Genomic DNA, 57671 nt, shown 5'->3' with positions numbered 1-57671 from the left:
TTGTTTATGTGGCGGTTGACCCGGAAGGCAAACCCCGCCCGCTTCCGGCTCAGGCATAAAAAAATCTCCCTGACGGGAGATTTTTTTTATTCCATTTTCGCGCCGCCGTTCATGCGGAACACGATGTTCACCACCAGCCCTTTCCCCGGTTTACCCGGTTCGTAGCGCCATTTTCGCATCGCGGACTTCACTTCGCGGTCGAACATGTTGGCGGGTTTCGCCGACAGGATCTGCACGTTTTCCACGCTGCCATCGGCAGCGACGTCAAAGCGGACGCGCACGTTGCCTTCCATACGCAGCGCATAGGCGCGACTTGGATACTGCGGCTGGTTACGGCTCAGCGCACGCGGGCCTGACGGGGCGGTTACCGCCGGGGCAGACGGTGCGGGACGCGCGGTCGGTGCCGGGCGAGCCTGCGCATTATTCTCAAACGGCGAGGCCGGGCGCGTTTCGGGCTTCACTTCCCGCTTCGGCTGCTCCACCTTTTTCTCGGGTTTCGGCTTCGGCTTGGGTTTTGGCTTCGGTTTCGACTCAGGCTTAGGGATCACCACCGGGGCTTCTTTCGGCGGCTCGGGTACGGGCTCAGGCTCCGGCTCTACGACGGGCTCCGGCTCGACCACCTGCGGCTGCGGCGGTTCGAGATCGGCTGGCGCGACCAGCGTGACCGTCACCGGCTCGGCAGGCGCGGGCATTTCAACAACCTGATGTACCGAGGTATAAAGCAGGCCTGCCACGACGGCTCCATGGATCCCCACTGACAGCAGCGTGGGCCAGGGAAAGCGGCGAGGTAAATCAAGGGTCATTGAGCTCATAGTCGTTTCAGTGGTCAAAACAGACCTGAATTTTAAATGCAAATAGCAATCATATTCAACAACGCAGTGCTTTTCTGACCGCAATTTTGACCGTGACGGGTATTTCTGCCGTCGGATCGGTACCTCAGGCAAGATTAAGATTATCTTTTCATTGCAGCCTGTTACGCTTTAACTTACCGTATTTTTACGTTTGTTGACTTTGAGGAGCTCTGCCCGTGCTTTATGTTATCTACGCTGAAGATGTTGCTGATTCGCTCGAAAAACGTCAGTCCGTCCGCCCTGCCCACCTGGCGCGTCTGCAACTGCTGCGCGACGAGGGGCGTCTGCTGACGGCGGGGCCGATGCCAGCCGTTGACAGCAACGATCCGGGTGCTGCCGGTTTTACCGGTTCCACCGTGATCGCGGAATTTTTATCGCTGGAAGAGGCGCAGGCATGGGCGGAAGCCGATCCCTACATTGCGGCGGGGGTATATAAAACCGTCTCCGTGAAGCCGTACAAACAGGTTTTCTAAGGCGGGAGAGTCAGGGGAATCAGCATTGTCGGGCACCGAAGCGGTGCCCGTTCTGCGCTTAATGCAGCTGGCTTGCGGCGAATAACAGACAGTTACGCTGCCGGTTTACGATGCATTTCCTGATCGCATGGATTCGCATATTGCGTCGGGACTGTGCTTCCAGCCAGCGCGCTTTTCGTCGCTGTGACTGGCGCAACATCCGCCAGCGCCCAACTTCCGTTCGACTACGCCTCATTTTTACGACTCATAACTGAAACAGAAAGCATATTATACCCCCTTACCCGACACGCCGTAGCGCTTTTTCTGGAAAGATGTCGTTGCCGGGCAGAAATACCGCATACACTCATAACACAGGCAATCAAAAGGATTTCGTAAACTATGACAACCTTCTACACGCTCGTGAGTTGGCTGATCATTCTGGGTTACTGGCTCATGATCGCCGGTGTCACGCTGCGCATATTGATGAAACGCCGCGCCGTCCCTTCCGCCATGGCCTGGCTCCTGATTATCTATATTCTGCCGCTGGTGGGGGTCATTGCCTACCTGTCGCTCGGCGAGCTTCACCTGGGTAAACGACGCGCCGAGCGCGCGCGCGCCATGTGGCCCTCCACCGCCAAATGGCTCAACGATCTCAAAGCCTGTAAACACATCTTCGCCGAAGAGAACAGCGAGGTGGCCAGCAGCCTGTTCCAGCTGTGCGAACGCCGTCAGGGCATTGCGGGGGTAAAAGGGAACCAGCTTCAGCTGCTCACCAGTTCCGATGACGTCATGCAGGCGCTGATCCGTGATATTCAACTGGCGCGCCACAATATCGAGATGGTGTTTTATATCTGGCATCCCGGCGGAATGGCGGACCAGGTGGCCGAGTCGCTGATGGCCGCCGCCCGTCGCGGCCTGCACTGCCGCCTGATGCTCGACTCCGCGGGCAGCGTCGATTTCTTCCGCAGCCCCTGGGCGGCGATGATGCGTAACGCCGGTGTGGAAGTGGTTGAAGCGCTCAAGGTAAACCTGATGCGCGTATTCCTGCGCCGTATGGATTTACGCCAGCACCGCAAAATGGTGATGATTGATAACTACATTGCCTATACCGGCAGCATGAACCTGGTCGATCCGCGCTACTTCAAGCAGGATGCCGGGGTCGGCCAGTGGGTGGATCTGATGGCGCGCATGGAGGGGCCGGTCTCCACCGCAATGGGCATCGTCTATTCGTGCGACTGGGAAATTGAAACCGGGAAACGGCTGCTTCCCCCGGCGCCAGATACCAATATCATGCCGTTTGAGCAGGCGAGCGGCCATACTATACACACCATCGCGTCGGGGCCCGGCTTCCCGGAGGACCTGATCCATCAGGCGCTGCTGACGGCGGTCTATGCGGCGCGTAAATACCTGATCATGACCACGCCCTACTTCGTGCCCAGCGACGACCTGCTGCATGCCATCTGCACGGCGGCGCAGCGCGGCGTTGACGTAAGTATTATTCTGCCCCGCCACAACGATTCCCTGCTGGTCGGCTGGGCCAGCCGGGCGTTCTTCACTGAGCTGCTGGAAGCCGGGGTGAAAATCTATCAGTTTGAAGGCGGCTTGCTGCACACCAAGAGCGTGCTGGTGGACGGTGAACTGAGCCTGGTGGGTACCGTGAACCTCGATATGCGCAGCCTGTGGCTCAACTTCGAGATTACGCTGGTGATTGATGACGCCGGTTTCGGGGCCGATCTCGCCGCGGTACAGGACGACTATATTTCGCGTTCACGACTGCTCGACGCGCAGCTGTGGGTAAAACGTCCGATGTGGCAACGCATCACCGAGCGACTGTTTTACTTCTTCAGCCCGTTGCTGTAAAACGTGCCCAATCTCTCTCTATTACGGGTAGTAACAATGGAAATGGATCTGAACAACCGCCTGACGGAAGATGAAACTCTGGAACAGGCCTACGATATTTTCCTCGAGCTGGCGGCTGACAACCTGGACCCCGCGGATATCATTCTGTTTAATTTGCAGTTTGAAGAACGCGGCGGTGCAGAGCTGTTCGATCCTTCTGAGGAGTGGCTGCAGCATGTCGATTACGACCTCAACCCGGACTTTTTCGCTGAGGTGGTTATCGGTCTGGCGGACGAAGAAGGCGGCGAACTTAACGACGTCTTTGCCCGCGTACTGCTGTGCCGCGATAAAGATCATAAGCTCTGCCATATTCTGTGGCGTGAGTGATCGGGTGCGGCGCAGGCCGCACTATTTCTCTTTCAGGGCTGGCAGCGTGCCGCCGCAATGATGGCAGTAGCGCGCATCCAGCTTGTGATCCCCGGCGTGGCAATGCGGACAGCGGCGCGCCTCCTTACGACGATGCAGGTTTTCCGTCATCTGCGAGGTTAAGATGCCGGTCGGGATAGCAATAACCGAGTAGCCAATCAGGATGAGCAGCGAGGCAATCACTCGCCCGGGCGCCGTATGCGGCGTCAGATCGCCATAGCCTACCGTTGTTACCGTCACCACAGCCCAGTACACCGACGCCCCCAGACTATCAAACCCGTTCGCCCCGCCCTCGACGCCGTACATCAGCGCACCGGCCACCACCATGACAATCGCAATAAAGGAATAAAACAGGATCAGCTGATGCCGGGCATTGTTGACCGCCTGCCACACCAGCTGTAGCGACGGCATAAAGCGCAGCAGTTTCAGAATACGCAATGCTCTTACCGCACGCATGGCGCGCCAGACCACCAGATATTCGATGGTGATATCCGGCCACAGCAGATAGACATAGAGCGGCAGCAGCGTGGCGAGGTCGAGCAGGCCCCAGAAGCTAAAGACGTAGCTCGCCGGGCGTGGCCATAGCGCCAGACGCAGAACATACTCGAGGGTAAAAAACACCGTAAAGGCGACTTCGACCCACAACCAGGTGCGTAGCTGATGGATCTCCAGCATATTTGGGGTGGTAAACGCGGATTCGAAAAAAACCGCCACGACGCTGAACAGCGCCATCAGGCCACAGAAGGCTTCGACCCGCCTGCCGCTGCGGGTGCGCTGGTCGAACATGAGATGATAGAGTTGGCGACGACGCGGTAAGATCCCTGACACGGTTGACCTCGCATAAAAAAGGGCTGGCATCATGCCAGCCCCTGTGATTATAGCGGGTCTACCTTAAGACATGAAACCGCATGTCGGAAGCTGCCCTCCAGCACCGGTCGCGTTTGCGCGCACTCCGGCCCGGCAATCGGGCAGCGGGTGCGGAATACGCAGCCCGACGGTGGGTTAATCGGTGAAGGCAGTTCCCCTTCCAGCAGCTGAATGGTTTTATTCTTTTCCAGATCGGGATCCGGAATCGGCACCGCCGACATCAGCGCGCGGGTATAGGGATGCAGCGGGTTGTGGTATACCTCATCATAGGTGCCAAGCTCAACCGCATGACCCAGGTACATCACCAGCACGCGGTCAGAGATGTGCTTCACCACCGCCAGGTCGTGGGCGATAAAGATCAGCGACAGCCCCATTTCGCGCTGCAGCTTTTGCAGCAGGTTAACCACCTGGGCCTGGATTGACACATCGAGTGCAGAGACCGGCTCATCGCAGATAATCAGCTTCGGCTCGAGGATCAGGGCGCGCGCGATGCCGATACGCTGGCACTGGCCGCCGGAGAACTCGTGCGGATAGCGGTTGATGAGGTTCGGCAGCAGGCCCACCTTCATCATCATCGCCTTCACCCGGTCCTTCACTTCCTGACGCGGCATATTGGGATGATAGGTGCGCAGCGGTTCGGCAATGATATCCCCGATGTTCATACGCGGGTTAAGCGAGGCCAGCGGATCCTGGAAAATCATCTGGATATCGCTGCGCACGTCGCGCCACTCGTCGGGTTTCATGCCGAGCAGATCTTTACCAAGCCAGGCGACTTTGCCGTCGGTGGCCTTCACCAGACCGATGATGGCGCGGGCAAAGGTGGATTTACCGCACCCGGACTCGCCCACCACGCCAAGAGTTTCCCCTTCGTAAAGCCGCAGGGTCACACCGTCCACCGCCTTCAGGGTTTTTGGCGGCTGCCAGAACCACTGCTTTCCATCTTTGATGTCGAAATGCACTTTCAAATCGGCAATTTCGAGCAGAACTTTTTTCTCTTCCGCCAGGTTCGTCATACTAACTCCTCCACCGGCTTAAAGCAGGCGCGCAGGCGGCCCGGAGCAAACTCCTCCAGCGGCGGCGTGCTGTTACAGATTTCCATCGCGTAAGGACAGCGCGGCTGGAACGGGCAGCCTTTCGGCAGACGCAGCAGGTTCGGCGGATTACCCGGAATGGTCATCAGCGATTCGCCTTCCGCATCCAGACGCGGCACCGCGTTCAGCAGGCCGATAGAGTACGGGTGCGCCGGTTTATAGAACACGTCGCGCGCCTGACCGTACTCCATGGTACGCCCGGCGTACATCACCAGCACTTTGTCACAGATGCCGGCGACCACGCCGAGGTCGTGGGTAATCATAATGATGGCGGTGTTGAACTCGCGTTTCAGCTCGTTCAGCAGGGTCATGATCTGGGCCTGCACCGTGACGTCGAGCGCGGTGGTTGGTTCATCGGCAATCAGCAACTTCGGCCGGCACATCAGCGCCATAGCAATCATTACGCGCTGACGCATCCCGCCGGAGAACTCATGCGGATACATGCGCATGCGCTTACGCGCTTCCGGCATTTTCACCGCATCAAGCATGCGCACCGACTCCTCAAAGGCCGCGGCTTTGCCGAGGCCTTTGTGCAGCATCAGCACTTCCATCAGCTGCTCGCCAACCCGCATGTAGGGGTTAAGCGAGGTCATCGGGTCCTGGAAAATCATCGAGATCTGCTCGGCGCGCAGGCGGTTAAGCTGCTGCTCCGGCAGGTTGAGGATTTCACGCCCGTTAAATTTCGCCGAGCCGCCGATGCGGCCATTGCTCGCCAGCAGTCCCATCAGCGCAAAGGCCGTCTGCGACTTACCGGAGCCGGACTCACCCACGATGCCCAGGGTTTCCCCTGCCCGCAGGCTGAAGTTGAGGTCGTTGACCGCGGTCACGTCCCCATCCGGGGTTCCAAAGGTAACGCGCAGGTCTTTAACTTCCAGCAGTGCCTCACGCTGTTCCGGCGCAACGGCGGCCGGAGCGATGTCAATCGTACTCATTGCGGCACTCCTTAACGATCTTTCGGGTCGAGGGCATCACGCAGGCCATCGCCGATAAAGTTGAAACAAAACAGCGTAATTACCAGGAAACCTGCCGGGAACATCAAGAGCCACGGAGAGACTTCCATTGAATTCGCGCCGTCGCTGAGCAACGCGCCCCAGCTGCTTAACGGCTCCTGCGTACCCAGGCCGAGGAAGCTCAGGAAGGATTCGAACAGGATCATACTTGGCACCAGCAGCGAGGCGTACACCACCACCACGCCCAGCACGTTCGGTACGATGTGACGTACCACGATGCTGGCGGTGGAGACACCTCCCACCTGGGCGGCTTCAATAAACTCTTTACGCTTCAGGCTGAGGGTCTGGCCACGCACGATACGCGCCATGTCGAGCCAGGACACCATGCCGATGGCGACGAAGATCAGCAGGATGTTTTGCCCAAAGAAGGTCACCAGCAGGATCACGAAGAACATGAACGGGAAGGAGTTCAGGATCTCCAGCAGACGCATCATCACCGAGTCGACTTTACCGCCCAGGTAGCCGGAGAGCGATCCATATAGCGTTCCAAGGATAACCGCCACGAATGCCGCCGCAACACCTACCATCAGCGAGATACGACCGCCAATCGCCACGCGCACCAGCAGGTCGCGTCCGGAGGAGTCGGTGCCAAAGTAGTGCCCGGATTCCATATCCGGCGCGCTGGACATCATGCCCCAGTCGGTGTCGTCATAGGTAAACTGCGCCAGCATCGGCGCGAAGGTGACGAACAGCGCAATTACCACCAGCACCACGAGGCTCGCCACCGCGGCGCGGTTGTGCATAAAGCGACGGCGGGCATCCTGCCACAGGCTACGCCCTTCAACTTCCAGCTTCTCACTGAAGTTTTCCAGCGCCTCGCTGTTTTTCTTACTCAACATCATGGCGTACTCCAGCCTCAGTAGCGGATTTTCGGGTCGATAACGGCATAGAGCACATCGACAATCGCGTTAAACATAATGGTCAGGGCGCCCACCAGAATGGTCAGGCTCAGCACCAGCGAGTAGTCGCGGTTCAGCGCGCCGTTGACGAACAGCTGACCGATACCCGGCAGACCATAGATGGTTTCAATCACCATCGACCCGGTGATGATGCCCACGAACGCCGGTCCCATATAGGAGAGCACCGGCAGCAGCGCCGGCTTAAGGGCGTGACGCAGGATGATACGGCGCATAGGCAGGCCTTTGGCGCGCGCGGTGCGGATGAAGTTAGAGTGCAGTACTTCAATCATCGATCCGCGGGTAATACGTGCAATACTGGCGATGTACGCCAGGGAGAGCGCCACCATCGGCAGGATCATGAACTTCAGCGCCCCGCCGTTCCAGCCGCCGCCGGGCAGCCACTGGAGCGTAATAGCGAATATCATCACCAGCAGGGGTGCTACTACGAAACTGGGTATCACTACCCCGGTCATGGCTATCCCCATCACGGTGTAGTCCCATTTACTGTTCTGGTTGAGGGCGGCTATTACACCGGCCGTCACGCCAAAAACCACAGCCAGGAAAAACGCGGCAGCACCGAGCTTCGCGGAAACCGGGAAACTGGAGGCAACCAGGTCATTCACCGAATAATCTTTGTATTTGAAAGACGGTCCAAAATCACCGTGCGCCAGCTGCTTCAGGTAGCTGAAGTACTGCGTCATGATGGGATCGTTCAAGTGGTATTTCGCTTCGATATTCGCCATGACTTCGGGCGGCAGCGTGCGCTCGCCGGTAAACGGACTACCCGGGGCCAGACGCATCATAAAGAAGGAGATCGTAATAAGAATAAACAGCGTCGGAATCGCTTCCAGACAGCGGCGTAAAATAAATTTCAACATTGCCCGTACCTTCTGGCGTGTGTCATAAACGCAATATAAAAAGAGCCAGTGCCATAAGGCGAAAGGCTCCGGGACACGGCGGGGTAAACAGCGTTACCCCGCGTATTGCCATTAATGTTTGATAATATACAAGTTTTTAACGTAGATATTATCCATCGGGTCTTTACCGGTATAACCACCAACCCACGGCTTAACCAGACGGGCGTTCACGTAGTAGTAAACCGGAACGATCGCTGAGTCTTTATCCAGCTGCTCTTCCGCCTTCTGATACAGCGCGGTACGCTGCGCTTCATCGGTCACTTTCAGCGTGTCTCCGATAAGCTTATCGTAGGCCTCGCTCTTATAGTGCGCAGTGTTGTTGGAGCTGTCTGACAGCAGCATGTTCAGGAAGGAGGTCGGCTCGTTGTAGTCCGCACACCAGCCCGCACGGGAGACGTCATAGTTGCCCTGATGACGGGTATCCAGGAAGGTTTTCCACTCCTGGTTCTCCAGCTTCACGTTCACGCCGAGGTTTTTCTTCCAGATGGAGGAAACGGCGATCGCCAGCTTCTTGTGCAGATCGGAGGTGTTGTACAGCAGGTTGAAGGTCAGCGGCTTGTCAGCCGTGTAGCCCGCTTCCGCCAGCAGTTTTTTCGCTTCGGCGTTGCGCTGCTCCTGGGTCATTTTGAACCAGGCCGGTTCGGTCAGCTTCGCGCCATCGGTGTACGGCGGGGTGAAGCTGTACGCCGGCAGGTCGCCCTGGTTTTTCACCTTGTTAACGATGATGTCGCGATCGAGGCCGAGCTTCAGCGCAGCGCGGACGCGCGGGTCGTTAAACGGCGGCTTCTGGTTGTTAATCTCGTAGTAATAGGTGCACAGATACGGGTCGACGTGCACTTCAGACGGGATCTCTTTTTTCAGTTTCTGGAACAGCTCAATCGGCATGTTGTTGTAGGTCATGTCGATTTCACCGCTGCGATAACGGTTAACGTCTGTCACTTCAGAGGAGATCGGCAGGTAGGTTACCTGATCGATTACGGTTTTGCCGTTGTCCCAGTAGTTGGTGTTGCGCTCAAGGACGATGCGCTCGTTCACCACCCAGCTTTTCAGCTTGTAGGCGCCGTTGGACACCAGGTTTGCAGGCTGGGTCCACTTCTCACCAAATTTCTCTACAACGGCTTTTGGCACCGGAGACATGGAGGAGTGCACCAGCAGCTTATAGAAGTAAGGTACCGGTTCGCTGAGGGTAACTTCCAGCGTGTGGTCATCGATGGCTTTGACGCCCAGTTCGGTCGCGGGCTTTTTGCCGGCGATGATGTCGTCGATGTTAGCAATGTGGCCGTACTGCAGGTAGCTTTCGTACGGGGAGGCGGTGTTAGGATCCGCCAGACGCTGCCAGCTGTATACGAAATCCTGAGCGGTTACCGGCTCGCCGTTGGACCATTTTGCGTCTTTACGCAGATGGAAGGTCCAGACTTTAAAATCTTTGTTGTCCCACTTCTCCGCCACGCCCGCGCTCGGGTGGCCGTCAACATCCGTTACCAGCAGGCCTTCAAACAGGTCGCGGTTGATGTTGGATTCCGGTACGCCTTCGATTTTATGCGGGTCCAGAGACTGAACCTCAGAGCCGTTATTACGTACCAGCGTTTGCTTTTCTGCCAGCTGGACACCCGCCGGCACGTTTGCAGCCATTGCAACGTTACCCGCCATTAGCGCAGAAAAAACACCTGCTGCAACCAGACTTTTTTTTGTGATGATGGACATTGTGTTGGTACTCCACTCATTATAATTACTGACCTGAGCCAGCCTGTTTTTCCCGTTAGGGCCCTGTACAGCGCAGGAGCTATACGCGTCTGCCAGGATTTATTTACTGCTGCTATCACCGACTTTATTTTTTACTGGCCGCTCATGTGGCGACCTTGACGTCGATTCTTTACCGACCCTCCCCTGTCTGAGGATCGTTTCTGATGAACTCATCGCACGGCGTTAATGATTTCACCAGGAAATCATTTTGCATTTACACACGATTTGTAGCGTTTTTGTCTGGCCGGAAAGTATCAAAAGCCCCTTTCCTGCGCCAATACATTTTGCAAATTTGTTACGCGTTTCTCTTTTGGCGGGATATGAACCGCAACCTTTGCGGGACAGACAAACATGAAGCGCTGGGAAAAGGTATATATTTCAGAAAACTACGGCCTTTGCACCCCAGGCATGACGACATGATGCGTACTGCGCTTGCTATCCACAAAAATTTAACAATTGATCATTTTTTAGCACATTCCTCTGAGGGAACGTTGAAAATACTAATAACATCTCAGTAATGTCGCAGCAAGCCCCAGAGTATGATGTGAAGAAAATAACATGCCGATCGCACTTTTTCTGAACAGCTTCACCATACGCCTGTCGGTATGTTCCTGAAATCAAATTAGAATGCGAAAAATTCGGTTTTGTTATGTTTCAGTCAACTATCAGCATTAATGATATGTTTTGCTGATAATGACGATAAAAAAAGGGTGCCCGGAGGCACCCTGTTTCGAATGAAAGGCTTAATTAACCAGACCGGGGAATATAGATTTGATCCCGGTCACAATAAATTCTATCCCCAGCGCCATCAGCAACAGCCCCATAATACGGGTGATCACGTTGATGCCCGTTTGCCCTAACCAGCGCACAAACCAGGGGGCCATGCGGAATACGCCCCAGCAGCAGAGCGCAAAGAGTGCAATCGCGACCGAAAAGCCCACCAGATGCGCCCAGCTGTGATAGCGGGTGCCCCAGACAATCGTCGAGCTTATCGCCCCCGGCCCGGCCATCAACGGCAGCGCCAGCGGCACGACGCCAATGCTTTCCCGGATCGCGGTTTCTGATTTCTCCTGCTTGTTCTGCTTATCTTCGCCCAGCTTACCGCTGATCATCGACATGGCGATGGTCACCACCAGAATACCGCCGGCAATGCGGAAGGAGTCGATGGATATACCGAAGATTTGCAGGATCGCATCGCCCAGAAACAGCGAGGTCCAGAGAATAATCGCAACGGAAAGGTTGGCCGTCAGATTGGTTTTATTACGCGCAGGCGGCGTCTGATAGCTGGTCATGCTGATAAACACCGGGATTATCCCGACCGGGTTCACTAACGCAAAGAGACCAATAAAGAATTTAAAATAGACGGCAAAATCAAACAGCGATGGGTTCACTGGAAAAGCTCCGCAGATAAACAACGCACAGGCTGGCGTAATGTAGAGTAAAAACCACACTGATGCCACGTCATTTCATAGCACAGATAACCACAAATATCGCATTGTGCGGAATAAACACCAGATGTTAGCTATTTGTTGTAGATATGATAGTTTGGTTTTTATGCTCTGTAACCGTAACTTTACTTACCCGCTAAATATTAACAATTCAATCTGCTGAATGGAGTCAGCATCAATATAAATTGATTCAGATCACAAAATAGCTACTCAGAAGTGAGTAGAGTGGCTTTGCCGCCAGGGAGTAACCTCAAGCTCAGGTTGATGTTCAGGCAAGGCTCTTTTAGTAAATCAGCGGGTTTCACAGAGTAAATCGTCATGTTGTTCGTGCACTGTCTCTCACACGCCTGCTGTTCCATGCTGTCTATACTGACGAATTGAGCAGCTGATTTACTAAAAGAGTTTAACATTATCAGGAGAGCATTATGGCTGTTACTAATGTCGCTGAACTTAACGCACTCGTAGAGCGTGTAAAAAAAGCCCAGCGTGAATATGCCAATTTCACTCAAGAACAAGTCGATAAAATCTTCCGCGCCGCCGCTCTGGCAGCCGCAGACGCCCGTATCCCTCTCGCTAAAATGGCCGTTGCCGAATCCGGCATGGGTATCGTCGAAGACAAAGTGATCAAAAACCACTTCGCCTCTGAATATATCTACAACGCCTATAAAGATGAGAAGACCTGCGGCGTGCTGTCCGAAGATGACACGTTCGGCACTATCACCATCGCTGAGCCTATCGGCATCATCTGCGGTATCGTTCCGACGACTAACCCGACCTCTACCGCCATCTTCAAATCACTGATCAGCCTGAAAACCCGTAACGCAATCATCTTCTCCCCGCACCCGCGTGCAAAAGACGCCACCAACAAAGCGGCGGATATCGTGCTGCAGGCGGCTATCGCTGCCGGTGCGCCGAAAGACCTGATCGGCTGGATTGACCAGCCTTCCGTTGAACTGTCTAACGCGCTGATGCATCACCCGGACATCAACCTGATCCTCGCTACCGGTGGTCCAGGCATGGTGAAAGCGGCCTACAGCTCCGGTAAGCCTGCTATCGGCGTAGGTGCCGGTAATACCCCGGTTGTGATCGACGAAACCGCTGACATTAAACGTGCCGTTGCTTCTATCCTGATGTCCAAAACCTTCGATAACGGCGTTATCTGTGCATCAGAACAGTCAGTCATCGTGGTTGACTCGGTATACGATGCAGTACGCGAGCGTTTCTCCAGCCACGGCGGCTATCTGCTGCAGGGCAAAGAGCTGAAAGCGGTTCAGGACATTATCCTGAAAAATGGCGCGCTCAACGCCGGTATCGTGGGTCAGCCTGCCACCAAAATTGCAGAACTGGCGGGCTTCACCGTACCGTCAACCACCAAGATCCTCATCGGCGAAGTACAGCTGGTGGATGAGAGCGAGCCGTTTGCGCACGAGAAACTCTCCCCTACCCTGGCAATGTACCGCGCGAAAGATTTCGATGATGCGGTCGTTAAAGCTGAGAAGCTGGTTGCAATGGGCGGTATCGGTCATACCTCCTGCCTCTATACCGACCAGGACAACCAGCCGGCTCGCGTACAGACCTTCGGCGCCAAAATGAAAACGGCCCGTATCCTCATCAACACCCCGGCTTCACAGGGTGGTATCGGTGACCTGTACAACTTCAAACTCGCGCCTTCCCTGACTCTGGGTTGTGGTTCATGGGGTGGTAACTCCATCTCTGAGAACGTTGGTCCGAAACACCTGATCAACAAGAAAACCGTCGCTAAACGAGCTGAAAACATGCTGTGGCATAAACTTCCGAAATCCATCTACTTCCGCCGCGGCTCGCTGCCAATCGCGCTGGATGAAGTGATTACCGATGGTCACAAACGCGCCATCGTCGTGACCGACCGCTTCCTGTTCAACAACGGCTACGCTGACCAGATCACCTCAGTGCTGAAAGCTGCCGGTGTGGAAACTGAAGTGTTCTTTGAAGTGGAAGCCGACCCGACCCTGAGCGTGGTACGCAAAGGTGCCGAGCTGATGAACTCCTTTAAACCGGACGTCATCATCGCGCTGGGCGGTGGTTCCCCGATGGACGCCGCGAAAATCATGTGGGTGATGTACGAGCATCCGGAAACCCACTTCGAAGAACTGGCGCTGCGCTTTATGGATATCCGTAAACGTATCTACAAGTTCCCGAAAATGGGCGTGAAAGCGAAAATGATCGCGGTCACTACCACCTCCGGTACCGGTTCTGAAGTTACGCCGTTTGCGGTAGTGACCGACGATGCCACCGGCCAGAAATACCCGCTGGCGGATTACGCCCTGACCCCGGATATGGCGGTAGTTGATGCCAACCTGGTCATGGACATGCCGAAATCCCTGTGCGCCTTTGGTGGCCTGGATGCGGTAACACATGCTCTGGAAGCCTATGTATCAGTGCTGGCCTCGGAGTTCTCTGACGGTCAGGCACTGCAGGCGCTGAAACTGCTGAAGGAAAACCTGCCGGCGTCCTACCATGAAGGGTCGAGAAACCCGGTAGCACGTGAGCGCGTTCACAGTGCGGCTACCATCGCGGGTATCGCGTTTGCTAACGCCTTCCTCGGGGTATGTCACTCGATGGCGCACAAGCTGGGTTCTCAGTTCCACATTCCTCACGGTCTGGCGAACGCCCTGCTTATCTCCAACGTGATTCGCTACAACGCCAACGACAACCCGACCAAGCAGACGGCGTTCAGCCAGTACGACCGCCCGCAGGCACGTCGTCGCTACGCTGAAATCGCTGACCACCTCGGTCTGAGCGCGCCGGGCGACCGTACCGCAGCGAAAATCGAGAAGCTGCTGGCGTGGCTGGAAAGCATCAAAGCAGAGCTGGGCATTCCGAAGTCAATTCGTGAAGCGGGCGTTCAGGAAGCAGACTTCCTGGCCAACGTGGACAAACTGTCTGAAGATGCGTTCGACGACCAGTGTACCGGTGCCAACCCGCGCTATCCGCTGATTGCCGAACTGAAACAGATTCTGCTCGACAGCTTCTACGGTCGTGAATTTACCGAAGGCGACAACGCAGCGAAACAAGCGCTGCCGCTGCCGGTAAAAGCCGATAAAAAAGCGAAGAAAACGGTCTGATTCCTTCGCATAACAAAAAACCCGCCATCAGGCGGGTTTTTTTATGGCGCTAATACCGGGGAGCACCCCGAAAGGCTTAGCGCCCTGCAATGCCCTGCAGAGAGCCTACCGCGAGCGCTTCCTTATAGTGCTTACGACACACCGACACGTAGCGTTCGTTGCCCCCTATCACCACCTGCTCGCCTTCGTTATACGGTTTGCCATTCTGGTCGAGGCGCAGCACCATACTGGCCTTACGGCCGCAGAAGCACACGGTTTTAAGCTCCACCAGCTTATCGGACCAGGCCAGCAGATACTGGCTCCCGCTGAATAACTCCCCCTGAAAGTCGGTACGCAGCCCGTAGCACAGCACCGGAATATCCAGCACGTCCACCACCTCGGAGAGCTCGTGCACCTGCTGACGGGTCAGAAACTGGCTTTCATCCACCAGCACGCAGTTAATCGGCTTACGCTGATGCTCACGCTGGATATCATCAAACAGCGCCGTCTGAGGATTGAAAAGGTTTGCCGGAGAGGAGAGCCCAATACGGGAACTGACTTTACCCGAGCCGAAACGGTTATCAATTTCTGCGGTATAGACAAGGGTGCGCATCCCTCTTTCCTGGTAATTGTAAGAGGACTGCAGCAGCGCCGTGGATTTACCGGCGTTCATTGCGGAATAGTAGAAATATAGTTGCGCCATCGGCAGCGGGACTCCAGGGACGATATTACGATGCGCGCGATTGTAGCATAATTGCCGATTGAAACAGCCGGTAAACCCGCGGAGCGGCCAGGGTTTTACGTTAAGCGAGACCATAAAATATATAGATTTCATCACGCAGGCGTTCTGAGATCCGACCTGTGTTAAAGGATGTGATACTCCGCTAAGCACTGGAGAGATAGGCTTTTTTATAAAAAGTTAACGCACGGAATGCACAAAATATAAATGCTGAGGCCTCTCTGGTTGCCTGATACGGATGACTAATAGCGAAGGCTGATATTTATCCACGACCACAATATTATCAGGCAGATTAGTCAGGGCGCATCCAACCGAATCCGACTGAATTTGCGTTGCGGCACGTCCTGGTGAGGGGTTTGTGACTCTGAGATTTTGGTAAATGCTATTTAACCGACATCGAATAATTACGATATTTTGAATTCCTTACATTATCAGCTATTGCAGATCGCAAATTATGACTCTATTATTAGCAGAACAAACCACCCCCCAAAATAAGTTTGAGATTACTACAATGAGCGAAGCACTTAAAATTCTGAACAACATCCGTACTCTTCGTGCGCAGGCGAGAGAATGTACCCTCGAAACCCTGGAAGAAATGCTGGAAAAATTAGAAGTTGTTGTTAATGAGCGTCGCGAAGAAGAAAGCGCTGCCGCTGCGGAAATCGAAGAGCGTACGCGCAAGCTGCAGCAGTATCGCGAAATGCTGATTGCTGATGGTATTGATCCTAACGAACTGCTGAACAGCATGGGTGCAGCAAAAACCAGCGCTAAATCAAAACGCGCTGCCCGCCCGGCTAAATACAGCTACGTTGATGAAAACGGCGAAACCAAAACCTGGACTGGCCAGGGCCGTACCCCGGCTATCATCAAGAAAGCAATGGATGAGCAGGGTAAACAGCTGGACGATTTCCTGATCAAAGAGTAATTCATACGCCTTACGCGTAATAAAAAATCCCGCTCCGGCGGGATTTTTTGTGCCCGCAATAAATGTTTGATGCAGATAATACGTGTTCTGCGCTAATACATTGATTGTTTTTTGTACGCCCTGTATCACCCTCCCCGGCCTTGCCTGACGCCATAAATTCGACCTCAACCTCCTGCGCCGCTCCGATAATTACACCTGGTAACAATATTGATACCGTTACATGCCAGGATTGGCATAAGCCAAATTGAACCGGTTAATCATCCTGCGGGGCGATTATATCCCCGACAGAAACCGGGTTAAGGTTCTGCGGATTTTGGACACTGGTGAGAAGAGGTATTGAGCAGAAGCAACGTACAGGCCAAAAAAAAGGCAGAGCGCGTTGCCGCGTTCTGCCTTATTTATTACCGCACTCAGGCTATATTGAGCGAGGCTCCACGACCTATACCATAATAGGTAAAGCCGCGTTTGCGTAATCTCTCCGGATCGTAGAGGTTACGACCGTCGAAAATTACTGCCTCATTCAAGGCGTTTTTGATGGTATCAAAATCCGGGGCCTTGAAGCTCTGCCACTCGGTACAAATAACCAGCGCATCCGCACCTTGTAATGCCGCTTCTTTGGTGCCCATCAGTCGCAGGTCTGCGCGGTGACCATAAATACGCTGCGCTTCGTCCATCGCTTCCGGGTCATAGGCCTGTACGATAGCACCGCGTTTCCACAGTTCGTCCATCAGTACGCGGCTTGACGCTTCACGCATGTCATCGGTGTTCGGTTTAAAGGAGAGCCCCCACAGTGCGAAGGTTTTGCCTTTCAAATCGTCGCCGAAATGACGCTGGATGAATTCCGGCAGCTTCATTTTCTGATCGTCGTTCACATCTTCTACCGCTTTCAGCAGGCGCGGCACGTAACCGATATGCTCTGCGGTACGAATCAGTGCCTGAACGTCTTTCGGGAAGCAGGAGCCGCCGTAGCCACAACCGGGATAAATGAAGCTGTAGCCAATGCGGGAGTCCGACCCGATACCCTGACGTACTTTCTCAACGTCGGCGCCCAGACGCTCCGCCAGGTTAGCGATTTCGTTCATAAAGCTGATTTTGGTCGCCAGCATGCAGTTGGCAGCATACTTGGTGAGCTCAGCGCTACGAATATCCATCATGATCATACGATCGTGATTGCGGTTAAACGGCTCGTAAAGCTCGCGCAGCAGGTCAACCACATCATCGTTATCGGTACCAACGATGATGCGCTCAGGGCGCATGCAGTCGGCCACCGCGGCCCCTTCCTTGAGGAATTCAGGGTTGGAGACCACATCAAAGTTCAGATCGACGCCGCGCTCATTCAGCGCTTCGGCCATCACCTTACGTACGCGGTCTGCGGTACCCACCGGCACGGTAGACTTGTCGATAACGACTTTGTGCGAGGTCATATATCTGGCGATGGTCTGCGCAACGGCGACCACGTATTTCAGATCGGCGGAACCATCTTCATCCGGTGGCGTACCCACGGCGATAAACTGCATCACGCCGTGATTTACCCCTTCTTCCGGATTGGTACTGAAGTGTAATCGACCCTCCTCGAAGTTTTTCTTCACTAAGGGAGTCAGACCAGGTTCATAGATGGGAATAAGACCCTGCTTCAGGTTCTCTACTTTAGCCTCGTCCACGTCGATGCACATTACGTCATGCCCGACTTCCGCAAGCACTGCTGCCTGCACCAGACCTACGTAGCCAATACCAAACACGGTTACTTTCATTGCTTTATCCTGCGATAAAATGGATTACTTGTTGTCGCCCACCGTCTCGTTGAGCCACGCCGTAAATTCAGCACCCAACGTGTTGTGACGAACGCCGTATTCTACGAATGCCTGCATGTAGCCCAGCTTGTTACCGCAGTCGTGGCTCTTACCTTTCATGTGGTAGGCCTCAACGGTTTCTTTGTCCATCAGCATGGCGATAGAGTCGGTAAGCTGGATTTCATCACCGGCTCCCGGAGGGGTTTTCGCCAGCAGAGGCCAGATATCAGCGCTGAGCACGTAACGGCCCACGACCGCCAGGTTAGACGGCGCGACGTTAGCTTTTGGCTTCTCAACGATGCCGACCATCGGTACGCTGTCGCCCGGGTTCAGCTCGACGCCTTTGCAGTCAACAACGCCGTAAGCGGTCACGTCTTCTACCGGCTCTACCATGATCTGGCTGTTACCGGTTTCATCGAAGCGCTTAATCATTTCCGCCAGGTTATCCTGGGAGAGATCGGATTCGTATTCGTCCAGAATCACGTCCGGGAGAATCACGGCTACGGGCTCATCGCCAACAACCGGATGCGCGCACATCACCGCGTGGCCAAGGCCTTTCGCCAGACCCTGACGGACCTGCATGATGGTGACGTGCGGTGGGCAGATAGACTGGACTTCTTCCAGCAGCTGGCGCTTAACGCGTTTTTCCAGCATGGCTTCCAGTTCGAAGCTGGTGTCGAAGTGGTTTTCGATGGAGTTTTTCGAGGAGTGGGTAACCAGAACAATTTCGGTAATTCCTGCCGCGATACACTCATTTACTACGTACTGGATTAAAGGCTTATCAACCAGCGGCAGCATCTCTTTAGGGATCGCCTTAGTTGCAGGCAACATTCGGGTTCCTAATCCCGCAACCGGGATTACTGCTTTTCTTACTTTCGAATTAATGGCAGCCATGAAAATTCTCCTGAACCGTTCAAGTTTCACACTTGTTCGTCAATTAAAAACGCGTTCGAGTATATCAGGTTAGAAATTGGATCAGCGTCTGAATACCCGCCGCAGCGGCAATTTAGGACTAATACGAATAAAGCTGAAAGGATATTACCACCGGCTCAGACAGCCCGGAAAAGCTATCTGAGTTAGCCGGTTTAAGTGCTCATTCCGCAGACAACATCAGGCGCAGACGCCCGCCAGAGCCCCAGATCTGGCACTGCCAGGACTCGCTATGCTGACTGATTTGATTTAAGTAGGTATTCCCCAGCGTGCCAAGCGGCACACCGTTACTTAACTGAATCTGATGATCGCCGGTATTGAGGGTGGCATTAAGTCCGGCAGAAACTAATATCAGATTTTTTAACCCACTGTGGTAATAACCCACCAGCAACGGGAATTGCCCAGGTAAATTTGCCTGGCGCAACAGTTGGTTAACCTGTTTAAGTAAATTACCGAGTTCCGGGAGCCGCTGACGCTGGCGCGAAAGCTGCTCCTGCAATAATCCATTAAATAAGGCGCGCAATAATAAAGCAGCCAGTACGCCATTATCACCGGCGCGGGTGACATCGAGACAATAAAAGGCTAAATCCTGATCGGAAAGCGGCGCAATATCGAGCACCAGTCCTGGCTCATCGGCGGCGACCAGTTGACGATAGTTGATACGGCAATGGGACATCACCTGCTGCACCGGCGGCTGAAGCTGCTGGAGGAGTTTGGCGGCGGCGCTCGGGTTGGCGACCAGCGCGTCCCAGTCCTGGAATAGCTGATCTTCTTCTTCAACCCTGGAGTTGAACATCGCCGGATAGAGGCAGGCGAAGACCGTTTCCCGCAGGCGGTTAAAATCTTTCACCGGCTTGAGCAGCACATCCTGCACCCCAAGGCGCAGCGCTTTGGCGATATCAGACATGTTGCCGGTACCGGAGATAACCAGAACCGGGGTCTGGTTGCCTTCATTGCGGATATGCTCTACCAGCTTCAGGCCATTCATACGCGGCATCTCAATGTCGCAAATGAGCAGATCGGGTGTGAGTCCGGCCAGTTTTTCCAGGGCTTCAATACCATCTTGGGCAAGCTGGGTGTCAGCACCCAGCGACGTTAACCAGGAATCCAGCAGTGAGCGGAAAACGGGCTCGTCCTCAACGATCAGAATCTGTTTTCCGGTCAATGGTTGCGTCATTTTCTCTCCCCTGACGTGCGTTATCTCAATAGTGGCATGGTATAGCCGGAAACGCCTGTCAGAATTAGCTGAACAAAGACAAAAAACAGGTGCAATACGGGTCTATCGCACCAAAAGCTCAAAGTTGTGGCCGATAGTAACAAAGAAATGTCACTTTTTCAGGGCCTTAACCTCATCTTTTCGCGCTAAGCGCAGCGCGGGGGCAATCCTCCCCCACGAAAGCAGCATGCGTCAATACCCTGTCATGGCAAGCCGGGACAACGGTCAGTGTGCGAGAGTGCCTTTCGGCGGTGACGTGGCATAGCATCAATACGGACGCTCGGTTACCATACGCCTTTTGTGCGTAAGCGCTTTCACATCCCCGTAAGGAGACCGTTTTGTCGCAACCTTGTCCATGTGGCAGTGCAGTGGAGTATAGCCTATGTTGCGGGCCTTTCCTGGCCTCTGAGGCGCTGCCCGCTACCCCCGCGCAGCTGATGCGCTCGCGCTATTGCGCGTTCGTCACCCATAACGCCCCGTATCTGGTCGCCACCTGGCACCCGTCATGCGAGGCCGCACGCTTTGCAGCCGATATTGAAGCTGGCTTTGCCGGAACCACCTGGCAGGGGCTGACGATTTATGAGCAGGCTGAGGGCCATTCGCCCGAGGAGGGCTTCGTCAGCTTTGTGGCGCGTTTTCAGGAAAATGGCAAAAGTGGTGCTATTATCGAGCGCTCGCGTTTTCTGAAAGAAAACAACAAGTGGTACTATGTCGACGGTACGCGCCCGCAGTTTGGCCGTAACGACCCCTGCCCCTGTGGCTCGGGGAAAAAATTCAAAAAGTGTTGCGGGCAATAACGCGCCGACGACACCCGTAAACGCACACACTGTTCAACAGGATCCGCCCTGAGATGCACTCTCTACAACGTAAAGTACTGCGCACCATCTGTCCCGATCAGAAAGGGCTCATCGCGCGCATCACCAACATCTGTTACAAGCACGAACTGAACATCGTGCAGAACAACGAGTTTGTTGACCACCGCACCGGACGCTTCTTTATGCGTACCGAGCTGGAAGGGATTTTTAACGACGCCACGCTGCTGGCGGATCTCGACAGCGCCCTGCCCGAAGGGTCGGTGCGCGAGCTTAATCCCGCAGGCCGTCGTCGCATCGTTATTCTGGTCACCAAAGAGGCCCACTGCCTGGGCGATCTGCTGATGAAGTGCACCTATGGCGGCCTGGACGTTGAGATCGCTGCGGTTATCGGAAACCACGAGACGCTGCGCACCCTGGTGGAACGCTTTGATATCCCGTTCACCCTTGTCAGCCACGAAGGCTATACCCGCGAAGAGCACGATAATCTGATGGCGCAGGCGATTGAAGCCCACGATCCGGATTACGTGGTGCTGGCGAAGTACATGCGCGTGCTGACGCCCTCATTCGTGGCGCGCTTCCCGAACAAGATTATCAATATCCACCACTCGTTCCTGCCGGCCTTTATCGGCGCGCGCCCTTACCATCAGGCCTACGAGCGCGGCGTGAAGATTATTGGCGCCACCGCGCACTACGTGAATGACAATCTCGATGAAGGTCCGATCATCATGCAGGACGTTATTCATGTGGATCACACCTACACGGCGGAAGATATGATGCGTGCCGGACGTGACGTGGAGAAAAACGTATTAAGCCGTGCGCTCTATCAGGTGCTGGCCCAGCGCGTGTTTGTTTACGGCAACCGCACGATTATTCTTTAATCTTTTGGGGAATCTGTTGCTTAGCTTTGCTGCGTTACGGGCAAAAAGTACGCAAACAACATCAATTCCCCTACGCAATACTTTACAGCGGCGCGTCATTTGATATGATGCGCCCCGCTTCCCCCAAGGAAGCAGGCCAGTACTAAGCATTACCCCGTGGTGGGGTTCCCGAGCGGCCAAAGGGAGCAGACTGTAAATCTGCCGTCATCGACTTCGAAGGTTCGAATCCTTCCCCCACCACCATCTCTCGCCTATCCCACATTCCCGAACTTGATCAATTAATGCTTCATGATTCTCCGCACAGGGGAAGGATGAGAAGCTCCGACTAAGGTTCGATTCGAGCGTAGCGAGAAAACGTTGCCGCAGGCAACGGCCCGAAGGGTGAGGCGCACAGCGCCGAATAATCCTTCCCCCAACACCCTCTCGCCTATCCCACATTCCCGAAGTTAATCAATGATTACGTCATGATTCTCCGTGCCGGAGACGTCGCCTTCCTGTACCACCCTCGCCTTTATTACTACTCAGCGCCTGTCTGTTCTCCGCCCGCCCGGATGCCGGACAATAAAAAACCCGGCCTGAGCCGGGTTTGACGTGTCTGCCAGCGCGTTCAGCGACGCGCGCGAACAATCTGGTATTTACGGGTGAAATACTCCACCGGTGCGCTCCAGACGTGCACCAGACGGGTGAACGGGAACACCAGGAACAGCGTCATGCCGAGCACCAGATGCAGGCGGAAAATAAACGCCACGCCGTCCAGATGCGCTGCGGCACCGCCGCGGAAGGTCACCACCGACTGCGCCCAGCCAACCAGTTTCATCATCTCAGACCCGTCCATATGCTGGGCCGAGAATGGAATGGTGATAAGCCCCAGCGTACACTGCGTCATCAGCAGCACAAGGATCAGAATGTCTGCACCGGTTGAGGTGGCGCGCACCCGCGGGTTAAACAGGCGACGTTTAAGCAGCAGCAGACCGCCCACCAGCGTCATCACACCAAATACCCCGCCAGCGATCATCGCCAGCTTCTGCTTGGTGGCGATGGGCAGGAACGCTTCGTACATCCAGTGTGGGGTCAGCATACCGAACAGGTGGCCGAAGAAAATCCCCAGGATCCCGAAGTGGAACAGGTTTGAGGCCATGTTCATCCCCTTGCGGTCCAGCATCTGGCTCGATGCCGCGCGCCAGGAGTACTGGCCATAGTCATAGCGCAGCCAGCTCCCGACCAGGAACACGGTACCGGCAATATAGGGATAGATCCCGAAGAAAAACGTATTCAGAAAGTCCATCACTGATGCTCCCCGGTTGGAATAGTAAGATATTGCGGTGCGACGGCACCGGCGAAACGACGCTGGTGCGTGCTGATGGCGTTATCACCGCACCCCTGCTCGGCGAAGAATTTCACCTGCTCCTCTTCCCATACGGCGTCAAGCGCCTGAAGCGTATCGTCGCGCGCTTCGTTGGCGATCTTCTCGGTCACCTGATGGGTATCGATAGCGGTTTCACACAGCCCTAACAGCAGTTCAAACAGCACCGCGTAGCTGCTTTCGCGCTGCGTCAGACGCGCCGCGAGCAGCGCCAGGATCGGGGCGATGTCCTGTAGTCCGGCAATCGTCTCCGGCTTCGGCAGCTGTGCCAGATACTCAAGGTAGAGCGGCAGGTGATCGGGCAGCTCGCGGCTATCGAGCGCCAGCCCGGCGCGTTCGTACTGCGAGAGCAGATCGACCATCGCCTGGCCGCGATCCCGGGATTCGCCGTGCACGTGTTCAAACAGCAGCAGCGAGGTCGCACGGCCACGGTCAAACAGCTCACCGTAGCTGGCCTGCGCATCCAGTAGCTCCTGCTGGGTCAGATCGCGCACAAACACGCCGAGCTGATGCGCCTGCTTCAGAGAAAGGTTTTCCGCCTCAGCCAGCGCCTCAAAGAGTTCGTCCTGATGCTGCCACAGGGCAGCATCCGGGTACTCCAGCAGGCGGGAGATAAGCAACAGTTCGATCATGAGCGCGACTCCGTTTTAACAGTCACATCAATGGCATCGATGCGGCGGCTGTTGAACAGGTTGAATTTGCTGTCAGACCCGTGGCAGCCGTCACCGAAGCTGAAACCACACCCGTTACGCTCCGGGAAGGCATCCGCTGCCAGTTCACGATGGGTAGAGGGCACCACGAAACGGTCTTCGTAGTTGGCAATCGCCAGATAGCGGTACATCTCCTGAGCCTGCGCTTCGCTAAGGCCTACTTCTTCCAGCGCGCGCACATCGGTGACGCCGTCGACCGTCTCGGCACGTTTATAGTGACGCATGGCCAGCATACGTTTCAGGGCCAGCAGCACCGGCGCGGTGTCGCCTGCGGTCAGCAGGTTCGCCAGGTATTGCACCGGAATACGCAGGCTGTCCACGTCCGGCAGAATGCCGTTGCGGCCCAGCTCGCCCGCATCAGCGGCGGACTGAATCGGTGACAGCGGCGGCACGTACCAGACCATCGGCAGCGTGCGGTATTCCGGGTGCAGCGGCAGCGCCAGCTTCCAGTCCATCGCCAGTTTCCACACTGGCGACTGCTGCGCGGCGTCAATCACGCTCTGCGGAACGCCATCCTTCAGCGCCTGTTCAATTACCGCCGGGTCGTTCGGATCGAGGAACACATCCAGCTGACGCTGATAGAGGTCTTTCTCGCTTTCGGTACTGGCCGCGTTCTCAATCGCATCCGCGTCATACAGCAGCACGCCGAGGTAGCGAATACGTCCGACGCAGGTTTCCGAGCAGACGGTCGGCATGCCGGCTTCGATACGCGGATAGCAGAAGATGCACTTCTCAGACTTGCCGCTCTTCCAGTTGAAGTAGATTTTTTTGTACGGGCAGCCGGTGATGCACATGCGCCAGCCGCGGCATTTGTCCTGGTCGATCAGCACAATGCCGTCTTCTTCACGTTTGTAGATGGCACCGCTCGGGCAGGTGGCGACGCACGCCGGGTTAAGGCAGTGCTCGCACAGACGCGGCAGATACATCATGAAGGTGTTTTCGAACTGGCCGTACATCGCCTTCTGCATGTTGTCGAAGTTTTTATCCTGACCGCGTTTTTCAAATTCGCCGCCGAGGATCTCTTCCCAGTTCGGGCCCGCTTCGATTTTGTTCATGCGCTGGCCGGTGATCAGCGAGCGCGGACGCGCAATCGGCTGATGCTTGCCTTCCGGCGCGTTGTGTAGATGCTGATAGTCGTAATCGAACGGCTCGTAGTAATCATCGATACCCGGCAGGTGCGGGTTGGCGAAGATTTTACCGAGCAGCATCGCACGGCCACCCATGCGCGGCTGCAGTTTGCCGTTGATTTTACGGATCCAGCCGCCCTTCCATTTCTCCTGGTTTTCCCAGTCATTTGGGAAACCGACGCCCGGTTTACTTTCTACGTTGTTAAACCACGCGTACTCCATCCCTTCGCGGCTGGTCCAGACGTTTTTACAGGTTACCGAGCAGGTGTGGCAGCCGATGCACTTATCCAGATTCAGCACCATGCCGACTTGTGAACGAATTTTCATTTTACGCTCTCCTGTACCTGGTCATTGCCTTCGCCATCTAACCAGTCGATATTTTTCATCTTGCGCACCACGACAAACTCATCGCGGTTCGAGCCGACGGTGCCGTAGTAGTTAAAGCCGTATGCCTGATGGGCGTAGCCGCCGATCATATGGGTCGGTTTCGGGCTGATACGGGTGACCGAGTTGTGGATCCCCCCGCGCTGGCCGGTGATTTCCGAGCCTGGCAGGTTCACGATGCGCTCCTGAGCGTGGTACATCATGGTCATCCCGGCCGGCACACGCTGGCTGACAACCGCACGCGCGGTCAGCGCCCCGTTGGCGTTAAACACTTCAATCCAGTCGTTATCAACGATGCCGAGATCTTTGGCGTCATCTTCGCTCATCCAGACAATCGGGCCGCCGCGTGACAGGGTCAGCATCAGCAGGTTGTCGCTGTAGGTGGAGTGAATGCCCCATTTCTGGTGCGGCGTCAGGAAGTTCAGCGCCTTCTCCGGATTGCCGTTAGATTTCTGCCCCATCAGAGCTTTCACCGAACGAGTATCAATCGGCGGACGGTACACCAGCAGGCTCTCGCCGAAGTCGCGCATCCACGGGTGGTCCTGATAGATCTGCTGACGACCGGTCAGGGTGCGCCACGGGATCAGCTCATGCACGTTGGTGTAGCCCGCATTGTAGGAGACATACTCATCTTCAAGGCCGGACCAGGTCGGGCTGGAGATGATTTTGCGCGGCTGCGCCTGGATATCGCGGAAGCGGATTTTTTCCTCTTCTTTATTCAGCGCCAGATGACGGTGATCGATACCGGTAAACTCGCTCAGTGCCGCCCATGCTTTCACCGCAACGTGACCGTTGGTTTCGGGTGCCAGGGTGAGGATCATCTCGGCAGCGTCAATGGCGGTGTTAAGCATCGGCTGGCCTTTGGCCGGGCCGTCAGCCTTGGTGTAGTTCAGCTTGCGCAACAGATCCATCTCGGTCTGGGTGTTCCAGGCGATGCCCTTACCGCCGTTGCCGATGGTGTCGAGCAGCGGCCCGATAGAGGTGAAACGCTCGTAGGTGGCCGGGTAATCACGCTCCACCACCACGATGTGCGGTGCGGTTTTGCCCGGAATCAGCTCGCATTCGCCCTTCTTCCAGTCCTTCACGTCCAGCGGCTGCGCCAGCTCTGCGGCGGAGTCGTGCTGGATCGGCAGCGTGACCACGTCGGTTTCGGTGCCCAGATGCCCGACGCACACTTCGGAGAATTTCTTCGCAATGCCTTTATAGATTTCCCAGTCGCTTTTGGATTCCCACGCCGGGTCCACCGCTGCGGAAAGCGGATGAATAAACGGATGCATATCCGAGGTATTCATGTCGTCTTTCTCGTACCAGGTTGCGGTCGGCAGCACGATATCGGAGTAGAGACAGGTGCTGGACAGGCGGAAGTCGAGGGTCACCACCAGGTCAAGCTTGCCGTCGAGGCCGTTGTCCTGCCACTCAATCTCTTCCGGCTTCACGCCGCCCTGCTGACCCAGATCCTTGCCCTGAATACCGTTTTCTGTACCGAGCAGGTATTTCAGCATGTACTCATGCCCTTTCCCGGAGGAGCCGAGCAGGTTCGAACGCCAGACGAACAGGTTGCGCGGGTGGTTTTTGCCGTTTTCCGGCTCTTCAGCGGCGAAACGGATCTCACCGGACTTCAGGGCCTGCACCGTGTAGTCCACCGGACTCATGCCGGCGGCATCGGCAGCGGCTTTGATCCGCAGCGGGTTGGTGCCGAGCTGCGGTGCAGACGGCAGCCAGCCCATACGTTCGGCGCGCACGTTGAAGTCGATCAGATGGCCGGTATAGCGCGATTTGTCGGCCAGCGGCGAGAGCAGCTCTTCCGCGGTCAGAGATTCGTAGCGCCACTGGCTGGAGTGGTTATAGAAGAACGAGGTGCTGTTCATGTGGCGCGGCGGACGGTTCCAGTCCAGCGCAAACGCCAGCGGTGTCCAGCCGGTCTGCGGACGCAGCTTCTCCTGACCCACATAGTGCGCCCAGCCGCCGCCGCTCTGGCCGACGCAGCCGCAGAACACCAGCATGTTGATCAGCCCACGATAGTTCATGTCCATGTGGAACCAGTGGTTCAGACCGGCACCAACGATGATCATCGAGCGACCGTGGGTTTTATCGGCGTTGTCGGCGAACTCACGCGCGGTGCGGATAATCTGCGCGCGTGGCACACCGGTAATCTGTTCAGCCCAGGCCGGGGTGTAGGCTTTCACCTCATCGTAGCTGGTTGCCGCGTTAGCATCGCCCAGTCCACGCTCAAGGCCGTAGTTTGCCAGCGTAAGGTCGTAGACCGTGGTCACCAGCGCGGTTTCCCCGTTGGCGAGCTGGAGGCGCTTCGCCGGCAGCTTGTGGACCAGCACGTTGTCGAGCGCCACGTTGGTGAAGTGCTCGGTGCCGTCGCCGCCAAAGTACGGGAAGCCAACCTCGGCAATTTCGTCGTGGCTTCCGAGCAGGCTCAGGCGCAGCTCGGCTTCTTCACCGCTGGTGCCGTTACGCTGTTCGAGGTTCCATTTGCCCTTTTCACCCCAGCGGAAACCGATAGAGCCGTTTGGCGCCACCAGCTCACCGGAGCGGTTATCGCAGGCGATGGTTTTCCATTCCGGGTTGTTTTCCTGACCCAGGGCATCCACCAGATCCGAGGCGCGCAGCATGCGGCCGGCGGCGTACATGCCGTCACGCGGTTCGAGCATGACCAGCATCGGCATGTCGGTGTAGCGACGCACGTAGTCGGTGAAGTACTGGCTCGGGTTATCGAGGTGGAATTCACGCAGCATGACGTGGCCCATCGCCAGCGCCATCGCGCTGTCGGTCCCCTGCTTCGGTGCCAGCCAGAGATCGCACAGCTTGGCGATTTCGGCGTAGTCCGGGGTAACGGCCACGGTTTTGGTGCCTTTGTAGCGTACTTCAGTAAAGAAGTGTGCGTCCGGGGTACGGGTCTGCGGAACGTTGGAGCCCCAGGCGATGATGTAGCTGGAGTTGTACCAGTCGGCGGATTCCGGCACGTCGGTCTGCTCACCCCAGGTCATCGGCGAGGCCGGCGGCAGGTCGCAGTACCAGTCGTAGAAGCTCAGGCAGGTTCCGCCGATCAGCGACAGGTAACGGGCGCCGGAGGCGTAGGAGACCATCGACATCGCCGGGATCGGCGAGAAGCCGGCAATACGGTCCGGACCGTAGGTTTTGGCGGTATAGACGTTGGACGCCGCGATAAGCTCATTCACTTCCTGCCAGGAGGAGCGTACAAAGCCACCGCGCCCGCGCGCCTGCTTGTAGCTTTTGGCTTTGTCGCTGTCTTCGATAATGGAAGCCCAGGCCTCAACCGGATCGCTGTGCAGGGCTTTCGCTTCGCGCCACAGCTTAATCAGACGCTTGCGCATCAGCGGGTATTTCAGGCGGTTGGCGCTGTAGAGATACCAGGAGTAGCTGGCGCCGCGAGGACAGCCGCGCGGTTCGTGGTTCGGCATATCCGGACGGGTACGCGGATAGTCGGTCTGCTGGGTTTCCCAGGTGACCAGACCGTTTTTCACGTAAATCTTCCAGCTGCAGGAGCCGGTACAGTTTACGCCGTGGGTGGATCGCACGATTTTATCGTGCTGCCAGCGCTGGCGGTATCCATCTTCCCAGTCACGGTTTGTTTCTAATACCTGGCCGTGCCCGTCGGCAAAGGTTTCACCCTTCTGTTTGAAGTAGCGAAACCGGTCCAGAAATTTGCTCATCAGCGTTTCTCCTGTTGGAGCCTTAAGGCTCTTCTGGTAAATCGACATTGCTGCTATTGACGGCAAAGTAGCCCGTGCTATGGGTGGGGGAATTGATACCGATCAAGCGGGTAAGGCTTTGAAAAATGGGGTGTAAAGTCAGATACCACCAAAGTGGGATAACCAGTTATTTTATAAATATCTGATTTAGATAGATAAATTCATGAAAAGACCTTTTCAGCGCGCCTGTTTTCACCCTTGCGGGGCATTGGTGGTATACACCAACCTGATGAGAGCGCGGTCACACACAACGCAGCGGCGACTGAAACCGAACGGGTTCCACCTGTAAGTATGTTGTAACTAATTAACATCTAAAAAAAGCGCGGGCAACCCCGCGCTGTAAAATGCCGACTTCTTTTATCGTTATTATTATTTTGCTTTGCGCCCGTACACCACCCAGGTGACGACCACGCAAATCACGTAAAACACCAGGAAGACTTTCATGGCGCCCGCCGGGGAGCCGGTCAGCGCCAGCGACGTACCGAAGGCTTTCGGAATAAAGAAGCCGCCGATCGCCCCGATAGCCGAGATGAAGCCAAGTGCCGCCGCCGTATCGGTCGCGGCTTCACGCATCGCCTGCGCTTCCGTCCCGCCCTGCGCTTTTACGCGGTCCATCGTCAGCTTACGGAAAATCACCGAGATCATCTGGAACGAGGAGCCGCTACCCAGCCCGGCGGTCAGGAACAGCATCAGGAACACCCCAAAGAAAGCGATCAGGTTGCCCTGGCTGTCGCCTGACGGCAGCGTCGTGAACAGCAGCGCGCTGAACAGCGCCATCAGAACGAAGTTCACTAGGGTAACCCGGGTTCCGCCGAGGCGGTCAGAGATCGCCCCACCGGCGGTACGCGCCAGCGCGCCGAACAGCGGGCCAAAGAAGGCGTAGTGCAGAATATCCACCTGCGGGAACTGGGTTTTTGCCAGCATGGCAAACCCGGCGGAGAACCCAATAAACGAGCCGAAGGTCGCGAGGTAGAGGAAACTCATTATCCACAGGTGACCGCGCAGCAGCACCGGAAGCTGATCGCGGATCGAGGCTTTCGAGGTGGCGAGGTCGTTCATGCCAAACCAGGCAGCCAGGGTGAAAAAGGCCAGCAGCGGTACCCAGATCCAGGCGGCGTTTTCCAGGTAGAGACGCGAGCCGTTTTCCTGCACCACTCCGTCACCGCCGAACGCGGCGAAAATCGACATGGAGATCGCCAGCGGAGCCAGCAGCTGCATCACGCTGACGCCAAGGTTACCCATACCGCCGTTGATGCCGAGCGCCCCGCCCTGTTTCTGCTTCGGAAAGAAGAAGCTGATATTCGCCATGCTGGAGGCGAAGTTAGCCCCGGCAAAACCGCACAGCAGGGAGATAATGATAAAGGTGCTGAACGGCGTCGAGCTGTCCTGCACCGCAAAACCCAGCCACAGGCAGGGAATAATCAGGATCCCGGTGCTGAACGCCGTCCAGCGACGCCCGCCGAAAATCGGCACCATAAAGGAATAGGGCACGCGCAGCAGCGCCCCGGAAACCGACGGCAGCGCGGTCAGCATAAACAGCTGATCGGTTGTGAAGTTAAACCCCACTTTGTTCAGGTTGACCGCGACCGCACTGAATAACATCCAGACGCAGAACGCGAGCAGCAGGCTGGGTACCGAAATCCACAGATTGCGGCGGGCAACGCGGTAGCCGGTTTGCTGCCAGAACGCGGGATCTTCCGGACGCCAGTCTGTAATTAACGTGCTGTTTGCACGTTCAGGGGCGGAAGCGTGACTCATAAACACCTCAGATAGATGAAATAACTGCACTCACCATAGGGTTTATGTCGCCGCTTAAGTTGATGTAAATCAAAGGATAAGCTGGCGCTGTTACGCCTGAAAAAATCGCCTTATCCTTAGTGAGTAGTGAATCGGCAGGCAAAAGATGTGGATTTTCACGGCTCTGACCCGGTTTTACCCCTTCTTCGCAGGCGCCCCCTGCTCCGTGGCAAATGAGGGTTAATCCTTTGGGGGTATGTGTATACTCCTGGTGATACCTGACAATAGCGCCATCTTGTTTACTGGTGCCTTGATGACCGGAGCCGCTCGTCGATGTTTACACGCCTGTTCTCACCCCTGACGCTTATCAGCCAGCTGACGCTTATCGTGCTGGTGTCCGCTGCAATCGGCATCTCCGGGATGTCGGTGGCGGGCTGGCTGGGTCAGGGCATTCAGGGCAGCGCGCACGCCATCAACAAGGCCGGGTCGATGCGTATGCAGAGCTACCGCCTGCTCTCCTCGGTGCCGCTCCAGCGCGACAGCGCCGGGCTGATGGAGGAGATGCACCGCACCACCTTCAGTACCGAGCTGGCAGACGCCGCAACGCGTGACGGCGAGAGCGCGCGGCTCGACGCCCTGCAAACCTACTGGCGCGACGTACTCGAGCCGCGGCTGCTTCAGGCGCGCTCCCCGGATGAGGTGCGGGCCAACGTCGAGGCGTTTGTCAGCCAGATTGACGCCCTGGTCACCGCCTTCGATCACACCACCGAACTGCGCATCGAACGCATCGTAATGCTCCAGCATGCGCTGGCCGGGTTGATGGGGCTGCTGCTCATTTTCACCGTTATCTGGCTGCGCCAGCGCCTGCTTCGCCCGTGGCGACAGCTTATGGCGATGGCCACCGCCGTCGGCCACCGCGACTTCTCCCAACGGGTCAACATCAGCGGACGCGATGAGATGGCCACCCTCGGGAAGTCGCTTAACAGCATGTCTTCCGAACTGGCCGCCAGCTACAGCGTGCTTGAGGAGCGGGTGGCGGAGAAAACCGCGGTGCTGGCGCACAAAAACGAGATCCTCGCGTTCCTGTGGCAGGCCAGCCGCCATCTGCACTCCTCTGCCCCGCTGTGCGAGCGCCTCGCCCCGGTACTGCACGATCTCCAGCAGTTGACGCTGCTGCGCGACATTGAGCTGCGGGTGTATGAGTTTGACGACGATGAAAACCCGCAGGAGTTTACCTGGCAGGCCGGCGAAACCTGTGACGCCAAAGGCTGCCGCCTCTGCCCGCGCCACCTCGCCCCGATGGACGGCGCCTCTACCACTCTGAAGTGGCGGCTGACCGACACCCATAACCAGTACGGCCTGATGCTGGCGAAGCTGCCGGTGGGCTGTCACCTGAGTCAGGATCAGCAGCAGATGGTCGACACCCTGGTGGAGCAGATTACCGCCTCGCTGGCCATCGATCGCCAGCAGGATCACCACCAGCAGCTGATCGTGATGGAGGAGCGCGCCGCCATCGCCCGGGAACTGCACGACTCCATCGCCCAGTCCCTCTCCTGTCTGAAAATGCAGGTGAGCTGTTTGCAAATGCAGGGCGAGGCGCTGCCGGAGAGCGCCCGCTCGCTGCTGGCCCAGATGCGCAACGAGCTTAACTCCTCGTGGGCGCAGCTGCGTGAACTGCTCACCACCTTCCGCTTGCAGCTGACCGAACCGGGGCTGCGCGCCGCGCTGGAAGCCAGCTGTCAGGAGTTCAGCGCCCGGCTCGGGTTCCCGGTGGAGCTCAACTACCAGCTGCCGCCGCGCCTGATCCCCTCGCATCAGGCCATTCACCTGCTGCATATCGCCCGGGAAGCGCTGAACAACGCCCTGAAACACGCGGGGGCCACCGCCATTCGGGTCAGCGTCACGCGGCGCGATCGCCAGGTAACGCTGTCCATCGAGGATAACGGCCGCGGCGTGGCGGAGAACGCCGAACGCAGCAACCATTACGGTCTGATTATTATGCGGGATCGCGCGCAAAGCCTGCGCGGTGACTGTCAGGTCCGCCGGCGCGACAGCGGCGGCACCGAGGTTATCGTCACCTTTATTCCCGACGTACCATCACCTTCAAACCAGGGAGATACCTATGAGTAATCCGGATGCAGCAACCATTTTGCTGATTGACGACCACCCGATGCTGCGCACCGGCGTGAAGCAGCTTATCAGCATGGCCCCGGATCTCGCTGTCATTGGCGAGGCCGGCAACGGCGAACAGGGCATCGAGCTTGCCGAGTCGCTGGACCCGGATCTGATCCTGCTCGACCTCAACATGCCGGGCCTTAACGGCCTTGAGACGCTGGATAAACTGCGCGAAAAGTCGCTCTCCGGCCGCATCGTGGTGTTCAGCGTCTCGAATCACGAAGAGGATGTGGTGACGGCGCTGAAACGCGGGGCCGACGGCTATCTGCTGAAGGATATGGAGCCGGAGGATCTGCTCAAGGCGCTGCATCAGGCGGCCGCGGGTGAAATGGTGTTAAGTGAAGCCCTGACCCCGGTGCTGGCGGCAAGCCTGCGCGCCAGCCGCGCGCCGTCCGACCGCGACATCACCCAGCTGACGCCGCGCGAGCGCGACATCCTTAAGCTTATCGCCCAGGGGCTGCCGAACAAAATGATCGCCCGCCGCCTCGACATCACCGAGTCCACGGTGAAGGTCCACGTAAAGCACCTGCTCAAAAAGATGAAGCTCAAATCCCGCGTCGAAGCAGCGGTATGGGTGCATCAGGAACGCGTTTTCTGATCACTCCTCAGGCAGCAGCCGGAAACGCGGATCCTCTTCCGGCGACGCCGTCAACGGTGCGGTGGCGTCAAGCGTAATCACGTTAGACGTCACGCGCTGCCCCCGATTGTCCTCTACCGTGACTGACAGACGCCAACTATTGTTGGCGCCCGGACTGCTGTCCCAGGCCGGCATAATCACCGTCCAGCCGTCAGGCGAGGCGCTGTCTACCGGCGGTGTCAGGCTTAACGCATGGGTATCTCCCTGCCAGGTCAGGCGGCGTATGCCGTTGACGCTGCGCACCTGCAGCTTAAGCGCCACCGTTTCGCCAGGCTGGAGATCCCAGGGCGGCGTGGCCAGAAATACCGACAGGGTTTTTCGCTGGCGGAAATTCACTTCCGGTACCGGGTTACGATCGACGCGGTCATACCGGCTGCCGCGCAGCGAGCTGGTGTTCGCCACCTCGGCGGCAGAGAGCTGTTTGGCAAGCGGCACGCCGAAGCGGTAGTTAAGCGTCAGGCCGAGGTTGTTCTGGCTGGCCCCCGCCTCGCCCTGCTTGTGCTGCGCGGTCAGCGTCACCAGCGGTACCGGCGTGTAGTTCAGCCCCACCTTCACCGCCACCGGATCGTGGTAGCCGGTTCCGCTATCAAACAGGTCGACGTTATCGCCAAAGTACTGCTCAAGGCTCAGGCTGGTATTGATATGGCGGTAGAACGGCAGCCACGCCTGAGCGGTGACGTCATACCCGCGCGCCAGACGCTGCTCAAGGGTGTCGGAGGCGGTCTGCCAGCCGCCGAACGGCGAATAGTAGTTGGCCGAAAAGCGCAGGTACTCGCCCCAGGCTTCGGCGCCAAATCCGGCGCGCTGCAGGTGGTCGTCAAAACGGGTGTCGTAGAAGGTGTTGTAGCCCAGCAGCCATCTTCCGGCCACCCAGCGCTGGCCCACCCCGGCGTTACCCACCAGGCCGTCGGTGTGCTGACTGACGCCAAACTGAGTCCAGGTCAGGTAGCGGTTGTTATCCTGCCAGGGCGTGAACAGCGACCCGCTGCTGCCGGTGAATTTCCCCTCGTCGTCCACCAGCAGATTGAGATTGGTGGTCCCGAGCGGAGAGAGCAGAGACTGCACCTCATCGCTGACCCGCCCGGTCACCGCATCGCGCAGGTGGTTGAAAGCAAATATCCGCGCCTGCTCCCCGGCATCCAGATCGTTATCCACCATGCTCTCTTCACCGAAGGCTTTAGCCATGGTCGCGAGATGCTTTTCGTAATCGTCGTTCTCCGGGGCAATACCGAGATCCGGCAGGCTGTCGCCGTTATTGTCGAAGGGATTGGCGGCCTTTTGTGACCAGCTGGGTTCCGCGCTCGCGCCGCCGGCCGACAGCAGGAGCGTCAGCAGCAAGCAGCGATATCGGGGGGAAAAGAAACTCCACATCAGTTAGTTAGCGTTATCTCTCTGAACGTAACATCCGGATAATCCGGGCGAAAGCACAGTATAACATACCCCTGGCTGGCTATTTTTTAACCAGAGTTGTGCTTTTCCGGATTATCCTCACCCGCGATGGGTCCGGCTGCGCTACGCTTTATGCACCCTCCTCGTTGAGATGACGCTATGAAAAAAAGTTTGCTGGCCGCGCTCTGCAGCCTGCCGATGCTGGTTTCCGACATCGCGGCAGCGCAGGATATTTTCATGTTGCAGTCCCCGGATTTTGCCGACAACGCCATGCTGGAGAAACGCTTCGCCGGTAACGCGGAAAATAATCCGAATTGTACCGGTGAGAACAACTCCCCCACCCTGGTGTGGAGCCATGCCCCCCAGGGCACCAAAAGCTATGCGCTGATCCTCCACGACCCGGAAGGGGCAAAGGGTCTGGGCGTCACGCATCTGGTGGCCTATAACATCGCCCCGACCAGCACCGGTTTTGCCGCTAACGATCTGCGCGACGGCAAAGGCTATACCGGTGGCAAAAACAGTCCGGGCAACCTGCGCTACCACGGCCCGTGCCCGCCGCCGGGCAGCGGCGCGCACCACTATGTCTATACGCTGATTGCCACCGACCTCGACCCGAATTTGCCGGAAGGGTTAACCCGTGAGGCGCTGTTTGAGAAGCTGAAAGGGCACGCCCTCACCGCTACCGGGCTGATTGGTCGCTTCGGTCAGTAACCCGCACGCGCTGCGCCAGCAGGGCCCGCAGCTCCGGGATACAGGAGCCGCAGTGGGTACCGCAGCGCAGCGCCCTCCCCAGCGCCGCCGCAGAGTCGCAGCCCTGCTCGATCGCCTCGCGGATGGCGTTCTCCCCAACCTGCATGCAGCTGCAGACAATGCGCCCCGCCTGCGCTGCGGGCTGTGCGGCACGACCTGCCAGCAGCGCGTGTCGTGCTGCCGGGTCAACGGGCGGTATCGCAAAGGCCGCCAGCACCGCATCGCTATCCACCTCCGGGCAGCGGCTGCCGACGTAAAGCGCCAGCTGTAGCTCGCCCTGCTGCCACGCCAGCAGATGACACATCCCTTCGCCCTGGGCAACCTGCAGCTCCCAGCCGCGCGCCGCGGCCCAGGCCTGCACACTGCCGCAGTCCGGCGTATCGCTCGCCAGCCGCAGCCAGGTAACCCCCGCCTGCGCCAGCCGCCAGCGGCTTATTGACGTTGGCAGCGTGGGCGGTTCGCGGCTGAGCAGCCAGCCCTGCCACGTCGGCGTCCAGCCGCTGAGCGTCACCGCGGTCTGCTTGCTCTCCGGCTGACCGGAGTGCGGATCGCAGTGCCCTGCCACCAGGCTGTTCACTCCCGACTCGCTGGCGAACTGTCGGTTCCAGTGCATGGGCGCAAACAGCGTGCCCGGAGCCTGGTCATCCGTCAGCTGTGCAAAGCCGGTCATCGTCCCGCACGGCGAGGTAAGTTTCACCGGCTGGCCGTCCGTCACCCCGCAGCGGCGCGCGTCTTCCGGGTGGATCGCCACCCGCGGTAACGGGTTGTGCTGCATCAGGCGCGGTACCGTGCCGGTGCGGGTCATGGTATGCCACTGGTCGCGATAGCGGCCGGTGTTAAGCACCAGCCCCGGCGCATTCGCCTCCCGGTAGCGCTGCGGCGTAACCGGCACCATCGTCAGCCGCGTCTCGACTCCCCAGCCGCGTCCCTCGGTCAGCATCCGTTCGCTGCCCTGCGGATGCGCGGCGTTCACCGGCCACTGCACGGGCGACAGCTGGTCATACTGTTCCCGGGTCAGATCCGCCAGGCCGCTGATGTCAAACGCGCGGCGGCCCGCGTTCTCAAAACCCGACAGCACGGCGTGCTCGCAGAAAATCTCATGGGGGTGCTGCCAGCCGAACGCAGCCCCGTAGCCCATGCCGCGCGCGACCTGAGCCAGGATCCACCAGTCGGCGCGCGCCTCGCCGGGGGGTGGCATAAAGGGGCGCTGACGGGAAATACGCCGCTCCGAGTTGGTGACGGTGCCGTTTTTCTCGCCCCAGGCAAGCGCCGGAAAGCGGATGTGCGCGTGGCGGCCGGTGTCGGTTCCGGCGCTGACCTCGGAGACAATCACCAGCGGGCAGGCCGCCAGCGCCCGGTTGACCTTGTCGCTATCCGGGAGCGACACCGCCGGGTTGGTGCCCATGATCCACACCGCTTTCACCTCACCGCGTTCGATGGCATCAAACAGCTCCACCGCCATCAGCCCCGGCGTGGCGGCGATCCGCTCGCTGCCCCAGAAGCGCCCAAGCCGGGCGATATCCTCCGGCACAAACTGCATATGGCAGGCGAGCTGGTTTGCCAGCCCGCCCACTTCCCGCCCGCCCATGGCATTCGGCTGACCGGTCAGAGAAAAGGGTCCGCAGCCGACGCGCCCGATGTGCCCGCTCGCCAGGTGAACGTTGATAATCGCGTTGCACTTGTCGCTCCCGGTACTTGACTGGTTGATGCCCATGGTATAGAGCGTCATGGCGCGCGGGGCGGTAATGAACCGGCGGTAAAATTCGGTGACAACGTCACGATCGAGATCGCAGTAGTGCGCCACGTTATCCACGCTCCAGCCTTGGGCGCTCGCCAGCGCGGCCTCTTGTCCGGCGAACTGCGCCGCCGCAAGCGGTCGCTGCTCGCACACGGCGCGCAGCAGCCCGGCATAGAGTCCGGCGTCGCTTCCCGGTGCCAGCCGCAGGTGAAGATCGGCGATATCGCAGGTGGCAGTGCGCCGCGGGTCCACCACCACCACCTGCAGGGCCGGGTTGTCCTGCTTCGCCTGGGCGATGCGCTGGTAGAGCACCGGGTGCGTCCAGGCGGCGTTTGAGCCAACCAGCACAATCAGATCGGTCTGCTCCAGGTCCCGGTAGCTGCACGGCACCACGTCAGCGCCAAAGGCACGTTTGTAGCCCACCACCGCCGAGGCCATGCACAGCCGGGAGTTGGTATCGATATTGCCCGCGCCGATAAACCCCTTCATCAGCTTGTTGGCGACGTAGTAGTCCTCGGTAAGCAGCTGCCCCGAGGCGTAGAACGCCACCGCCTGCGGGCCGTGTTCCCGCACCGTCTCCTGCAATTTACTGGCGGCCGTCTCCAGTGCCGCGTCCCAGGGGACGCGCCCCCCGTCCACTTCCGGGTAGAGCTGCCTCCCCGCCAGACCCAGGGTGTCGCCGAGCGCCGCACCTTTGACGCAGATGCGCCCGAGGTTCGCCGGATGATCGGCATCGGCGCTGACCCTTACCCCGCCCTCCGGCAGGTGTTCAGCAACCAGCCCGCACCCGACGCCGCAATATGGGCAGGTGGTCCTGACCCGGCTCATGATGCCGCCGCCCGCAGGAGCAGCGCCTGACTCCCCACCCACACCTGGCCGCCCTCCACTTTGACCGGCCAGGCGCGGACCGCCATTTCACCGCTCTCCGGGTCGCAGCCGTCGCGCAGGCGGATGCGCTGCTTGTAAAGGGGCGAAATCACCACCGGCTCGCCCGCCGCATCGCCCAGCAGACCACGCGACAGCACGTTCGCCTGGCTGCCCGGCTCCAGATTATCGAGGGCGTAAACCTGCTCCCCGAAGCGGAACAGCGCAATCTGCATCTCACCGAGGCGGGCACCAATCCCGGCGTCGCGCGGGATGTCATTGAGCTGGCACACCGCCTCCCACGGACGGCGCGGCGGCGCAGCGTCCTGCACCTCGACGCGCGCCACCGGCTGCGGCTGGCCGCGCAGCATCCGGCGCTGGACGCCTTCGTCCGGCCGGTCGCTGTTGACGCTGGTGCGAAACAGCGCCAGCCGATCAGGGCTGGCCAGGGTGGTCTGCCACTCGCACTGGTAAGACGCCACCACCTGGGCCATCTCCTGCTCCAGTTCGGCGTTAATCCCGAGGCTGTCCTCGACCACTACCTCGCGCAGGTAGTCCAGCCCGCCCTCAAGGTTGTCCATCCAGGTACTGGTGCGTTGCAGGCGGTCCGCGGTGCGAATGTAGAACATTAAAAAACGATCGATGTAGCGGATCAGCGTTTCGCTGTCGAGATCGCTGGCGAACAGATCACCGTGACGCGGCTTCATGCCGCCGTTGCCGCACAGGTAGAGGTTCCACCCGTGCTCCGTGGCGATGACGCCCACGTCTTTACTCTGCGCTTCGGCGCACTCGCGGGTGCAGCCGGAGACCGCCATCTTGATCTTGTGCGGGCCGCGCAGCCCCTTGTAGCGGTGCTCCAGCCTGACCGCCAGGCCGGTAGAGTCCTGCACCCCGTAGCGACACCAGGTGGAGCCGACGCAGGATTTAACGGTGCGCAGCGATTTTCCGTAGGCGTGGCCGGTTTCAAACCCGGCCGCGGCCAATTCGGCCCAGATGGCAGGGAGCGCGTCCAGGGGCGCGCCGAACAGGTCGATGCGCTGCCCGCCGGTGACTTTGCTGTAGAGTCCGTACCGTTTGGCGATCTGGCCGATGGCGATAAGCCCGTCGGGGGTGACCTCCCCGGCTGCCATGCGCGGTACCACCGAGTAGGTGCCGTCCTTCTGGATGTTGGCGAAATAGCGGTCGTTGGTGTCCTGCAGCGGCAGGTGCGCCGGTTTAAGCAGATACTCGTTCCAGCACGAGGCGAGGATTGATCCCACCAGCGGCTTACAGATCTCGCACCCGTGGCCGGTACCGTAGCGGCTGATAAGCTGTTCAAAACTGCGGATGTGGTTGACCCGCACCAGGTGGTAGAGCTGCTGGCGCGAATAGGCAAAGTGTTCGCAGACGTCCCGCTTGACCTCAACGCCCTGCACCGCCAGCTGATGCTCCATCACCTGCTTGACCAGCGCGCTGCACCCACCGCAACCGGTGGCGGCTTTGGTGCACTGCTTGACTGCCGCCATCTCCCCCGCACCGCCTGCAACCGCGGCGCAGATATCCCCTTTGGTGACGTTGTGGCACGAGCAGATCGACGCGCTGTCCGGGAGGGCTGCCACACCCAGCCCTTTGGGGGCCGCGCCGCTGAGGGACGGCAGGATCAGGCTCTCGGGCTCTGCGGGAAGCGGCAGGCCGTTGAGCATGGTCTGCAACAGCGTGCTGTAGTCGCTGCTGTCTCCCACCAGTACCCCGCCGAGCAGGGTTTTACCGTCCGCCGCCACCACGATCTTCTTGTAGATCTGCTGCGGGCCGTGGGTCCACTGGTAGCTCTGGCTGCCTGGCGTAGTGCCGTGCGCATCGCCGAACGAGGCCACCTCCACGCCGAGCAGCTTCAGCCGGGTGCTCATATCCGCCCCGGTGAAGCGCAGATCCTGCTGGCTCAGCTGGGCGGCCACCACCCGCGCCATCTGATAGCCCGGCGCCACAAGGCCAAAAATTCTGCCCTGCCACAGGGCGCATTCGCCGATGGCAAAGATGTGCGGGTCCCGGGTCTGGCAGCGATCGTCAATCACCACCCCGCCGCGTTCGCCGATCTCCAGCCGCGCCTCGCGCGCCAGCCGATCCTGCGGGCGGATGCCGGCCGAAAACACCACGAGATCGGTATCCAGCGTGCCGCCGTCGGTGAAGCGCAGCTGCAGCCCCTGTTCCGTGGGCGCAATCTGCGCGGTGGATTTCCCGGTATGCACCCCGACGCCCAGCGCGGTGATTTTGTCGCGCAGCAGCGCCGCACCGGAGGCGTCCAGCTGCACCGCCATCAGCGAGGGGGCGAACTCCACCACGTGGGTTTCCAGCCCCAGCTGTTTCAGGGCGTTTGCCGCCTCAAGCCCTAGCAGGCCGCCGCCGATGACCACGCCGCGTCGGGCCTGCTGCGCCCGGCTGCGGATAGCATCGAGATCGTCCAGGGTGCGGTAGACGAAGCAGCCCGGCAGATCGTGCCCCGGCACCGGCGGCACAAAGGGGTATGACCCGGTAGCCAGCACCAGCGTATCCCAGGGCGTTTCCGCGCCCTGAGCGTCGCGCACTACTCGCCGCTCGCGGTCTATGGTTTCGATGCGGCAGCCGGTGCGCAGTTCGATACCGGTATCGGCAAAGAAGTCACCCTCCACCATGGAGAGCGAGGCCGCGCTGCGCCCGGCGAAGTACTCCGAAAGGTGCACCCGGTCATAGGCGGCATACTGCTCCTCGCCAAAAACAATAATCTGGTAGCGCTGGTGCAGCCCCTGGGCGACGCACTGTTCGAGGAAGTGGTGGCCCACCATGCCGTGACCGACCAGAATAAGCACAGGTTTGTTCATTGAAATCTCTCCAGAGTCAGCGGATGCCGGGGCGTCAAACAGCAGCGCCGGGCCGGTAGCGGGTTGATGCAGGCTGGCAAGCCAGGCGTTGGCCGGGGTGACATCGCCGTACAGCAGCGTGCCGACCACCTTCCCGTCGCGCAGCAGCAGACGGCGATAGTGGTGCGCCAGCGGATCCAGGGTGGTAAGAGTCTGGCAGCCGGGGCCGCCCTGCACCTCCCCGGCGCTGAACAGGTCGATGCCAGTGACCTTCAGGCGCGTCCCGCGATCCGCATAGCGGAACGGCTCTACGTCCTCGCCCATCAGCCGGGCGGCCAGCACGTCGGCCTGTTGCAGACAGGGCGCGACCAGCCCCCAGGTGCGGCCCTCGATTTCGCAGCATTCGCCGAGGGCGCTGACGCCGGGTGCGTTGGTGCGCAGCCAGCCGTCCACCTGGATGCCGCGCTGGCAGGCCAGGCCGCTCGCCTGCGCCAGGGCGATCTGCGGGCGCACGCCGGTGGCGATCACCACCCGCCCGGCAGGAAGCCGACGCCCGTCCGCCAGTGTGACGGTGTCGGGTTCAATGGCCGTCAGGCCGCTGGCAAGCTCGCAGTGAATGCCCCGGGCGCGCAGCGATTCGGCCAGCAGACCGCCTGCCACCTCGTCCAGCTGCTGCTCCATCAGCCACCCATGGCGGTGAACCAGCGTGACGTCACTCCCGCGCAGGCGCAGCGCGGCGGCGGCCTCCACGCCAAGCAGCCCGCCGCCCAGCACCACCGTCGGGCCATCCAGCGCCAGCAGCTTTTCGACATCGCCCATCGTGCGAAACCCGACCACGTGCGGCAGGTCAATGCCCGGCAGCGGCGGAAACGCTGGCAGCGATCCGGTGGCGAAGACCAGCGCATCCCACGCCAGCTGCTGGCGCGTGGTCGTCAGGGTTCGTCCGGCGAGATCCACGCTGTTGACCCGCTCCCCGGGCAGCAGCCGGATGCCGTGCTGCTGATACCAGGCGGCGTCGTGCAGGCGGGTGGCGTCGGAAGACGTCTCCCCGCTCAGCACCGGCGAGAGCAGAATGCGGTTGTAGGCCGGCTGCGGCTCGTCGCCGATCAGCGTGATGGCGTAGCGGTCGGCGTCCCGCGCCAGCAGCGACTCCACCAGCCGCACCGCGGCGATGCCGTTGCCGATAATGACCAGTCGTGGTGCCATGTCCGCTCCTTACGCCGCTTTCGGCTGCTTTTCGTAGAGAAAGCGCAGGATCCGCTGGCGCAGGGCGTGATAGCGGCTGTCGTCGGCCAGCGCCACGCGGTTGCGCGGACGCGGAAGATCCACGGTCAGCACCTCGCCGACGGTGGCCGCCGGGCCGTTGGTCATCATCAGTACCCGGTCGCTGAGCAGCACCGCTTCATCCACGTCATGGGTGATCAGCACTATGGTGGTGTTCAGCGCCTGCTGGATATGCATCACCGCATCCTGCAGATGGGCGCGGGTCAGGGCATCCAGCGCGCCGAAGGGCTCGTCCATCAGCAGCACGCGCGGTTTCATCGCCAGCGCCCTGGCAATCCCGACGCGCTGCTTCATGCCGCCGGAGATCTCCGATGGCCGCTTGTCCAGTGCATGTCCCATCTGTACCCGCTCCAGGTTGTGAATAATCCACTCCCGGCGCTCCGCCTTTGACATGCTGCGCCTGAACACCTGATCCACCGCCAGCGCCACGTTTTCAAAACAGGTCAGCCACGGCAGCAGAGAGTGATTCTGAAACACCACCGCGCGCTCCGGTCCGGGCCCGGCAATCTCCCGGTTATCACACAGCAGCCCGCCTTCGCTTGGGGTGGCGATCCCGGCAATCAGATTGAGCAGGGTCGACTTTCCGCAGCCCGAGTGGCCGATCAGGCTGACCGTTTCGCCGGGGGCGATATCAAACGAGACGTTGCTCAGGGCCAGAAACTCGCCGCCTGCGGTGGCGAAACGTTGACTCACCTGTTGTACCTGAATAATGGGTTTCATCCTCTGCTCCTCAGTTGTCCTGCCAGTTAACGCGACGCGCCAGCAGCATCAGCGCCTGCTCAAGTACCAGCCCCACTACGCCGATGATCACGATGGCGATCAGGATGTTTTCCACGTTGAGGTTGTTCCACTCGTTCCAGATCCAGAAGCCGATCCCCAGCCCGCCGGTCAGCATCTCCGCGGCAACAATCACCAGCCAGGCGATGCCCACCGAGAGCCGCACGCCGGTCAGTACCGCCGGCAGCACCGCCGGGAACAGGATGCGGCGCATCACCGTCCACTCGGAGAGACGCAGCACACGGGCGACGTTGAGATAGTCCTGAGGCACGCGCTTTACGCCCTCGGCGGTATTGATCACCATCGGCCAGATGGAGCAGATAAAAATGGTCCAGCTGGACGCCGGTTCGGCCTTCTGAAACAGCAGCAGGCCGATGGGCAGCCAGGCGAGCGGGCTGACCGGGCGCAGCAGCGCGATCAGCGGATTAAACATGCGGGCGACAAACACGAAGCGGCCAATCAGAAAGCCGAGCGGGATGCCCACCAGCGCCGCTAGTCCAAACCCGACTGCCACACGCCCCAGCGAGGCGAGCACGTTCCAGCCGATACCGCGATCGTTGGGGCCGTCGTTGTAAAACGGGTCGGCAAACAGCGTCAGCGCAGAGTCCAGCGTGCTGAGCGGGCCGGGAAAGCCTTTGCTGTGCAGCGCCGCGAGTTGCCAGGCGACGCCGAGCAGCAGCAGGCCGAGCAGCGCCGGGATCAGACGTTGCAGGGCCTCGTTGAGGCGCGTGCGCCAGCGCGGGGCGCGTCGGCGTACGTTTACCGCCGGGATGGGGATCACCGCGGCGCGGGCGGCGGGCGTGTCGGTCTCTGTCACGATGTGCGGGGCCGGATTCATGGGGAGTCTCCTCAACGGGTAATAGCAAAACGGGCGGCGTACTCGGCGGGACGGGTACCGTCCCAGCGGCTGCCGTCCATCAGAGTGCTGGTGCGCAGCAGCGAGGACGGGGTCGCGATACCGCCCACCGCCGTCGCAGCCTGCTGCCAGATGTCGTTCCGGTTGATGCGGGCGGCAATGCCCTGATAGTCCGGGTCGGCGGTGAGCAGCCCCCAGCGGCGGAACTGGGTGAGAAACCACATGCCGTCCGAGTGCCAGGGAAAGCTCACGTTGCCGTCGTTAAAAAAGCGCATCGGGTGGGCGTCCTGCCAGCGCCGCCCGGCGCCGCTGTCGTACTCCCCGAGCATGCGGCCGGTCAGGTACTGCTCCTTGGTGTTGAGCCAGGCGCGACGCGCCAGCACCCGAGCGGTTTCGCGTCGGTTGTCCGGGCTGGCGTCGATCCAGCGCGCGGCCTCCATCACCGCGGCCACCAGCGCCCGGGCGGTATGCGGATGCTGCGCAACCCATGCAGCCCGGGTGCCGAGAATTTTCTCCGGATGATCCGGGAACACCTCCTGCGAGGTGGCGGCGGTAAAGCCAATACGGTCGTTGATGGCGCGGGCGTTCCACGGCTCACCGACGCAGAAACCCACCATGTTGCCGATACGCATGTTCATCACCATCTGCGGCGGGGGAACCACCACGGTGCGCACATCGTTGAAGGGGTGTATGCCCGCCGCCGCCAGCCAGTAGTAGAGCCACATGGCATGGGTGCCGGTCGGGAAGGTATGGGCGAAGGTGTAGGTGCCCGGCGCGCTGGCCGCCACCCGCTTCGCCAGCCCGTCGGCATCCCGGATACCGCTCTCCAGCAGTTCGCTGGAAAGCGTGATCCCCTGCCCGTTCTGGTTGAGCGTCATCAGGTTAGCCATCGGGTGCGCTTTCCCGGCAAGACCCAGTTCGAGGCCGTAGAGCATGCCGTAGAGCATGTGCGCCGCATCAAGCTCGCCGGAGACCAGCTTGTCACGCACCGCGGCCCAGCTGGCCTCTTTGCTCGGCACAATGCTGATGCCATATTTTTTGTCGAAGCCCTTCAGGGCGGCCATTACCACCGGGGCGCAGTCGGTAAGGGGAATAAACCCCACCCGCACGGTGTTCAGCTCCGGCGCATCCGACCCGGCGGCATACGCCGCGCCCATCACGCCCGGTAACAGCATGGCCCCACCCAGCGCCGCACCTGCCTGCAAAAACCGACGGCGGGTAATCCTCACTGGCACATCGCTCATACAGCCCCCTGAAAACAAAAAAGCGCCCGGCGGTGAAGTTCACCGCAGGACGCCGTTATCCGTTTCTGCCATCGACCGCCGTTGGCCGGGGCAAAAAATAAGTTGTATGAGAATACTGCAAGGGCTGTGCCAGAATCGCACCCCCGCGCACAGGCGGGCTGTGGGGCGTCAACGGCACCGGTTTGCACCGTCAGCGCCCGCTAATTGCCCAATGATTGTGCAACTACTCCTTACGGGGTACCGCTAACAGCGAGCCAACGCTCAGCATCGCGGCGGCAATCTCCACCATGCGCCGGTTCTGGTTCATCGCCAGACTTCGCAACTGCTGCCAGGCCTCCTCCTCGCTGAGATGTCGGTGGGTCATCAGCAGGCTTTTGGCTTTGTCGATGGTTTTGCGCTCGGCAAGCGTCGCCTCCAGGGACGCCAGCTGATGCGAAAGCGTGGCGATCTGCCGGGCCTGATCCCGCACCAGGCCAATCAGGTCTCGCCCCGGCGGGGTTTCCACCTCGTCGTCGGCGTGCGCTTCCAGCCAGCGGCTGAAATCGCGCGGTTGGGCGTGTGCCGCCAGCAGCGCCTCGGTTTCCTGAATCAGCCCGGCAATCAGCGCCTCTTCGCGCTGGCGCAGGCTGTCGAGCCGGGCGGTTTGCAGCGCAAACCAACGCAGCGCCAGGTCGGTGGGGTCCTCCGTGCGGGGCAGACGGGTGCAGGCGAGCCGCCGCAGCCGCTCGGTTTCCCGGGAGGGGGTGCAGTAAGCCTGCCAGGCACCGGCCTGGTCGGGGGTGGTCAGGGAGAGAAAGGTATCGAAGCAGCGCTGCTGGCCGTCAATCCTGTCTACCAGCTGCTGGCGCAACGCGTCGTCCACTTCTCCCCGGGTAAAACCGATGGCGCCCAGGGCGCGCTCCTGCCCCGCCAGCTCTTTGCCCTGCATCAGGCTGTAGAGCGCGGTGAGCTGCCGGGCGATAGCGGGGTCGTCCACGGTGTCGTTAGCCTGAACCACGATGTTCAGCAGGTGGCGGATAACGCGGCTGAAGTGCGTCATGGCATCGGCCGGGGTCGCCTCACGGGTGGCGATGCGTTCGCGTAGCGCGCCAAGCGTATCGAGATACCCCAGCGCGCAGGCCAGCGAGGTGCAGAGCAGGCTGCTCAGGGGAGGCGCATCGGCCTGTAACAGAGCAATAAAGCGCTGGCGCTGGGCGTCGGTTTGCCGGGCGCACAGCCGTCGCTCCTGCTGGTAAAGCGTGCCGTCTGAGCAAAGCCAGACGTTAGAGGCGCCGCGCTCGCGCTGGAGCAGATGCACCAGGTGGCCGATGGCGCTTGCCCACTGTGCGACCTGGTGCAGCTGGCGCAGCGTGGCGCGGCGCTGTTGATGGGCGGCGTGATACCAGGTCAGCGCGTCGGGGGAGGATTCTGGCGTATTGATCATCGCATGCTCGCTCTGCCGGATAAGGGTAAGCGTTATCAAGCAAAAGCCGTGCCGGAACCACGCGGGCGCTTAGCCTAGAGCTGGACGCCTCTGGGGTAGCATCCGTTCAGCCTAGTCGGGCGATGCGTTCAGGAAATGAACATAACGCAAGGGGCAGGCGTCACTCTCCTGCCCCTCTGCGAGTGACAGGCCGGGCGTCAGGCCTGGTGCAGCGCCCGTACGTGGCCGATAAGGTCGTCCAGCGAAGCGTCCTGCATGCCGAGCTGCCTGAGCGCGGTATCAAGGGAGAACAGATACTGGGCGTTGGTGCCGAGCGGGCCGCTCGCCGCGGCAATCAGCGGCGCAATCACCTGCGCACGGGTATCCGCCTCATACTGCGGGTGGCGCGGATCCATGATAAACACCAGCGCGTTCACGGTGCGGCCGTCGTCGAGCGTCAGGCGACACCAGGTCGGCAGGTAGCAGCCGGTAATCATTTCGCGCTTCCACAGCAGGGTCAGCTCATCTTCCAGCGCGCTCTCGGGGATACGGTAGGCGATGCCGGTGGTGCGTCCGCCCTCTTTCAGGGCCAGCATGCGACCTGGCTTGCAGGCGGTGCCGCGCCCGGCGGTAAGCCGCAGGCAGAACGCGCGGTGCCAGCCGGTAAGGGTGGCGGTGCAGGAGTCATCGAACTCCAGCGCCGGGTTCCACATCAGCGAGCCGTAACCAAAGATCCAGACGGGGGAGTGGTCGGGCCGACAGGCCAGCGTAGCGCTCAGGGATGCGGCGCGTTGTTCCGCAGACCACAGCAACGACTCCTCGATAGCACCAAACGCCGTTTTACAGTCGGCTTTCATTAAAAAATCACGTGTTAACACTTTCCACCTCCGCCACTGCGGCGTCCCTGCAATAATCCTGTTTCGCCATCCCGGCTTGCATGCCGCGCACCGCGCGGCATCTGATGACCTTATGAAATTAACGGGGCGCTGGCAATACGACAGCCCCTCTCCGTTAGACCTTTTTATCATCACATTTTGCAATGGCTGCATAACGGGCGATTAGCGCCTGTTCAGGTGGCTATTTCTTTTTATGCCACTTATCGTCATCACCCTTTTCGTATTCATGCTTAACCGCCGCCCAGGCAACTCGATGGGCCGTCTCCTCGCGGCTGGCATCGCCCCGGCGATCGTCTTTGTCCTTGTACTGGTCCCAGGCGCTGTTAAACGCCTCTTTATAAATTTCCTGCGCGTGGGCGGGAAGCACGTTGGTCACATTGTCCGGCAGGTCGCTTTTCGATTTATACGGCATGGTAAGCCTCCTTTTACAGGGTAAAGGATAAGTGTGGTACAGGACGCGCCGCGTCGCCACATCCGGTGATTTATGACCGGAATATGCTTTTAAGATGATGATTTAGCGATGTAATTTTCGGAATGCTGGCATTTATGAGGACTGGAAACCAAATTGAAACCAAACCCGTAAAAATCTGTAAATATTTACGGTTGAAATGTGACTGTTTGCTATTTTAAAAGGGTTTGCAGGAGTGACTATACTGAATCGATACCTGCGCTTATGGAGGAACAGGATGCCAACAACACATGAGGCGGTGAAAACCCGTCATAAGGAGACGACTCTCCTCTTTCCGGTTCTGGCACTGGTCGTGCTGGCGCTTTGGGGGTCAAGCCAGTCACTACCAGTGGTGGTCGGGATTAATATTCTGGCGCTGGTCGCCATTTTAAGCAGTGCTTTTAGCGTAGTACGCCATGCCGATGTGCTGGCACACCGTCTCGGCGAACCCTATGGTTCCCTGATCCTTAGCCTTTCCGTCGTTATTCTCGAAGTCAGCCTGATTTCCGCCCTGATGGCCACGGGTGATGCCGCGCCGACGCTGATGCGCGATACGCTCTACTCGATCATCATGATCGTCACCGGCGGTCTGGTTGGTTTTGCCCTGCTGTTGGGCGGCAACAAGTTCGCAACGCAGTACATGAACCTGTTCGGTATTAAGCAGTACCTGATTGCCCTGTTCCCGCTGGCGGTTATCGTGCTGGTGTTCCCGATGGCGCTGCCCACCGGCAATTTCTCCATCCCTCAGGCGCTGCTGGTGGCGCTGATCTCGGCGGTGATGTATGGCGTGTTCCTGCTCATCCAGACCCGCACCCACCAGAGCCTGTTCGTCTACGAGCACGAGGATGAAGGGGACGATCCCCACCACGGTAAGCCGTCGGCGCACAGCAATATCTGGCACTCGGCGTGGCTGGTGGTGCACCTGATTGCCGTGATTACCGTGACAAAAATGAATGCCAATCCGCTGGAGTCGCTGCTGGGCTGGGCCAATGCCCCGGTCTCGTTCACCGGCTTCCTGGTGGCGCTGCTGATCCTCTCGCCGGAAGGCCTCGGCGCCCTGCGTGCGGTGCTGAATAATCAGGTGCAGCGCGCCATGAACCTGTTCTTCGGATCGGTGCTGGCGACCATCTCGCTGACGGTGCCGGCGGTAACGCTGATTGCCATGATCACCGGCAACGAGCTGATCTTCGCCCTTGGCGCGCCGGAGATGATTGTGATGATGGCCTCACTGCTGCTGTGCCACATCTCGTTTTCTACCGGGCGCACCAACGTGCTTAACGGCGCGGCGCATCTGGCGCTGTTTATCGCCTACCTGATGACGATTTTCGCCTGAGTCGTCACTCACGCCCTGGCCGTTTTCAGCCATAAAAAAACCCCGCCGCGGCGGGGTTTTTGCTGTACGAGGGTCAATCAGTGAGAGGTGTCTAACTCGTCGAAGTTTTTCACCAGGTCGTCGATGGCTTTGATCTGCTTCAGGAACGGCTCAAGCTTCGCCAGCGGCAGCGCGGACGGGCCATCGCACAGAGCGTGTTCCGGATCCGGATGCGCTTCGATAAACAGGCCAGCCAGGCCGGTGGCCATGCCGGCGCGCGCCAGCTCGGTAACCTGAGCGCGACGGCCGCTGGAGGCGGCGCCAAACGGGTCGCGGCACTGCAGGGCGTGGGTCACGTCAAAGATCACCGGTGAGTTACCGGAGACTTTCTTCATTACGCCAAAGCCGAGCATGTCGACCACCAGGTTGTCGTAGCCGAAGTTACTGCCGCGATCGCAGAGGATCACTTTCTCGTTACCGCCCTCTTTGAACTTGTCCACGATGTTGCCCATCTGGCCCGGGCTTACGAACTGCGGTTTCTTCACGTTGATAACCGCGCCGGTTTTCGCCATCGCTTCCACCAGGTCGGTCTGACGCGCCAGGAAGGCCGGGAGCTGAATCACGTCAACCACATCGGCAACCGGCTGAGCCTGCTCGGCGGTGTGCACGTCGGTGATGATTTTCACGCCGAACGTCTGCTTCAGCTCCTGGAAAATCTTCATCCCCTCTTCGAGGCCTGGGCCGCGATAGGAGTGGATAGAGGAACGGTTAGCCTTATCAAACGAGGCTTTGAAGACGTAGGGGATGCCCAGCTTCTGGGTCACGGTGACATAATGCTCGCAGATGCGCATCGCAAGATCGCGGGACTCCAGCACGTTCATGCCGCCAAACAGAACGAACGGCAGGTCGTTTGCTACCTTGATATCGCCAATGCTAACCACTTTCTGTGTCATAAAAAATCGCCTTATCAGATGTAATCGGTAATTAGTGGAGCGTCACGGATTTGTTCGCAATGGTGTTGATCTGCGCCCGAATCATCTCGCTGATCGGGTCTTCCGGGCACTGCTCAATAAAGTAGTTCAGATCGTTGATCGCCACATGCTCGCACTCCAGCTGGGCGTAAATCAGCCCGCGGTCGCGGATTTCATAGGGATCTTCGGGGTTAAACTGCAGCAGCGCTTCACTGGCGCGCAGGGCCAGCTCCATCTGCCGCTCTTCCATCAAGGCCGACTTGAGGGTATCGAGCATTTTGCGGATCACCTCGGCGTTTTCGGCCTCGTCTAAATCTTCGTCATACAGCTGGGCAACCGGGTTGATGTTGCCGCGCAGCCACACTTCCAGCGTATGCTCATCCAGCGTATCGCCGTTGAACGGGTTGATAAGCCACATATCCCCGTCCATCCAGTCGGCACGCAGGATCATCTGGGTGGGGAAAATCACCGGCATCAGCGGAATATCCAGCCGCCCGGCAATCCACAGCAAAATGGCGCCCAGCGACACCGCGCTGCCCTGGCGGTTCTTCAGCACCTGATCGAGCCACAGCGCATCGGATAAACGGTAGACGCCGCGGGCGTCTTTGAAGCCCCAGGCACCGTAAAACAGCGACAGCAGTTTTTCGAGCTGCAGGTCCTGATGCTGACCTTCACAGATCTCTTCCCGCGCGAGCTTCACCAGCTTCTCAAGCTCGTCGAAGACCTCGTGAGACGGAAAATCTTCCCTGACAAGCTGTGAAATCAGGATCATGCCCTCGCAGAGCGGTGCTTGATTGAATTCGAAATCAGCTAACGACTTCATTACTTACCCCAGTAACGGTATTTGCGTGATGGCGAGTTTAAGGATGATGTAAACCATCACCAGCGCCAACAGGAAAGCGAACCAGCGCGTTTGCTGGCGGCGTTTGCCTTTGCCAAGCGCAATAAAACCTAAAACGATGTAGATGATAACGCCAAATAGCTTCTCCGTCAGCCATGCGCCATGTGCGGTGAACGGATAGTAGCGCGTCCAGATCATCAGCACGATGCCGGTCAGCAGCAGCAGCGTGTCGTTGACGTGCGGCACAATGCGCACCCAGCGCTGCAGGCGCAGCGGCGAAGCACGGTACTGCCACCAGTAGCGCAGCACAAACAGACTGACGGAAATCGCCACCGTGGCGATATGCAGATATTTCACGGTTAAAAATGTCGTCATGACACAGACTCCTTGTTGTCGGGCCACTGCCCGACGCTAAGCCGCTCGTTGCCGCCGTAGTCGCGGCAGGTGAGCACCTGCGTATACCCGGCACGCTGCAGCAGCTGCCGTACCGCATCGCCCTGCTGCCACCCGTGCTCCAGCAGCAGCCAGCCGCCGGGAAGCAGATACGCCCGCGCCTCATCGACCAGACGCGCCAGATCCCCAAGGCCGTGCTGGTCAGCGACCAGGGCGCTGAGCGGCTCAAAGCGTACATCGCCCTGCTGCAGATGGGGATCCTGCGCATCGATATAGGGCGGATTGCTGACGATCATATCAAAACGACGGGAAAAAAGTGCGTGAAACCAGTCACTTTGCAGAAACTCGACGTTGGAGATGTGCAAATTCTGCGCATTCCGCTGCGCCAGTGCCACCGCCTCCGGTACGCGGTCCACGCCGGTGACGCTGCAATCCGGGCGCTCGGATGCCAGCGCAAGGGCAATCGCCCCGGTGCCGGTGCCGGCATCCAGGATGCGGCACGGCCCGGCGGGCAGACGCGCCAGCGCCTGTTCAACCAGGCATTCGGTATCAGGACGTGGGATAAGCGTGGCGGGAGAAACGCACAGCGGCAGCGACCAGAACTCACGCATACCGGTCAGGTGCGCCACCGGCTCGCCGGCTACGCGGCGGGCCAGCAGAGCATCGAGCTGCGTCAGTTGGTCGGGCTCGAGTTCGGTTTCCCCGAAAGCGAGAATAAAGGTGCGCGAGGCGCCGGTAACAAAGCCCAGCAGGATTTCCGCATCGCGCTTCGGGCTGTCGCCGCCTTGCAGCGCGGCAACCGCCGAGGTAAGCCAGCCCTGGTAGTCCATTATTCCTGATCGGACAGCGCGGCCAGCAGGTCTGCCTGATGTTCCTGCACAATCGGCTCAATCAGCATATCCAGCTTGCCTTCCATCACCTCATCCAGACGGTAGAGCGTCAGGTTGATGCGGTGATCGGTGACGCGGCCCTGCGGGAAGTTGTAGGTGCGGTTGCGATCGCTGCGATCGCCGCTGCCGAGCAGGTTTCGACGGGTGGAGGCCTCTTCCTGCTGGCGCTTGGCAACTTCCGCGGCGCGAATGCGTGCGCCCAGCACCGCCAGCGCTTTGGCTTTGTTTTTATGCTGGGAACGCTCGTCCTGACACTCCACCACGATGCCGGTCGGCAGGTGGGTAATACGGATTGCGGAGTCGGTGGTGTTAACGTGCTGACCACCCGCACCCGAGGAGCGGAAGGTATCGATCCGCAGATCCGCCGGGTTGATGTCCGGTAGCTCCGCTTCCGGCAGCTCCGGCATCAGCGCAACGGTACAGGCAGAGGTGTGGATACGGCCCTGTGATTCGGTGGCCGGCACGCGCTGCACGCGGTGCCCGCCGGATTCAAACTTCAGACGACCATACACGCCTTCGCCGCTGATTTTGGCGATCACTTCTTTATACCCGCCGTGCTCGCCCTCGTTGGCGCTCATGATCTCAACGCGCCAGCGGCGCGATTCGGCATAGCGGCTGTACATGCGGAACAGATCGCCGGCAAACAGCGCCGCTTCGTCACCGCCGGTACCGGCGCGCACTTCAATAAAGGCGTTACGCTCGTCGTCCGGATCCTTAGGCAGAAGCAGCACCTGCAGCTGCTGCTCCAGGGCTTCGCTTTTCTCTTTCGCGTCGCGCAGTTCTTCCTGCGCCATGTCGCGCATCTCCGGATCGTCGAGCAGCATCTGCGCGGTGTCGATGTCTTCCTGGTTCTGACGCCACTGCAGGAAGCAGGCCGAGACGTCGCTTAGCTGCGCGTATTCACGCGAGAGCGCACGGAAACGGTCCTGATCGGCAATGGTGGCGGCATCGCCCAGCAGAGCCTGAACTTCTTCATGGCGTTCCTGCAAGGCTTCCAGTTTGGCAACGATAGAAGGCTTCATAGGCGGTAAATCACCCTTGTTATTAGTATGAAAGTGGGAACGTGCTAATCCAGCCCGAGGCTGTTGCGCAGAATGTGCAGGCGTTCGTCATCGCCGTCGCGAGCGGCCTGCTGAAGAGCTTTGGTTGGAGCATGGATCAGGCGGTTGGTCAGTTTGCGCGCCAGATCCTGCATAATAGATTCCGCATCGCCGCCCTGTTGCAGGGCCGCCAGCGCTTTGGCCGTTAATTCTTCCTGCACCATACTCGCCTGGCCGCGGTATTCGCGGATGGTGTCGCTGGCGCTCTGGGCGCGAACCCAGGCCATAAACTCGCTCGCTTCCTGCGCAACAATGCTCTCTGCCTGAATGGCAGCGGCTTTACGCTGGGCGAGGTTATGGGAAATGATGGCCTGCAGATCGTCCACGCTGTAGAGATAAGCGCTGGTCAGCTTGCCGACCTCGGGCTCAACATCGCGCGGCACGGCGATGTCCACCAGCAGCATGGGCTGGTTACGGCGCGCTTTCAGGGCGCGCTCCACCATCCCTTTACCAATGATCGGCAGCGGGCTGGCGGTGGAACTGATAATGATATCCGCGTCTTTCAGACGCTCGTCAATCTCCGCCAGGCCGATCACATCGGCCCCCACTTCATCCGCCAGACGCTGAGCGCGCTCGCGGGTGCGGTTGGCGATAATCATTTTCTTGACGTTGTGCTCGCGCAGATGGCGGGCGGCAAGCTCGATGGTTTCACCGGCGCCGACCAGCATCACGGTCACGGTAGAGAGGGATTCGAAGATCTGGCGCGCCAGGGTGCAGGCAGCAAACGCCACCGAGACCGCACTGGCCCCGATGTCGGTTTCGGTACGCACGCGCTTGGCGACGGAGAAGGACTTCTGGAACATGCGTTCCAGCTCGCTGGCCCCGGCATGGCCGCGCTGCGAATCGGCATAGGCTTTTTTGACCTGGCCCAGAATCTGCGGCTCGCCCAGCACCAGTGAATCCAGACCGCTGGCGACGCGCATCAGGTGACTGACAGCGTCATTGTCGTGGTGCCAGTAGAGGCTGTTGCGCACATCTTCTTCATCGAGATTGTGGAAATCGCACAGCCAGCGCACCAGGCGGTCATGGAGGTTGTCCTGCTCTTCAACGCTGAGATAAAGCTCGGTACGGTTGCAGGTCGACAGCACCACCCCGCCCTGCACCATCGGCAGCGCCTGCAGGCTTTCCAGCGCCTGGTCGAGCGTGTCCGGCGAAAACGTAACGCGTTCTCGCAGCGAGACAGGAGCCGTTTTGTGGTTGATGCCGAGCGCTAAAAGGGTCATGTGAGCGGGAATAGTACCAGCGTTGATATGGTTAGACCGGGGCATCATACAGGATGCCAGGAATCAAGAAAAGGGAATCACCCCTTTTGGAGTAATAGTTAATTTTATGATTTAGGACAACGAGAACATAGACGCCCGACCAGGCGGGCGCTAGCATGAAAGGTTACAACCGCAACGTTTTTCAAGGATTTGCCGTCATTATGACCATCGCTGATATTCGACTGCTACGCCTGTTGCCGCTGGCAACGCTTGTGCTGACCGCCTGTACCACCACCGCCCCGAAAGGCCCAGGCACCAGCCCGGACAGCCCGCAGTGGCGTCAGCACCAGGCTGAAGTGGCGCGTATTTCCCAGTACGACACCCGCGGCGCGTTCGCCTTCCTCTCCGATAAGCAAAAAGTCTACGCCCGCTTCTTCTGGCAGCAGACCTCCCCGGAGCGCTACCGCCTGCTGCTGACCAACCCGCTTGGCAGCACCGAACTGCAGCTGGATGCCGCACCGGGCCACGTTCAACTGGTGGACAATAAAGGTCAACGTTACACCGCGATCGATGCCGAAGAGATGATTGGCAAACTGACCGGCATGCCGATCCCGATCAACAGCCTGCGCCAGTGGATGCTGGGCCTGCCCGGCGATGCCACCGACTATAAGCTCGACAGCAACTATCGTCTGAGCGAAGTGAACTACAGCCAGAACGGCAAAGACTGGAAGGTGGTCTACAGCGACTACAACACCGAGATGCGTCCGGCCCTGCCGTCCAATATGGAACTGCGTCAGGATAACTTGCGCATCAAGCTGAAAATGGACAGCTGGAACGTGAAATGATGAGTCGCTGGCCCTCTCCGGCAAAACTGAACCTGTTTCTCTATATCACCGGGCGGCGCGCGGACGGGTACCACAACCTGCAGACGCTGTTTCAGTTTCTTGATTACGGCGACGAGATCGCCATTACCCCACGCAGCGATGGCGAGCTGCGGCTGGTAACCCCGGTGGACGGCGTGGCGCAGGAGGACAATCTGATTATCCGTGCCGCCCGCCTGCTGCTGTCCGAAGGCCGCGTGCGTGGTCTGACAACCGCCAGCTGGGGAGCCGATATCGGCGTCGAGAAGCGTCTGCCGATGGGCGGTGGTCTTGGCGGCGGTTCATCCAATGCCGCTACGGTGCTGGTAGCGCTTAACCAGCTGTGGCAGTGCGGCTTCACCACCAACGAGCTGGCCACGTTTGGGCTGCGGCTGGGTGCCGACGTGCCGGTATTTGTGCGCGGCCACGGGGCGTTTGCCGAGGGCGTTGGCGAGCTTCTGACGCCGGTGGATCCGCCGGAGAAGTGGTATCTGGTGGCGCATCCCGGCGTGAGCATTCCCACCCCGCTTATTTTTAACGACCCGGACCTGCCGCGCGCTACCCCGGTCAGGTCAATCGAAACGTTATTAAATTGTGAATTTGGCAACGATTGTGAGGTTATCGCAAGAAAACGTTTTCGTGAGGTTGATGCCGCGCTTTCCTGGCTGTTAGAATACGCGCCGTCGCGCCTGACCGGCACAGGAGCTTGTGTGTTTGCTGAATTTGACACCGAATCCGCCGCCCGTCGGGTGCTTGAGCAAGCCCCGGAGTGGTTACAGGGTTTTGTAGCGCGCGGAATGAATATTTCTCCACTACAACATGCCATTTCCGGGCACGCTGAGCTCCGGTGACAACGTCACCCTGTTTCAGACGTTGCATCGCGCTCTTTATTACACCGCCTGGATGAAGCGTTACCCCGCTCGCGCATTTTACGGTAACCTTTGTCCACAACTGGACGCATGCCTGAGGTTCTTCTCGTGCCTGATATGAAGCTTTTTGCTGGTAACGCCACCCCGGAACTAGCACAACGTATTGCCAACCGCCTGTACACTTCACTTGGCGACGCTGCTGTCGGCCGTTTTAGCGACGGTGAAGTCAGCGTACAAATCAATGAAAATGTACGCGGTGGTGATATTTTCATCATCCAGTCAACCTGTGCTCCCACTAACGACAACTTAATGGAACTGGTTGTGATGGTTGATGCGCTGCGTCGCGCTTCCGCAGGCCGTATCACCGCTGTTATCCCCTACTTCGGCTATGCCCGTCAGGACCGCCGCGTGCGCTCCGCTCGTGTGCCAATCACCGCGAAAGTTGTCGCTGACTTCCTGTCCAGCGTCGGCGTTGACCGCGTACTGACCGTGGACCTGCACGCTGAGCAGATTCAGGGCTTCTTCGATGTACCGGTTGATAACGTCTTCGGCAGCCCGATCCTGCTGGAAGATATGCTTCAACAGAACCTCGACAACCCGATTGTCGTCTCCCCGGATATCGGCGGCGTGGTTCGCGCCCGTGCGATCGCCAAGCTGCTTAACGATACCGACATGGCTATCATCGACAAACGTCGCCCGCGTGCGAACGTTTCTCAGGTGATGCACATTATCGGTGACGTGGCAGGCCGCGACTGCGTGCTGGTTGACGACATGATCGATACCGGCGGCACCCTGTGCAAAGCCGCAGAGGCGCTGAAAGAACGCGGCGCGAAACGTGTATTTGCCTACGCGACGCACCCGATCTTCTCCGGCAATGCGGTGACCAACCTGCGTAATTCCGTTATCGACGAAGTGGTGGTCTGCGACACCATTCCGCTGGCGGCGGAAATCAAGGCGCTGCCGAACGTCCGCACCCTGACCCTGTCAGGCATGCT

48 protein-coding genes, 1 tRNA gene and 1 other RNA gene (2 of these 50 only partly in view) are annotated in these 57671 nt (G+C 59.1%); 17 read left to right on the top strand and 33 right to left on the bottom strand.

Going from position 1 to position 57671, the window contains the following annotated elements; all coding sequences use genetic code 11:
- A protein-coding gene (yciA, locus tag DW58_RS13680) for an acyl-CoA thioester hydrolase YciA (protein WP_024550389.1) crosses the window boundary here: on the top strand, positions 1-59 show its 3' end. It extends 343 nt beyond the left edge of the window; only the last 59 of its 402 coding nucleotides appear in the window; its start codon lies beyond the left edge, outside the window; its stop codon occupies positions 57-59.
- Positions 60-86: 27 nt separating this feature from the next.
- Here the strand turns inward: yciA and tonB are convergent, their stop codons facing one another.
- Complete coding sequence (tonB, locus tag DW58_RS13675; protein ID WP_024550388.1) at positions 87-803, bottom strand: TonB system transport protein TonB; 717 nt, start codon at positions 801-803, stop codon at positions 87-89.
- A 224-nt stretch (positions 804-1027) separates the two neighbouring features.
- Here tonB and DW58_RS13670 point away from each other — a divergent pair, with 224 nt between their 5' ends.
- Positions 1028-1324, top strand: coding sequence for a YciI family protein (locus DW58_RS13670; RefSeq protein WP_024550387.1), 297 nt, complete (start codon positions 1028-1030; stop codon positions 1322-1324).
- Positions 1325-1382: 58 nt separating this feature from the next.
- Here the strand turns inward: DW58_RS13670 and DW58_RS20995 are convergent, their stop codons facing one another.
- Complete coding sequence (locus DW58_RS20995) at positions 1383-1559, bottom strand: YciY family protein (protein ID WP_130098641.1); 177 nt, start codon at positions 1557-1559, stop codon at positions 1383-1385.
- A gap of 143 nt (positions 1560-1702) precedes the next feature.
- Here DW58_RS20995 and cls point away from each other — a divergent pair, with 143 nt between their 5' ends.
- Positions 1703-3163, top strand: coding sequence for a cardiolipin synthase (gene cls / locus DW58_RS13665; protein WP_024550386.1), 1461 nt, complete (start codon positions 1703-1705; stop codon positions 3161-3163).
- 36 nt (positions 3164-3199) lie between these two features.
- Complete coding sequence (locus tag DW58_RS13660) at positions 3200-3529, top strand: HI1450 family dsDNA-mimic protein (protein WP_024550385.1); 330 nt, start codon at positions 3200-3202, stop codon at positions 3527-3529.
- A gap of 21 nt (positions 3530-3550) precedes the next feature.
- On the opposite strand, the gene DW58_RS13655 is transcribed toward DW58_RS13660, so the two are convergent.
- The 7 genes from DW58_RS13655 to DW58_RS13625 all read right to left on the bottom strand — a co-directional run bounded on the left by DW58_RS13655 (position 3551) and on the right by DW58_RS13625 (position 11486).
- Complete coding sequence (locus tag DW58_RS13655; RefSeq protein WP_051195587.1) at positions 3551-4426, bottom strand: ion transporter; 876 nt, start codon at positions 4424-4426, stop codon at positions 3551-3553.
- Positions 4427-4443: 17 nt separating this feature from the next.
- Positions 4444-5448 (bottom strand): murein tripeptide/oligopeptide ABC transporter ATP-binding protein OppF, encoded by a 1005-nt coding sequence (gene oppF, locus DW58_RS13650; RefSeq protein ID WP_024550383.1) that lies wholly within the window; start codon positions 5446-5448, stop codon positions 4444-4446.
- Positions 5445-6458: an ABC transporter ATP-binding protein gene (gene oppD / locus DW58_RS13645; protein ID WP_024550382.1), complete on the bottom strand. Its 1014-nt coding sequence runs from the start codon at positions 6456-6458 to the stop codon at positions 5445-5447. The genes oppF and oppD overlap by 4 nt, the downstream gene beginning before the upstream one ends.
- Positions 6459-6469: 11 nt before the next feature.
- Positions 6470-7378: an oligopeptide ABC transporter permease OppC gene (gene oppC / locus DW58_RS13640; RefSeq protein ID WP_024550381.1), complete on the bottom strand. Its 909-nt coding sequence runs from the start codon at positions 7376-7378 to the stop codon at positions 6470-6472.
- A 14-nt stretch (positions 7379-7392) separates the two neighbouring features.
- Positions 7393-8313 (bottom strand): oligopeptide ABC transporter permease OppB, encoded by a 921-nt coding sequence (gene oppB / locus DW58_RS13635; protein WP_024550380.1) that lies wholly within the window; start codon positions 8311-8313, stop codon positions 7393-7395.
- 111 nt (positions 8314-8424) lie between these two features.
- The gene (oppA, locus tag DW58_RS13630; RefSeq protein ID WP_024550379.1) at positions 8425-10056 is read right to left on the bottom strand and encodes an oligopeptide ABC transporter substrate-binding protein OppA; all 1632 of its coding nucleotides are present in this window, start codon (positions 10054-10056) and stop codon (positions 8425-8427) included.
- 782 nt (positions 10057-10838) lie between these two features.
- A complete protein-coding gene (locus tag DW58_RS13625; RefSeq protein WP_024550378.1) occupies positions 10839-11486 on the bottom strand; it encodes a YchE family NAAT transporter in 648 nt (215 codons plus the stop codon).
- Positions 11487-11968: 482 nt separating this feature from the next.
- On the opposite strand from DW58_RS13625, the gene adhE reads away from it, so the two are divergent.
- On the top strand, positions 11969-14647 hold the full coding sequence (gene adhE / locus DW58_RS13620) for a bifunctional acetaldehyde-CoA/alcohol dehydrogenase (protein ID WP_024550377.1): 2679 nt from the start codon (positions 11969-11971) through the stop codon (positions 14645-14647).
- A gap of 76 nt (positions 14648-14723) precedes the next feature.
- Here adhE and tdk read toward each other — a convergent pair whose 3' ends face one another.
- The gene (gene tdk / locus DW58_RS13615) at positions 14724-15329 is read right to left on the bottom strand and encodes a thymidine kinase (protein WP_024550376.1); all 606 of its coding nucleotides are present in this window, start codon (positions 15327-15329) and stop codon (positions 14724-14726) included.
- A 547-nt stretch (positions 15330-15876) separates the two neighbouring features.
- Between tdk and hns the strand changes: the two genes are divergently transcribed.
- The gene (hns, locus tag DW58_RS13610) at positions 15877-16290 is read left to right on the top strand and encodes a histone-like nucleoid-structuring protein H-NS (RefSeq protein ID WP_024550375.1); all 414 of its coding nucleotides are present in this window, start codon (positions 15877-15879) and stop codon (positions 16288-16290) included.
- Between the two features lie 410 nt (positions 16291-16700).
- Here the strand turns inward: hns and DW58_RS13605 are convergent, their stop codons facing one another.
- The 3 genes from DW58_RS13605 to rssB all read right to left on the bottom strand — a co-directional run bounded on the left by DW58_RS13605 (position 16701) and on the right by rssB (position 20187).
- Positions 16701-18041 (bottom strand): UDP-glucose dehydrogenase family protein, encoded by a 1341-nt coding sequence (locus DW58_RS13605; protein WP_024550374.1) that lies wholly within the window; start codon positions 18039-18041, stop codon positions 16701-16703.
- 24 nt (positions 18042-18065) lie between these two features.
- The gene (gene galU, locus DW58_RS13600) at positions 18066-18974 is read right to left on the bottom strand and encodes a UTP--glucose-1-phosphate uridylyltransferase GalU (protein ID WP_024550373.1); all 909 of its coding nucleotides are present in this window, start codon (positions 18972-18974) and stop codon (positions 18066-18068) included.
- Between the two features lie 199 nt (positions 18975-19173).
- Positions 19174-20187 carry a two-component system response regulator RssB gene (gene rssB, locus DW58_RS13595; RefSeq protein ID WP_024550372.1) on the bottom strand — a complete coding sequence of 338 codons (1014 nt, stop codon included), beginning with the start codon at positions 20185-20187 and terminating at the stop codon, positions 19174-19176.
- A 377-nt stretch (positions 20188-20564) separates the two neighbouring features.
- On the opposite strand from rssB, the gene DW58_RS13590 reads away from it, so the two are divergent.
- From DW58_RS13590 to DW58_RS20250, 4 genes are all read left to right on the top strand, one after another.
- Positions 20565-21023, top strand: a complete 459-nt coding sequence (locus DW58_RS13590; RefSeq protein WP_035885485.1) for a YchJ family protein — start codon at positions 20565-20567, stop codon at positions 21021-21023.
- A gap of 53 nt (positions 21024-21076) precedes the next feature.
- Entirely contained in the window at positions 21077-21919 is an 843-nt protein-coding gene (gene purU, locus DW58_RS13585) for a formyltetrahydrofolate deformylase (protein ID WP_024550370.1), read from the top strand.
- A 158-nt stretch (positions 21920-22077) separates the two neighbouring features.
- A tRNA-Tyr gene (locus DW58_RS13580) sits at positions 22078-22162 on the top strand.
- Between the two features lie 47 nt (positions 22163-22209).
- Positions 22210-22340, top strand: a non-coding RNA gene (locus DW58_RS20250) — RtT sRNA.
- Positions 22341-22526: 186 nt separating this feature from the next.
- On the opposite strand, the gene narI is transcribed toward DW58_RS20250, so the two are convergent.
- From narI to DW58_RS13555, 5 genes are all read right to left on the bottom strand, one after another.
- Positions 22527-23204: a respiratory nitrate reductase subunit gamma gene (narI, locus tag DW58_RS13575; protein ID WP_024550369.1), complete on the bottom strand. Its 678-nt coding sequence runs from the start codon at positions 23202-23204 to the stop codon at positions 22527-22529.
- Positions 23204-23914, bottom strand: coding sequence for a nitrate reductase molybdenum cofactor assembly chaperone (gene narJ / locus DW58_RS13570; protein ID WP_024550368.1), 711 nt, complete (start codon positions 23912-23914; stop codon positions 23204-23206). The genes narI and narJ overlap by 1 nt, the downstream gene beginning before the upstream one ends.
- Positions 23911-25446: a nitrate reductase subunit beta gene (gene narH / locus DW58_RS13565; protein ID WP_024550367.1), complete on the bottom strand. Its 1536-nt coding sequence runs from the start codon at positions 25444-25446 to the stop codon at positions 23911-23913. Before narH ends, narJ begins: the two co-directional genes overlap by 4 nt.
- A complete protein-coding gene (locus DW58_RS13560) occupies positions 25443-29189 on the bottom strand; it encodes a nitrate reductase subunit alpha (RefSeq protein ID WP_024550366.1) in 3747 nt (1248 codons plus the stop codon). The genes narH and DW58_RS13560 overlap by 4 nt, the downstream gene beginning before the upstream one ends.
- A 408-nt stretch (positions 29190-29597) precedes the next feature.
- A complete protein-coding gene (locus DW58_RS13555; protein WP_024550365.1) occupies positions 29598-30986 on the bottom strand; it encodes a NarK family nitrate/nitrite MFS transporter in 1389 nt (462 codons plus the stop codon).
- Between the two features lie 312 nt (positions 30987-31298).
- On the opposite strand from DW58_RS13555, the gene narX reads away from it, so the two are divergent.
- Both narX and narL read left to right on the top strand, forming a co-directional pair.
- Positions 31299-33095: a nitrate/nitrite two-component system sensor histidine kinase NarX gene (gene narX / locus DW58_RS13550; RefSeq protein WP_024550364.1), complete on the top strand. Its 1797-nt coding sequence runs from the start codon at positions 31299-31301 to the stop codon at positions 33093-33095.
- Complete coding sequence (gene narL / locus DW58_RS13545; protein WP_024550363.1) at positions 33088-33738, top strand: two-component system response regulator NarL; 651 nt, start codon at positions 33088-33090, stop codon at positions 33736-33738. The genes narX and narL overlap by 8 nt, the downstream gene beginning before the upstream one ends.
- On the opposite strand, the gene DW58_RS13540 is transcribed toward narL, so the two are convergent.
- Complete coding sequence (locus tag DW58_RS13540; RefSeq protein ID WP_024550362.1) at positions 33739-35148, bottom strand: YchO/YchP family invasin; 1410 nt, start codon at positions 35146-35148, stop codon at positions 33739-33741.
- A 177-nt stretch (positions 35149-35325) separates the two neighbouring features.
- Between DW58_RS13540 and DW58_RS13535 the strand changes: the two genes are divergently transcribed.
- Entirely contained in the window at positions 35326-35877 is a 552-nt protein-coding gene (locus DW58_RS13535) for a YbhB/YbcL family Raf kinase inhibitor-like protein (protein WP_024550361.1), read from the top strand.
- Here the strand turns inward: DW58_RS13535 and DW58_RS13530 are convergent.
- The 8 genes from DW58_RS13530 to chaB form a co-directional block, all read right to left on the bottom strand.
- Positions 35846-38482, bottom strand: coding sequence for a nitrate reductase (locus tag DW58_RS13530; protein ID WP_024550360.1), 2637 nt, complete (start codon positions 38480-38482; stop codon positions 35846-35848). The two genes, DW58_RS13535 and DW58_RS13530, sit on opposite strands and share 32 nt — an antisense overlap.
- A complete protein-coding gene (gene nirB / locus DW58_RS13525) occupies positions 38479-42537 on the bottom strand; it encodes a nitrite reductase large subunit NirB (protein ID WP_081712999.1) in 4059 nt (1352 codons plus the stop codon). Before nirB ends, DW58_RS13530 begins: the two co-directional genes overlap by 4 nt.
- 9 nt (positions 42538-42546) lie before the next feature.
- Positions 42547-43335, bottom strand: a complete 789-nt coding sequence (locus DW58_RS13520) for an ABC transporter ATP-binding protein (protein WP_024550358.1) — start codon at positions 43333-43335, stop codon at positions 42547-42549.
- Positions 43336-43345: 10 nt separating this feature from the next.
- A complete protein-coding gene (gene ntrB / locus DW58_RS13515; protein WP_024550357.1) occupies positions 43346-44230 on the bottom strand; it encodes a nitrate ABC transporter permease in 885 nt (294 codons plus the stop codon).
- Between the two features lie 11 nt (positions 44231-44241).
- On the bottom strand, positions 44242-45492 hold the full coding sequence (locus DW58_RS13510) for a CmpA/NrtA family ABC transporter substrate-binding protein (RefSeq protein ID WP_029593029.1): 1251 nt from the start codon (positions 45490-45492) through the stop codon (positions 44242-44244).
- A gap of 223 nt (positions 45493-45715) precedes the next feature.
- Positions 45716-46915, bottom strand: coding sequence for a nitrate regulatory protein (locus tag DW58_RS13505; RefSeq protein WP_024562621.1), 1200 nt, complete (start codon positions 46913-46915; stop codon positions 45716-45718).
- 197 nt (positions 46916-47112) lie between these two features.
- Entirely contained in the window at positions 47113-47772 is a 660-nt protein-coding gene (locus DW58_RS13500) for a gamma-glutamylcyclotransferase (RefSeq protein ID WP_035885576.1), read from the bottom strand.
- A gap of 199 nt (positions 47773-47971) precedes the next feature.
- Positions 47972-48202 (bottom strand): putative cation transport regulator ChaB, encoded by a 231-nt coding sequence (gene chaB, locus DW58_RS13495; protein ID WP_024551027.1) that lies wholly within the window; start codon positions 48200-48202, stop codon positions 47972-47974.
- Between the two features lie 274 nt (positions 48203-48476).
- Here chaB and chaA point away from each other — a divergent pair, with 274 nt between their 5' ends.
- Positions 48477-49571 (top strand): sodium-potassium/proton antiporter ChaA, encoded by a 1095-nt coding sequence (chaA, locus tag DW58_RS13490; protein ID WP_024551026.1) that lies wholly within the window; start codon positions 48477-48479, stop codon positions 49569-49571.
- A 77-nt stretch (positions 49572-49648) separates the two neighbouring features.
- Here chaA and kdsA read toward each other — a convergent pair whose 3' ends face one another.
- From kdsA to hemA, 6 genes are read right to left on the bottom strand one after another with little or no spacing between them, the layout of a single operon-like run.
- Positions 49649-50503, bottom strand: coding sequence for a 3-deoxy-8-phosphooctulonate synthase (gene kdsA, locus DW58_RS13485; protein WP_024549807.1), 855 nt, complete (start codon positions 50501-50503; stop codon positions 49649-49651).
- 31 nt (positions 50504-50534) lie between these two features.
- Positions 50535-51344 (bottom strand): invasion regulator SirB1, encoded by an 810-nt coding sequence (gene sirB1, locus DW58_RS13480; protein WP_024549806.1) that lies wholly within the window; start codon positions 51342-51344, stop codon positions 50535-50537.
- Positions 51345-51347: 3 nt separating this feature from the next.
- Positions 51348-51737 carry a SirB2 family protein gene (locus tag DW58_RS13475; protein ID WP_024549805.1) on the bottom strand — a complete coding sequence of 130 codons (390 nt, stop codon included), beginning with the start codon at positions 51735-51737 and terminating at the stop codon, positions 51348-51350.
- Positions 51734-52585, bottom strand: coding sequence for a peptide chain release factor N(5)-glutamine methyltransferase (gene prmC, locus DW58_RS13470; protein ID WP_024549804.1), 852 nt, complete (start codon positions 52583-52585; stop codon positions 51734-51736). Before prmC ends, DW58_RS13475 begins: the two co-directional genes overlap by 4 nt.
- Positions 52585-53667, bottom strand: coding sequence for a peptide chain release factor 1 (gene prfA / locus DW58_RS13465; protein ID WP_024549803.1), 1083 nt, complete (start codon positions 53665-53667; stop codon positions 52585-52587). The genes prmC and prfA overlap by 1 nt, the downstream gene beginning before the upstream one ends.
- Positions 53668-53711: 44 nt before the next feature.
- Positions 53712-54968 carry a glutamyl-tRNA reductase gene (hemA, locus tag DW58_RS13460; RefSeq protein WP_024549802.1) on the bottom strand — a complete coding sequence of 419 codons (1257 nt, stop codon included), beginning with the start codon at positions 54966-54968 and terminating at the stop codon, positions 53712-53714.
- Between the two features lie 200 nt (positions 54969-55168).
- Between hemA and lolB the strand changes: the two genes are divergently transcribed.
- The 3 genes from lolB to prs all read left to right on the top strand — a co-directional run.
- Positions 55169-55792: a lipoprotein insertase outer membrane protein LolB gene (gene lolB / locus DW58_RS13455; protein WP_024549801.1), complete on the top strand. Its 624-nt coding sequence runs from the start codon at positions 55169-55171 to the stop codon at positions 55790-55792.
- Complete coding sequence (gene ispE, locus DW58_RS13450) at positions 55789-56658, top strand: 4-(cytidine 5'-diphospho)-2-C-methyl-D-erythritol kinase (RefSeq protein WP_024549800.1); 870 nt, start codon at positions 55789-55791, stop codon at positions 56656-56658. Before lolB ends, ispE begins: the two co-directional genes overlap by 4 nt.
- Before the next feature lie 126 nt (positions 56659-56784).
- Positions 56785-57671, top strand: the 5' portion of a protein-coding gene (gene prs, locus DW58_RS13445) for a ribose-phosphate diphosphokinase (RefSeq protein WP_024549799.1). It continues 61 nt past the right edge of the window; only the first 887 of its 948 coding nucleotides appear in the window; its start codon is at positions 56785-56787; its stop codon lies beyond the right edge, outside the window.

The organism is Siccibacter turicensis LMG 23730 (assembly GCF_000463155.2).
Taxonomy (GTDB): Bacteria; Pseudomonadota; Gammaproteobacteria; order Enterobacterales; family Enterobacteriaceae; genus Siccibacter; species Siccibacter turicensis.
This window is presented reverse-complemented; position numbering and strand designations above follow the sequence as displayed.

Excerpts from the sequence above, each read along its gene's own strand:
- hns (WP_024550375.1), top strand. The coding sequence starts at position 15,877 with ATGAGCGAAGCACTTAAAATTCTGAACAACATCCGTACTCTTCGTGCG.
- ispE (WP_024549800.1), top strand. The coding sequence starts at position 55,789 with ATGATGAGTCGCTGGCCCTCTCCGGCAAAACTGAACCTGTTTCTCTAT.
- tdk (WP_024550376.1), bottom strand. The coding sequence starts at position 15,329 with ATGGCGCAACTATATTTCTACTATTCCGCAATGAACGCCGGTAAATCC.
- hemA (WP_024549802.1), bottom strand. The coding sequence starts at position 54,968 with ATGACCCTTTTAGCGCTCGGCATCAACCACAAAACGGCTCCTGTCTCG.
- narH (WP_024550367.1), bottom strand. The coding sequence starts at position 25,446 with ATGAAAATTCGTTCACAAGTCGGCATGGTGCTGAATCTGGATAAGTGC.
- DW58_RS20995 (WP_130098641.1), bottom strand. The coding sequence starts at position 1,559 with ATGAGGCGTAGTCGAACGGAAGTTGGGCGCTGGCGGATGTTGCGCCAG.
- narJ (WP_024550368.1), bottom strand. The coding sequence starts at position 23,914 with ATGATCGAACTGTTGCTTATCTCCCGCCTGCTGGAGTACCCGGATGCT.
- lolB (WP_024549801.1), top strand. The coding sequence starts at position 55,169 with ATGACCATCGCTGATATTCGACTGCTACGCCTGTTGCCGCTGGCAACG.
- tonB (WP_024550388.1), bottom strand. The coding sequence starts at position 803 with ATGACCCTTGATTTACCTCGCCGCTTTCCCTGGCCCACGCTGCTGTCA.
- narL (WP_024550363.1), top strand. The coding sequence starts at position 33,088 with ATGAGTAATCCGGATGCAGCAACCATTTTGCTGATTGACGACCACCCG.
- purU (WP_024550370.1), top strand. The coding sequence starts at position 21,077 with ATGCACTCTCTACAACGTAAAGTACTGCGCACCATCTGTCCCGATCAG.
- DW58_RS13560 (WP_024550366.1), bottom strand. The coding sequence starts at position 29,189 with ATGAGCAAATTTCTGGACCGGTTTCGCTACTTCAAACAGAAGGGTGAA.
- narI (WP_024550369.1), bottom strand. The coding sequence starts at position 23,204 with ATGGACTTTCTGAATACGTTTTTCTTCGGGATCTATCCCTATATTGCC.
- DW58_RS13475 (WP_024549805.1), bottom strand. The coding sequence starts at position 51,737 with ATGACGACATTTTTAACCGTGAAATATCTGCATATCGCCACGGTGGCG.
- rssB (WP_024550372.1), bottom strand. The coding sequence starts at position 20,187 with ATGACGCAACCATTGACCGGAAAACAGATTCTGATCGTTGAGGACGAG.
- oppB (WP_024550380.1), bottom strand. The coding sequence starts at position 8,313 with ATGTTGAAATTTATTTTACGCCGCTGTCTGGAAGCGATTCCGACGCTG.
- DW58_RS13605 (WP_024550374.1), bottom strand. The coding sequence starts at position 18,041 with ATGAAAGTAACCGTGTTTGGTATTGGCTACGTAGGTCTGGTGCAGGCA.
- DW58_RS13535 (WP_024550361.1), top strand. The coding sequence starts at position 35,326 with ATGAAAAAAAGTTTGCTGGCCGCGCTCTGCAGCCTGCCGATGCTGGTT.
- oppD (WP_024550382.1), bottom strand. The coding sequence starts at position 6,458 with ATGAGTACGATTGACATCGCTCCGGCCGCCGTTGCGCCGGAACAGCGT.
- DW58_RS13540 (WP_024550362.1), bottom strand. The coding sequence starts at position 35,148 with ATGTGGAGTTTCTTTTCCCCCCGATATCGCTGCTTGCTGCTGACGCTC.
- prfA (WP_024549803.1), bottom strand. The coding sequence starts at position 53,667 with ATGAAGCCTTCTATCGTTGCCAAACTGGAAGCCTTGCAGGAACGCCAT.
- DW58_RS13520 (WP_024550358.1), bottom strand. The coding sequence starts at position 43,335 with ATGAAACCCATTATTCAGGTACAACAGGTGAGTCAACGTTTCGCCACC.
- DW58_RS13505 (WP_024562621.1), bottom strand. The coding sequence starts at position 46,915 with ATGATCAATACGCCAGAATCCTCCCCCGACGCGCTGACCTGGTATCAC.
- DW58_RS13510 (WP_029593029.1), bottom strand. The coding sequence starts at position 45,492 with ATGAGCGATGTGCCAGTGAGGATTACCCGCCGTCGGTTTTTGCAGGCA.
- adhE (WP_024550377.1), top strand. The coding sequence starts at position 11,969 with ATGGCTGTTACTAATGTCGCTGAACTTAACGCACTCGTAGAGCGTGTA.
- DW58_RS13660 (WP_024550385.1), top strand. The coding sequence starts at position 3,200 with ATGGAAATGGATCTGAACAACCGCCTGACGGAAGATGAAACTCTGGAA.
- oppF (WP_024550383.1), bottom strand. The coding sequence starts at position 5,448 with ATGACGAACCTGGCGGAAGAGAAAAAAGTTCTGCTCGAAATTGCCGAT.
- chaA (WP_024551026.1), top strand. The coding sequence starts at position 48,477 with ATGCCAACAACACATGAGGCGGTGAAAACCCGTCATAAGGAGACGACT.
- DW58_RS13655 (WP_051195587.1), bottom strand. The coding sequence starts at position 4,426 with ATGCCAGCCCTTTTTTATGCGAGGTCAACCGTGTCAGGGATCTTACCG.
- narX (WP_024550364.1), top strand. The coding sequence starts at position 31,299 with ATGTTTACACGCCTGTTCTCACCCCTGACGCTTATCAGCCAGCTGACG.
- ntrB (WP_024550357.1), bottom strand. The coding sequence starts at position 44,230 with ATGAATCCGGCCCCGCACATCGTGACAGAGACCGACACGCCCGCCGCC.
- prmC (WP_024549804.1), bottom strand. The coding sequence starts at position 52,585 with ATGGACTACCAGGGCTGGCTTACCTCGGCGGTTGCCGCGCTGCAAGGC.
- oppC (WP_024550381.1), bottom strand. The coding sequence starts at position 7,378 with ATGATGTTGAGTAAGAAAAACAGCGAGGCGCTGGAAAACTTCAGTGAG.
- DW58_RS13555 (WP_024550365.1), bottom strand. The coding sequence starts at position 30,986 with ATGAGTCACGCTTCCGCCCCTGAACGTGCAAACAGCACGTTAATTACA.
- cls (WP_024550386.1), top strand. The coding sequence starts at position 1,703 with ATGACAACCTTCTACACGCTCGTGAGTTGGCTGATCATTCTGGGTTAC.
- chaB (WP_024551027.1), bottom strand. The coding sequence starts at position 48,202 with ATGCCGTATAAATCGAAAAGCGACCTGCCGGACAATGTGACCAACGTG.
- DW58_RS13530 (WP_024550360.1), bottom strand. The coding sequence starts at position 38,482 with ATGAGCCGGGTCAGGACCACCTGCCCATATTGCGGCGTCGGGTGCGGG.
- nirB (WP_081712999.1), bottom strand. The coding sequence starts at position 42,537 with ATGGCACCACGACTGGTCATTATCGGCAACGGCATCGCCGCGGTGCGG.
- kdsA (WP_024549807.1), bottom strand. The coding sequence starts at position 50,503 with ATGACACAGAAAGTGGTTAGCATTGGCGATATCAAGGTAGCAAACGAC.
- sirB1 (WP_024549806.1), bottom strand. The coding sequence starts at position 51,344 with ATGAAGTCGTTAGCTGATTTCGAATTCAATCAAGCACCGCTCTGCGAG.
- oppA (WP_024550379.1), bottom strand. The coding sequence starts at position 10,056 with ATGTCCATCATCACAAAAAAAAGTCTGGTTGCAGCAGGTGTTTTTTCT.
- galU (WP_024550373.1), bottom strand. The coding sequence starts at position 18,974 with ATGGCTGCCATTAATTCGAAAGTAAGAAAAGCAGTAATCCCGGTTGCG.